Raw genomic sequence first — 57,671 nt, forward strand, 5'->3', positions numbered from 1 at the left:
GCCATTGCTTGACGCAAGGCTCCCTGACGGAAGCAGGGCAAACGCAACATCTTCTTATGCAACGCCTTTCGGCCCAAGCCTCACAATAAGAAAATTCAGCAGGATTCCCTTAAGCGTAATTGACTTGATTGCAAACAATACCATGACCTCTGAAGTAGGAGGCTTTCTCTGGACAATGGTTGAAGGCCTCTCAATTGAACCAATGAATATTCTTGTTACGGGAGGCTCAGGCACAGGAAAGACAACAACCTTAAACGCATTAATCTCTTTTGTGAGTTTTAGCGATAGGGTAATTACAATTGAGGATACACCTGAACTACACTTAGGTGACAGAAAGAACTGGATTCAAATGGAGGCAAAGCCTTCAATCACTAACACAGTTGAAATCACAATGGATGACTTGCTGAAGAACGCCCTGAGAATGAGACCTGACAGGCTTGTAATAGGTGAAGTAAGGGGAAAGGAGGCAATGACCCTATTCACTGCAATGGACACAGGCCACAAGGGAATTATGGGAACATTGCATTCAAACAGTGGCAGAGAAATGGTCACAAGACTGAAAAGCCATCCAATGAGCGTCCCAGAGGTAATGATTCCATTGCTTGACCTTCTTGTAGTGCAGTACAGGATGTACTCAAAAGATAAAGGAATTATAAGAAGGATAGCACAGATTTCAGAGATAAGCAGGATGGAGGACACAATACTATTGGGGGAGATCTACACTTGGAACAGGGAGAAGGACTTGCTTGAAAGAACAGACATTCCTGCCCACGTGACAGAGGTATTAGCAGATGCAACCAACCGCACAAAAAAAGACGTAATAAAAGAAATCAAGATAAGGCAGAAGATACTTGAATGGATGATGGCCTCAAATATAAGAACTAATTCAGAAGTAGAAAAAATAATACAGGAATACTACTACAATCCAACCTCAGTCTTAGAAAAGGTTTCAGTGGACATACAATAATTATTTTTTTAATTCAAATCTTTTTATTACAAAATATTTTGGGCCCTTAGGGCTCAAAACAGACTCCATCAAATCAACTGAAGTAATTGGAATTTTCTGGCACTTCATTCCCTGATTCAATTCCTTCACCAATTCCTCCACTTCACTTCTCTTCATTCCCTTCACCCTTGCAAGAGTAACGTGCGCGCTGAACCTTTCGTCTTCAACCCCAATCAATTCACTTAATTTCCTGTAGATTGCCTCAATCTCTTTTTTTCCTTCCTTTACCCCAAGCCAGATTACTCTCCCATTGAAATGCCCTGCGCCCTCCAGAACAGCATTAAATGCAGACAACTCTTTAATTGCACTCAATTTTTCTTCTAATTCCTTTACTGCCTCTTCATTCAGGTAACCCAAAAAAAGCATTGTGACATGCAGGTTCTCTTCTTCCACTACCTTGCATTTCTTTCCGTCAATCTTACAGCTTATGCTGTCGCAGACCTCTTTTTTTGTTTCTTCAGGCAAATTAATTACAATGAAGACGCGCTTGTTCATATTTTCCACTCTAATTCTTTTTTGAGCAGTAACTCAAATTTTTTTAGCTGCAGGTAATTTTTCTTTAATTTCTGGTTTGCTTTTTTGACAATGAACTCCAAGTAATCTTTTTCAACCAAATCCTTGCCCTTAAATTTCAAAGGAAGGGCCATTGACTGTGTTCCAATCAATTCCATTAAAAATTTTCCTTCGACTGCGACCATTATTCCCAGTCTTTTTATTCCTGCCTTGCGTGCAATTGAGAGAAGGCTGTTTGCGTTATGCAGGGAATTGGCTCCAATGTGCAGGATGAAGGGCTCCTGCTTGAACCAGAGCTCAGGCTCATTCAAAGGCTTTTTCATTGCGCTCAAAACCTCGCTCAATTTCACTTTCCTGTGCCATTTTTTCAGAAAAGACGCTTCCCTCTTGCTTTCTTCTTCATCTGTCTTCAACAAAATAATTCTTCCAGCGCAAGTGCTTGCAGTAAAAAATTCAGGCAAGGAAAAAAGCAACTTGCAGAGTGAAACAACCTGCTTGTCTGCCATTCCTTCTTTCACTGCCTGCAAAAACCTTTTCTTGTGCCTCTCTTTCACCATCTTAAACCTAACTTCAGCAAGGCTTTTTTCCTTCAATTAAATGCACCTTCACTCCAAGTGGATTCTTTTCACCTTAATTTTGTTTTCTTCGATTTCAATTATATTTGCAAGCCCGTATTTTAAGGGTCCAACATTAATGCACTTTGTTTTTTTCAGCATGACTTCTCCGCCTGCCTCATGCACGTGGCCGCACAAATTCAGCAATGGCTGTTCCTCTTCAGTTATTTTCCTGACTGCCTCTGACCCTATATGCATTCCGTTTCTGCTTAAATCAATTTTTGTGTTCTTTGGGGGGGAATGAGTCAAAAGGATTGTTCTGCCTGAATTGCCTGCCTCTTCGAATAATTTTTTTAGGGTTTCATAAATTTCTTTTTCCTGGAACACGATGTCCCCCACGCTTTTCACTGAGCCTCCAAAGCCGATGAAATCATATCCCTTAAATTCTGCTTTTTTGGCGTGCAGGCTCAATTCCTTTTCTTCAAAGAACTCTATTACTTCTCTTGTGTCAAGGTTTCCTGGCACAAAAAATATTTTCTTGCAGATTTTCTCCAATTCCATCAGGCCTTTTTCTGCGTCATCCCTTGAGCCGTAGCTTGTAATATCGCCTGCAATTGCAATCAATTCAACTGAATCCTTTCCTTCTTTTATTTTTTCCCTGAGCTTTTCTATTGCCCCAAAATTTGAATGAATGTCACTCAAAGCCAGCAATTTCATGCAAAACACTTTAAATTTTTAATCTATGATAAATCATTATACAGTGAAAAAGATGTTTAAAACAATAGGGGTTCTAGTTTTTTTTGTGCTGGTTGCTTCAGGGGCTTTCGCCACAATTTCAATGCTCAAGCCTTACGATAAGGCCCTCGAGGACGGCAGCACCCTGAACTTGGGCGAGACAGCAAAGCTTTCCCAGGGCGAAACACTGGAATTAATTTTTTCTGTTGACTCAAAGGAAGGATTCAACTGGAATCAGGCATACGTGGAGGAAAGCACTCTCCCTGCAAATTGGAGCCAGGAGAAATCAATCATTTATGGCGAACAGATAGGCCTTAAAATGAAAATTGCAGGAGACGCATTGGATGGAACTCAAAGGCTGAAAATAATCCTTGCCTCTGACAGCAAGACAGAATCATTTGATTTAATTCTGTTCATAAAAAAAGGCCTCTTGAGCGCAAACATCCAAGGCCTTGACAGGGCCGTAAAAGTAGGAGACACAGTGGCATACAATGTAACAATAGGAAATGACTCAATTGCAGACCACACTGTAATAATTTCCTCAGACCTTCCAAGCTACTGGATGAAAGAAAAAGAGGTTACAGTGAAAGGCAAGGAATTCGTGAAAACAACCTTTACTGTTGTGCCCAAAACCTATGGCGAAAGAAAATTCAACTTCATCCTTAAATCGAAACTGAATGACTCTTCAATAAACTCCTTTGAGGCAATCCTCAGAGTTCAACCAACAATTGAAAGCAAGTTCTTCAATGCCTTGTACGGCTTCCCCTTCTTCAGCCCAACCTTAACACCTTACTACCTCATAAATTCCTTTTTGGCCCTCATAACAAAATCAGTCTGATTCTTTCATGAACTGGAAAAAATATTCTATTAGGATAATTCAGGAAATAGAGAAAAGAAAAATTCATTCAGGAAAGGAATTGAATGAACTAAAGCTGAAGCTTTGTGAGGAGCTCCAACTAAAAGAAATGCCTTCAAATGCCACAATTCTCTCCTATGCAAAAAAGCCTGGCAAAGAATTAATCCAATTGCTTAAGACAAAGCCCATCCGCTCAATAAGCGGCATTGCTTCTGTGGCAATAATGGCTGCGCCCCAGAAATGCCCTGGCGAATGCTCTTACTGCCCTAACAGCTTGATTGAATCAAATATGCCTAAAAGCTATACTGGCTTGGAGCCTGCAACAATGCGCGCAATAGCAAATTCCTTTGACCCAAAAAAACAGATAGAGAACAGGATAGAGCAATTGAATGCAACAGGCCATTCAACACAGAAAATAGAATTAATAATAATGGGGGGAACATTCCTTGCCTCCGCCCAGAATTACCAGAAGAGGTTCATGCAATCCTGCTATAAAGCAGTAACTGGAAGAAGGACTTCCTCAATGCAGGAAGCATTAAAAGAATTGGAGAAAACAAGAAACAGGCTTGTAGGCATTACATTTGAAACAAGGCCTGACTTCTGCAATAAAAAAGAAATAAACAGGATGCTCTTATTTGGCGGGACAAGAGTGGAATTAGGCGTCCAAAACCCTGACAATGAAATATACAGGAAAATAAGCAGGGGCCACACAGTAAAAGAAGTAATCAATGCAACCCAATTGCTCAAGGACTCTGCATTCAAGGTATGCTATCACTTGATGCCAGGCCTTCCCTTCTCTAACCCAAGAAAAGACCTTGCAATGTTCAAGAAAATTTTTTCAAGGAATGAATTCAAGCCAGACATGGCGAAGATTTACCCGTGCCTTGTAATAAAAGGCACGAAATTGTACGAGCAATGGAGGAAAGGATTGTATGAACCTTATTCCACTGAAGAGGCAGCAGAACTCATAGCAAAAGCAAAATCTTTTTTCCCAAAATGGGTGAGGGTAATGAGAGTGCAGAGGGACATTCCTTCAACTGTTGTTGCAGCAGGAGTAAAGCACACAAACCTAAGGCAATTAATAGAAGAAAAAATGAAAGAAAAAGGAATAAAATGCAATTGCATTAGGTGCAGGGAGATAGGCCACGCCCTCCTGAAAAAGCCTGAAATAGAAGAAGAATTAAGTGAACCAAAAATTCTGGTCGAAGAATACAATGCAAACAAAGGAAAAGAATTTTTCATTTCCTTGGAAGACACAAAAAACAATTTATTGTATGGATTCTGCCGCCTCAGAAAGCCTTTCAATCCCTTCAGAAAGGAAATAAACGAGAGAACTGTTTTGGTGAGGGAGCTTCATATTTACTCTGAAAGCCTTCCATTAAAAGTGAAACCTCATAAAAGGGAATTCCAGCACAGGGGCTTCGGAAAAAAGCTCCTAGAGAAAGCAGAGGAAATTGCAGCAGAAGAATTGGGCTGCAAAAAGCTCCTTGTAATTTCAGGCTTGGGGGTAAAAGAGTACTACAAGAAGCTGGGTTTTAAGGATGACGGTTTATATGTTTCAAAGAGCATTGCATAAGTGAAAAAAAATGGATGAATTCATCATTGCATTAATTGTAATTTCTTTTGCCTTGATTGCAGTGCTTGCCTATTTCTTTTACCGCAAGGCACTGCAGTTAGAAAGAGAATTAAATCAGCTTGCTTTCGATAAATCCAGCCAGTCAGTGAAGTATGGGAGAATTTCAGAGCAATGGATTCCTTTATCAGAGAAGTTTCCCTTCGAAAAAGACAAATTCAAGTTTTTAGGCCAGCCAATTGACGGCATAGTCTTCGGCGATGACTCCATAATCTTCTGCGAGTTCAAATCAACAGACACAGCGCAATTAAATGAAGCCCAAAAGAAAGTAAAAGAGCTGGTGAAACAAAAAAAGATTGAATGGTTTGAGATGAAATTGCATCAATAGTTCACCTTGAATCTCAGGAATGCAATCATTCCCCCAAAGCCTTCCAGGATTTTTCCGGCTTCGTGCTGTGAACTCACCACAAGTATTATGCTCTTGGATTGCTCCAGTTTTTCAATCAGTTTCTCGGCTTCCTCTCTTTCCACGAGCAATTTAGTGTCAGAAATAAGGAGTTCTTTTATTGCCCCTGATTCTGCTGCCTTCTCTATTTCTTTTATTCCGTATGCAATGAGCTCTGAGCCCCTCTTTATTTCAATGAGGGCGTTTTCCACAAGCCTTGTTTCCTCTGCCACAAGGGAATCTACAATTATTTTCTCGATTACCCCTGATTTAGCCAATTCATTCAGTCCTGTTATTCCCACAGAATTGGTTGATTCAGTGAAGAAGTTCCCCTTAAAGTTTTTTTCTTTAAGATACTTCTCGAAGTCTTCTTTTGTGAAGCCAGGGCCTGCAATTATCACTTTGTCGAACTTGCTGTCATTTATTTTCTGCAAAAGCTCAGAGAAGTATTTGTTCTCTTTTTCTTTCTCCTGCTTGAACTGCTTTCCGTGCCTTTCAGACCTGATGGAAAATTTTAAGTCAAAGCCGAAGTCTTTCACTAAAGCAAAGTCTGCCTGCTCGTCATCCAGTAACACAACCAATAATTTCGGCTTGTTTGTAGAGCTTACAGCTTTCTTGATTCTCTCTATCTGGTACTGCTTCAATTTCTTTTTTTTGACCTGAATCTTTGTCCCTAACCCTACCTCAATCGCGTGATGTGCTCCAAGCTCAAGGAATTCCTCTGGCTTCATTGAAGTCATTGGCCCTGAAATCCTTAACTGCACTGCATCCTTGTGGAATTCAATTTTTTCCACTTCAACTTCGACCATGACAGGAATTTTTTCTGCTTTAGTGCCTTCCCCTCCCTTTATTTTTCTCGTGCTCCTGCCTTTAATTAAATCGCCCTTCTCTATTATTCTCTCCAGGTGCCATAAGTCATCAAGGCTTTCAGGAACCAATTCAAGAAAAGAATTCCTTTCATCAATCTTTAATGCTTTCATGCTATATTAAAAGAATTTGAATAAAACAATTTAAAACATTGCCAGCAGAAGTTTTTCATGGAATCAAAAAAAAGGATTGCAGTAATAAATTACAATAAATGCCAGCCTGAGGGCTGCGGCAACTTCTTGTGCGTGAGAGTCTGCCCGGTGAACAGGACTGCAAAAGACTGCATTACAATAGAGCAATTAAAGCACAAGCCAGTAATTTCTGAAGAGTTATGCATTGGCTGCCAGATCTGTTCAGTTAAATGTCCTTTCAGTGCAATCACAATCATAAACCTTGCAACAGAATTAAGCAATCCAATCCACCAGTATGACAAGAATGGTTTTCGTCTTTACGGCCTCCCTTACCCGAAAGAAGGCTCTGTGACAGGCCTCATAGGAAAGAACGGCACAGGAAAGACAACAGTAATGAAAATCTTATCCCAGCAGATAATTCCAAATTTAGGAGACTTAAAGGCAAAGCCTTCGACAGAAAAACTGGTTGAATTCTACAAAGGAAAAGAATTAGGTAATTTCTTCAAGAAAGCAAGAGAAGGCAATGCAAAGCTTTCCTTTAAGCCCCAGAACATCGAGGAAATACCAAAAAAAATTAAGGGAAAAGTAATTGATTTGCTCAAAAAAGCAGACGAAAGCAATTCACTGAAAGAAATTGCTGGAGCACTTGAACTAGAACAATTGTTCGACCATGAAATTTCAGAGCTTTCAACAGGAGAACTCCAAAGGCTGGCAATTGCTGCTGCCTCACTCAAAAAAGCAGAATACTATTTCTTTGATGAGCCTTCATCTTTTCTGGATGTAAGGCAGAGGCTTAATGCAGCAAAAGCCATAAATTCAATTGCAGAAAAAGGCAAGAGCGTCATAGTAATAGAGCACGACCTCGCATTATTAGATTACCTAAGCGACTACATTTTCATTTTGTTCGGCAAGCCTGCAGCGTACGGAATTGTAAGTAATGCAAAAAGCACTTTGAACGGCATAAATGAATTCCTGCAAGGCTTCCTGAAGAACGAAAACATAAGGTTCAGGGACAATGAACTTAAATTTGAAGTCAAGGCAGCGCAGTCAAGCGCAAAGAAAGACAAGTTCCTCTCCTATCCAACCATGGAGAAAAGATTTTCTTCCTTCAGCCTTCACGCAGAAGCAGGCGAACTAAAAGAAGGAGAAATAATTGGAATAATAGGCCCAAACGGAATTGGAAAAACAACCTTCATTAAAATGCTTGCAGGAGCCCTTGAGCCTGACAACACAAAAGTGGAATTGAAGATGAAGGTTTCCTATAAAGCCCAGAACCTTGAACCCCAAAAAATAAAAGTGCGGGAATTGTTCATCCAGCCTTCAATCGACTCAGAACTCTTTAAATCAGAAATAGAAAAGAAAATGGAATTAAAAGAATTAATGGAATTAAAATGCAGTGAATTGAGCGGGGGGGAATTACAAAAAGTGGCAATAGCCTTGTGCCTGAGCAGGCAGGCAGACATCTTCCTTCTTGACGAGCCTTCAGCTTTCATTGACGTTGAAGACAGGATTGCGACAGCAGAAGTAATAAGAAGCGTAATAGAAAAAAAGAAGAAGCTGGCAGTAATAGTAGACCACGACCTCTTATTCGTTGACGCAATCTCTGACACACTGATTGTATTCGAAGGCTCTTCCTCCATAAAAGGATTCGCCAGAGCACCGCAAGAAAAACACGATGGAATGAATTCCTTCCTTAAAGCAATGAATGTCACATTCAGGAGAGACCCAACAACAGGAAGGCCTCGCGCAAACAAATTAAATTCAGTTAAAGACAGGGAACAAAAAGAAAAAGGCGAATACTATTACACAAAATAAGAAGGAATCAATTTGAGCTCCATAACAGGAATAATCTCAAAAAAAAGGGAAGATGTGCCCCCCTATTTGATTGATTCTCTCTTCCAGTTAAGGCACAGAGGCAACGATTACTTCTCTATCACAATAAACAATGAGACCTTTACCTCAAACAGGCTCAGAGAAATCAGAGACAACTTCGCAAAAGGAAGCATTGGCCTGGCAACAGGAAAAAACTTTATTGCAGAAGAAGAAAGAGAAGAAGGAGTTCCATTATACTTTGACGGCAGAATATATCACCCAAAATTTAAGGAATTAATTGAAGGAAATAAAAGGGTTGAATTCAAAGCAAAAAAAATTCTGTCTTCAGTGCAAGGAAATTATGTTATTGCACTAAAAGAGAAGAATTGCCTGCACGCCTTCAGGGACTTCATTGGAGCAAAACCTTTATGGTATGGAGAGAACGATTCTTTCACTGCATTCTGCTCTGAGCCAGGGCCATTAAAAAAACTGGATATTTCTTTCCCTCAACCATTGCTTCCAGGTCATGTGCTCTCGGCAACAGCAAAAGGCATAAAAATACAAAAAATCTACGATTTAAGTGACTTCAGGAAAGCAATTCCAAAAAAAACCTCGCTCCAAAAACTCAAAAAAGCATTCCTGAATGCAGTTGAAATTGAAACCCAAGGCCTTAAAAAAACTTCAGTGCTCTTTTCCGCTGGCTTAGACTCAACGCTCACAGCAAAAATTGTAGGTGAAAGAATCCCTGACACAAAACTTATTACAGTAGGGGTACAGGACTCAGAAGACATTGCTTTTTCAGAAGAGATTGCACGAGAATTAGGCTTGCCTTTAAAGAAAAGGATAGTGAGAGAAGAAGAAATAATTGGATGTGCATTAAAGACCTTAAAGGCCTTGAGTTTCTTTGACTTAATGCAGTTGCAGATTGGAATGCCTGAATTCATTGCAGGAGAAGAATTAAAGAAAGAAAATTTAAGGACTGCTTTTGCAGGCCAGGGCTCTGATGAAATATTTGCAGGCTACTCCAATTACAAAACAATACTAAAAGAAAAGGGCTTCAAGGCAGTAGAAGAAGAAATCTGGATTTCATTAAAAGAATTGTGGCAGAGAAACCTTTTCCGCGATGAAATAATTTTCTCCCATCATTCAATTGAATTGTGTCTTCCTCTCCTTGAAAAAAACTTCCTCAGGCAAGCAATGGTTTTGCCTACAAAACAGAAAATTTATTCTTCGAAAGACGACCTAAGAAAAAGGGCCCTGAGAAAAATTGCCTTGCAGCTGGGCGTCCCAAAAAAGGTCTGCGAAAGAAAAAAGAAGGCCATGCAGTACGGCTCAGGCTTGGCCCCAAAAATAAGCAGGCTTTTTTCAGGAAAATAATTAAGTGCAGTCCGCCATTTCAGGCCTTAGCCTTGGCGAATAAGTATTGAAAATTACGTTCTTGTCCGCTTGGTAGTCATAGACAGTTACATTGCAGTCACCTATATTGCCTACGTCCTTGTCTGGATTACGCCAACTCAAATAAACCCTGTATGAATAATTAACATCTTTATAATAATTTGCTCTAACCAAATAGGAGTTATCCAGCACACTGTAATCCAAGCACTGCATTGAACAAGAAATATTCCTGTCATAATAGCTTATCCTGTTCCAATCATCATTGTTAGGAGCAACCCACACATTATAAGTTGTTGAAGTTAACTGGCAGTAGCACGCCCTTTGATTTGTTTCATTGTATGCGGCCAGAAGTTCATCTTCAATAAATGTACTGCTTTTATAGCAGGCGTAATTTACAAGCCTGTAAGGATCGCATTGAGTGTTTGCGTCAAGCAGCAGATTAACTATCCTGTTATCATAGTAGTCTCTTGCGTTCTGCATTTTGTAGGGCTCTTTCATCAGGAAGTCTCTTCCTATTTCCCTGTGCCTGCTTTCCTTTAAGCTTGCAGAATTGAATATTACTACTGCCATTATAACTAAAACCAATGCCCCGAGCATCATTCCATAAAATCCTTTTCTGTTCATTTCATCTTCCACCACAATACTTTTTCTCTATTAATGGATTCTGCCCAAGAGGGGCATTCACGTCTGCATTAAAAAGCGAATAACAGTAAGCGTAAGTTTTTCCTACAAAAAAGGCGTTCGTGTCATATAATCCCACATTTGAGGCATTCCAGTCGAAGTATGCTGCAACCATTGCTCTTCCTTGAACGTCTTGGACGAGATACCTTAAATTCTGGGATTTTGCTTCCTCTGAATTGTACTGTATTGCAAAGAGAATTGTGCCCGCCATGATTATGATTACTGCAAACATTGCATCCAAAGAAAAAATCATGCCTTTCGAATTCATTTCTTCCACACCCACAACTTAATTAATGCGACATTCATGTCGCAAACAGAAAAATTCCTGTCCTGGCACGCGTAATACTCGTCTTTCCTCACAAAAGAGGTCATGGCTTTTCTTGCAGGATATAATGCATCATTCACTGAGCTTCCATGAAATACCACATTGAAGTCAGCTGAATAAACATTTGTTGCAGTTGAGGGAATCGCGCCTGATGCGTCTTTGCATTCCGTCAAAAAGAGGTCTGGGTTTGTCTGCGATAAATCAAGGCCGCCTGTGACGCTTATCTTGCAGTCAAAGTAGTCAGGCAATCCGAGATCGCTTTTTCTCACTGGCTTGGCAAGCTTAAGTTCCCTTAATTCATTATAATTGTAAGGGGGAAAAATAGTATAGCCTTCCAATATTTTTTTTTGCACTACTTTTGTCAGGCAGTTCCTCAGACTTCCAAGAACAATATTAAAGTCTCTCACGTCAGCCAGGTCACAGGTTATATTTGGGTTTGTTGCCAGGAGGAATGCTGCCCTTTCTCCTGCATACTGGACTTCCCTCTGCAGTTTGTCCTCTTTTGCTGTGTAAGTTGTTAATTCCATTATTTGAAGCACAATCCCTATAGAGAAAACCACAAGAATTAAAGAGAGAAGGAAGTCCAGTGAAATTAATTGCCCTTTCATTATTTTTCACCTAAATTGAAATCGCTCCCACAGTAAAAGTTCTGGTCTTTTAAAGCCAAAGGCATGAAATTTAAGTCTTTTTTTATTACCACTGAATTAAAGTCTGGTTTAAGGTAATAAAAGTATACGAAATATCTTGGATTGCTTCCAGCGCCTTGGTCTACAAAGCTTACAGTGCAGTCCTGGCCTGTCAGCTTGTTGACATCATAAACAAAAGGAATTCCTGCAAGAATGTTAATGTTGCCGTCCTTGAATGCAAGGCTTAATTGGGTTATCTGCCCTAAATCTGAAATTATTGCCTCGCCCTGGTTTGATATTCCAATAGTCCTGCTCGCAGTAGTGAACTCGTTTGAGTAAGTCTGAAATATCTGGATAAACACTATGGCGCCAACCAAGGCAAGCAAAAAATCTAAAGTTATCTGCCCTTTTCTGTTCATCATACTTATATTAGTTCTAAGATATTTAAAATTAGCGTTAAATTTTTTTTTTAATTCAAATTTTGAGTTTTTCAATTAAACCAAATAAGTTTTTCCCCTTAATTAAACCCAAACGCCCTTTATTGAATTCAGAGAATTCTTTTGTTGAATCTGCTTCTACTCCTTTCCCTGCAATGAGCACTGGAACAGCATCAGCGGAATGATTCCTTAGCTCGCATGGAGTGCAATGGTCTGCAGTCACAATAACCCTGTCTTTGCCTAAGCCAACCTTCTTTTTCATCCAAGAAAAAAACTCCCTGTCAATCAATTCAATCATCTTAATTTTTTCTTCACTTAAACCGTCATGGCCTGGGATGTCTGTTTCTTTGAAGTGCACGTAAAATCCATCGAAATTATTCCATTCCCTTGAAATAGTTTTCTTTGATGCATTTGCAGTTGCAGAAAGCTTCTCCAAAAGGTTTTCGTACAATTCCTGTTTCGGCTTTAATTCAGGATACCTGAAAGAGAAAACCTTCATTCCAGTCAATTCAGTTAAGGCTATTTCTAAAGGCATTCCTGCAATTGAGGCCCACTTCCTTCTACTCCAAGGAAACTCCGGCAACCTGATTCCAGCATCCCTCAACAAAACGTAATTTGCAGGCATTTTTCTGTTTTTAATTCTCTTTTTGTTCACTGAACTCTGGCCCAAAATATTTTCTGCCTGAAAAGAAAAATCATTCACCAGTTCAGCGCTGTATTTTGCCTCGCTGCTTTTGTTCAATGGCCTGCATTCAATTAATTCATTCAATTTTTTCGATGAAGCAACGCCCAATCCCTTCACCCTTTCATATGCGGGGTCAGTATTAGAGATTTCATCGCTTAATCTCTTTTTTCCTTTCCTTATGATTAATGCCCCCCTGTGTTCTACTGAATTCCTGAACTCAAATCTTTCCTTCAATTTAATTTTGCTGTTCAGTTCCTTTGAAAGGATGGTTGCCTCTTTGGTGCTTAAAGCCCTTCCAGCCCTCCTGTCAATTATTTTGTTTCCTTCAACTGAAGCAAAATTCGCCCTAAGACATAAGTCTCCTTCTCTTACCTTCATTCCGCAACCGTAAGCCTCTAATGGACCTCTGCCGCAGTGATACTTGAAGGGGTCAAAGCCAAGTAAGGCCATTATTGCTACATCTGATTCAGGGGCAATATCTTTTCTTACTGTAATAATTCTTCCGTTAGCCCCCTTTTCAGCAAAAAAATCCATGTTAGGGGTATTGGCGTACTCCAAGGGCGTCCTGTTTCCCAAGCCCTTTATTCTCTTGTCCCCCAAGCCGTCAATTACAACAAAAATTTTTCTCATTTAAATTTTCTCCTAAAATTTAAATATGTTTCAAGCTTTGCTTGAAAATTTTCAAAGCTTGCTTTGAAACTTTCAAATTTTTTTTTGAATTTGAAATCATTTTTTTTATTCACTCTATTACTTCAAAAGGAAGCTCTAAGCCTTTAACATTGTACGCCTTCAGAGAATTTAAATTAAACGGCATGCAGATAATAAAATGCACTTTTCCCATCCTGCTGAAGACGTGCAGGTCGCCCTGCGAAGGCCTGTTATTGTGCGAGGGATGTGAATGAATTGAGCCTATAACCTTCCTGTCAAAAGGCACTAAATCCATGCGCACAGAAGAAAAGTTGCTTCCGAAAACAGCAGGCAGAACCACAAGCTCTGAAATTATTCCTTCCCTGTCAACCCCCAGCAATGAAATGAACTCGTCAGGAAAGGTATTCTGCGAAGCCATAACAATTGACTCAATTACAGCCAGCCTTATCTTAATCATAAATTATCATATCAAAAATTCCCTAAAAACCCAAATAAAACAATAGCGTTGGAATGAGCAGGAAAGCCATTGAATTAGACCTTTTTGTATTCCTCGAAATCGAAAGCAATCCAATGCCTGCAGCAGTGCACATAACAATTAATCCCAGAAAGCCGCTGAAATAAAAAGTAATCAAAAAAAGAAATGATATGACAACAAAATTCAGTTTGCTGTAATTCACTTTATGCAGGTTCTCCAAGGCCTTCCTTGCAATAAGGTCCGAAATAATAAATCCAGCCCCAGCAGAAAAAACTGCTGCAGCAAAAATGAAAAAGAGATGGCTTTCCCTTAACACAATCAACTGCTTTACTGCAGCTGCTGCGCCAGTCCTGGCCTTCCCAATAGAATACAGGACAAAAAATGCGAGTATAATACTCGAAGTGCTTATTGCGCCCAGCAGAACCAAATAAAAAGTCGTTTTCACCCTACCGTAAAATTTCCTTAAAACAAAGGCTGCCTCGCTTGAACTCACAGCAGGAAACAATGAAACAAAAATTCCTCCAAGAAAGCCAAGAGAAGAAGCCTTAAAGCATTTGCTCAAACTGAATTTGCTTTCCTTTAACCTCTGGCCTGCAATACAATTCTTCTGCTTCAAGGAATAAACAATTGTAGGCAATCCAAAGAAGCCTGTAACCAAAGCAAACAGGCCATTCCCAACAGCAACAAAATTCTTGAGCACAATCACTCCAAGAGCCCCTGAAAGAATCATAACAATTAAAGCCCAAAACCTTTCCTTATTGTTTCTTCCCCCTAAAATCATTAACAGCAGCACAAAAAAAAGCACGAATGCAATCGAGGAATAAATCAATTCATTAAAACTGTAAACAAAAAGCAATACAAAAGGGCTCAAAGCCAATGAGATGATTGCCCCGAAAAGGCCTCCAACCAAGCAAAGCTTTACAGCCAGATAGCCTTTTCCCTTTAACAGCATTCTGTGTCCTGGAAGCACTGAAAGGAAATTATCCTGTTCTGGGGCTCCTAAAACAATAGAGGGAATAAAATCCACAAATGAATGCATGACAGCCATTGAAACAATAAACAAAACAAAACTGAAGCCTTCACTGCCCTGCGCAGCAAAAGCCAGTACAACCAAAGAAATAGTGTTAATATGAATTCCCGGGGTTAACCCTGAAAGGATTCCTGCAATGCAGCCTAAAAGAACAAATAATACTTCAAGCATAATTAACCGCCAAAAAAATTTTGTACAACCAATTCTTTTTCTCCCTTATAATCCCTTGCAATTCCCTTAACTGAAACCATTTTTCCTTCCTCTAGAAACTCCAAGTCAGAGGAACTGAAATTGAATTTCACTGCATTCAATTTTGTTGCGCCGTCCTCAAGCACAACAAAAAGATTTCTTTCACTCACAGAAAAGCCCGCAACAAAAGCCTGAACCTCAACCTTTGAGCCCTCATGCAACAAGGGAACTTCACTCAATTCAATCTTCTTGAATTCTTTTTCTTCGCTCAAAGACAAAAAAATCAGGCCGCACAATCCAGCAAGAGATACAGCCAATGCAATCCTTGAGATAAAAGCGTCATCAAACTCCATGAAATCCTTTTGAGAAAGAAAACAAAAAAAAGTTTTCCGTACGGCATTCAACGAAGTCAATCGATTATTGAGTCAATTTTCATGCCGAAGAAAGCATTCTTGACCTTTAATTTTACTTTCTTTCCTTCCCTGAAATTCTTTTCTGTTTCAATGACATGCCTTCCGCCTTTGGAGAAGGTTCTCACATCAAAAAAAGTTTCTACAACAGTAATTCTTCCATCGCTTGAAAGTACTTTGCCAAAAACAAAGCCTCTGCCTAAAAGAACCCTGAAGAAAATAACGAAAGCAAACAAAGCCAATAAAAGAAAAAAGGCAATGTTAATTCTTTCCTCTGCCCCTCTGACAAAATACCTTGAAATCCAGTAAGCCTGAATTATTGCGTAAATAACGCAAAAGAATAATGCCAACAGCTTCCATTCGCCCAAAAAATCCTTTCTTGCCATAAACAGAACAAAAAAGAAGTAAACTGAAAGAATCAGTTCTACCCCTGCAACAAATTCAACTCCAACAATATCCTGGAAAAACAAGGCCAAAAGCATTAATACTACTGCAACCTGCAATTGGAGGACAGCAAAATTTGTCTTGCCGAAACTTTTTTCGCTTAATTCCTTTTTAGGCATAAAAATTCACGGGTAAGGGTAAACCTTGTTGTTATTAACAAAAATTATCGGGTTGATTTTAGTTCTGTCTTTAATTCTGTTCCCTGCATCGCTCAAATCAATATACCCCAAAGTGGCAGGCGCGGTAATTATATTAAAGTTTCCGTCAAACCTGCTGCTTCCCATTACTGGAGCCTGCACGAAATCAATCTTCCTTATAACATAATATGAATTCAGGTCGTTCAATTTCTGCACTGAGTCAGCTTTAAGCATTGCAATGGCAAAAGTCGAATCATTTAAGTCCAGGTAGTTCCCCAAAATATAAATGGAGATTGAAATCACTGCAACTGTAACCAAGAGCATTTCCATGCTTGACTGGCCTTTGCTATGATGAAACATAAACATAGCCGTCGCCTTTCTTCTCTACCACAACCCTTATAGGGTTAGTGCCGCTGTTATAATCAATCTGCCCTAAACCGTTTTTTATGGGCCAATTGCATTTAAGCTTTACGTTTTTGGCTAAATAAAAGTTTTTGTCGCAATTCAAAGGACTGCCGTCAATCCCGCATGCAGTGGTATTCATGTCTACATCTGCATTGAATCCTATGAGGGCTCCAACAGGATTGTTGGGGTCGCAGTAGATTGCAGTCCTGTCAGGAATAAACACGTTAACAGTGGTTTTTGCCTCTCCAGTTAAAGCGCCAATGTAGTCAACTGCATTCACGACCTTCTGCGTTGAAAGCCTTGCTGCCCCAATCCTTGTGGTGTCCTGCAAGGACTTTGTTCCAGTGTCAAGGCTCGGCGAAACAATGCTCGTAATATAAAACAGTATAAGCACAATCAACAGCATGAACTCTACAGATGCCTGGCCTCTCGTTTTCCTCAATTTCATTTAAACCCAAACTATTAACAGCAAAGAGATTAATAAAATTATCTCTACCCTTAAAAAAATGCTCTGCAAAAAATTAATTATTTCCTTATCCCTAAGTTCCACAAAACCTTTGCTATTTCCTCGTTAGGGAAAGAATAGCGCGATGTTGAAGTCCATTTTTTTGTGAAAGAAGAATATTCCATATCCCCCGATTTAAAGAATGGATTAATAAGAGAAGAAAAATAGAGCATTTTCTTTCTGTACATATATAATAATTTTAATGTCCACCAAGTGTCGCAAGAAATCTGCGTTAGCGGACCGCACTTTTAGTGCGGGGTGAATTGCGACACAAAACTTTTTCTTTTACTTCCCACTTATTTCTTCTATCGAGCGCAGTGCCCTAACGGGCACTCTTTGATGGCTCGATAGGAGAACTTTTTATGAATCGCGATGTTTTGAATAGCTATCCGTACGCAAAAGCGCAGTGCGTTTACCACTTGCAGTGGTGCACTAAATACAGATACAATATGTTAAGGAAAGACAAGTATAAAAAAATGTATGAAGAAATCTTGAGAGAAATAGCCAAAAGGCATGAAATGCTGATTTTGAGTTTGGCTGTAAACCCTGAGCACACTCATGTTGTTGTAAGCACTAGGCCTTGCATTTCTCAGTCAAAAGCATTACAGTTATTTAAAGGCGGTTCAAGTTATGAGTTGTTCAGAAGGCAACCACTGTTTCGGAAAAGATATCCTAAAGGGCATTTTTGGAGTCCAGGAAAGTTTGCGAGAACAGTTGGAAATGTTGACTTGGAAACAACGATAGATTACGTTGAAAAGCAAGCAAATCAAACAATGCTTTCAAACTTCCTCTAATCGCAGAAACTTCGAGTCGCCCGCAGGCGACCTCGCCCCGCAAGGGCGAGCCTTTAGGTCGGAGAGAATGTCATTTCAATCCACTTAAAATGAGTCGGGGTGTCATAGGAGTAAAAATACTCAGGTATTTGATGAATAAATAAGAGCGAGAAAATAATCAAAAAATTTGCTATAATCAAAACTTTAAGAAAAAAGTCTAAGTCAAGTTTTATTCCACTGAAAATCAGTTCTTTCATCGTATATTTTTTAATGCCCAAATAGCTTTTTTAAAGCTTGCGAATTCCACTGCTTTTAGGAAAGAAATAAAATAGATTGCACACAAATCTTTTTCGGGGTAAAAAAATGATTGAAGGCGTTCAAGTAAAGCAGTTGAAGGTCATTGCAGATGAAAGAGGCTACCTAATGGAATTGCTTCGCTCTGATGATCTCCTGTTTGAGGAATTCGGCCAGGCATATATAATAGTCGCCTATCCCGGCATAGTGAAGGCATGGCATTACCACAAAAAACAAGACGACTTTTTTGTTTGCATTAAGGGAATGGCAAAAATTGTCTTGTACGACAACAGAAAGGAATCAAAAACTTACAAGGAAATCAATGAATTTTTTGCAGGAGAAAAAAATAATGTCCTGATTAAAATACCTAAAAAGGTTGTCCACGGCTTTAAGGCAATAGGAAACAAGGAAGCAATGATTATTAATTTTCCGAACAAGCTTTATAACTACAAGAAGCCTGATGAATTCAGGCTTCCTTATAACTCCAAAAAAATCCCTTATGACTGGGAAACAAAATTTGGGTAGTGTGAGAACCATTAGCGAAATAGGAAAAACCTTATTGATTGGAAAAGGCTTCCTTGGAACAAAATTACTCAAAGTCTTTTCAGATAAAAATGTTTCAATAGCTTCTGCTGGAATTGAATGGGGCTGCAATGCAGTCTGCGATATAACAAAGAGAGCCCCAACAATTAATTTAATAAAAAAATTAAAGCCGGAAAACTTGATACTCACAGCCTCAACTTCAAATGTTGATTTCTGCGAAACACACCCGAAAGAAGCCTATAAGGTTAATGTAAAAGGCGTAAAGAATGCTGCTGAAGCCTGTGATAAAATAAAATGCAAGCTTGTCTTCCTTTCCACTGATTACGTTTTTGACGGAAATAAAGGCAATTACAAGGAAAATTCTCCAATAAATCCAGTAAACTATTATGGAAAAACAAAGGTTCAAGCAGAAAAAATTGCCAGGTCTTTGCCGGACCATTTAATAATTAGGACTTCAACGCTTTACGGCTTTAATTCCATTGATGACAAGAACACTTTTGCGAGGTTTGTGGTGCAAAAGCTATCAGAAGGTTCTAATATTTACATTACAAGCCAGATTACCTCTCCAACCTTTATTGACGGCCTTTCGCTTTCAATTTATTCTTTGCTAGAAAAGAATTGTAATGGAACATATCATTGCGTAGGTTCTGAAGCGATTTCAAGGCTTGATTTTGCCCGAAGAATCTCAAAAGTTTTTGGTTTAGACAGCTCCAAAATCATATTTTCAGAAAGAATTCCTGGAGAAATTGCAAAAAGGCCTCAGAATTCTTCTCTTAATATATCCAAACTAAAAAAGCAAAAAATCCGCATGGCAGGAACCAATGAAGGGTTAAAAAACCTAAAAAAAGAAGTTTCAGGTGCATGGAACAAATAATGCTTTGATTGATGGCTAAAATTAATTAACCAACTTCTTATATTTCATATTCCGAAAACTAATATTAATTAAGGTATTAATAATATTACCATATATTTATTGTATAAAACATTCGAGCGGTTTTAATGAAAATTAATAAAAAAACAAATACAATTTTTTTATTTTTTATTTTTTTATTTTTGCTGTCACTCTCGTTATATTTGTTTTTTTTTGTTAAGACCTCGGTAGAAGAATATCCTTTGGGGGAAGACCCTTGGTTTCATTTGGCCATGAGCAAAAATATTTATGAAAACAAAGGTTTTTTTGTGTGGGATGAGTGGAGAAATCAGCTCTACAATTATTATCCAGGTATTCATGCATTGCTTGTTTCATTAAAACTTTTAACAAACATGGACTGGATAATTTTAATAAAAATAATAATTTTCATTTTTTTTGCGCTTTTAATAATTATTCTAGCAAAGGAATTCAAATTCTACAGCGCTTTAATCCTTATATCTGCACCTGCCTTTTGGCACAGTATGACCATAATTTTCCCACAAATGCTCGAATTTTCCTTGCTTTTGGTCTCCCTTTGGGCTGCAAAAAAAAATAAATTTTCTTTGTTATTTTTTAGTTTTATTTTTTTAATTATGTTCCATTGGCTTACTGCAATCTGGTTTATTTTTGTGATACTCCTATTTATAAAAATAGACAAAATAAAGAAAGTTTTTTTATTCGCTGCAATTTTTTTGTCTTTTATTTTTCTAATAAACCCTTTCAGCAAAAGCCTTCCTTTTGCTTTTTCGTTTAACACGCCTTCTATTCTAGAGTTACCTTTGTGGTTATATTTAGGTTCTTTAACATTAATTGGTTTACTGCTTGCTTTTTCAAGAAAAAAAATAATAAAAGAAAAGATTGAGCTAACTTGGTTTCTTATGTTATTGCCTTTATATTTTTTGCATCCCATAAGAATCAGTTATATTTTACTCCCCGCTGTTATTTTGGGGGCAACAGCATTCGAGTATTATCTGCCTAAATTACAAGCATTATACTCAAAGAACTCCAAGAAAAAATTGTTGGTTGGCTTTTTTCTTTTACTGCTATTATTTAATTTAATATTTTTCTCAAGAGCCTATTTTGATGCGGGGGCACATGCAACATCCTGGACAGCACTTAAGGTTGAAAAAATTGCGGGGGGCATCCCTGAAAACTCAAGGGTATATACAAACATAATTGTTTTAAGAGAAATGCTTATATTCACAAAAAACATTAGAGCAAGAGATTTGAACGAAGCAGATTATGCCATCACAAAAAAACCATTAAATAATAACTGGGAGATAATATTAAAAGCAGAGCAACTTTATGTACAAAAGAAACAACATTAAATTTCAGTTGTTGTTTGTATTTCTTGCAACTTTTTTTTTATCAATACTTATTTTTAAATTAATAGATTTAGCGCACATTATATTTTTATTTCCAAAAGAAGATTATTCAGTTCATTTGGCCAAACTTTTTTTCTTTTCGAAATACGGCTTTCATGAGTTAGTTCCAAATTGGTATGACGGATTTATCCTATTTCAACATTATCCCCCAGGATTCTATTTTTATTCAATACTTTTCTATAAATTGTTGGGAAACCTTCAACTTGCTTTTTATTTTTCTATTATTTCAATTTATGTTTTAGGTTTAATTTCCGTTTATTGGATGGGTAAAATTTTAAAACTTTCTAAAGTTAATACTGCCCTTTTTGCAGGGATATTTTTTGCTAACCCTATTGCAGTTGAAAGCTTTTTTTATTTTGGTAGAATAACAGAACTTTTTGCATGGGTTTTATTCATAATTCTTATTTGCTTTCTTTACTATTATAAAAACAGAAAATTGGATAAGACGTTTTTATTTTTAGTTCCACTATGTTCACTTATTATTTTGACCCACCCTGCCATACTGAGCTTTTCTCTGTTTTTATTGTTTGGATTCATTTTATACAAACAAAACTTTTTTGAACGAATTTATGCAGTGTTGTTAATTGCTTTCAGTTTTCTGTTAACTTCTTTTTGGTGGCATCCTTTTATTTTTAGTAAAGCTACTTTTTGGGATAGAATTTACGAGATTATATGGGAAGCAATGGCTTTTTATTCTGAAAAACTTATATTAAGAGAAAACTTATTCTTTTTTATTCTCCCCCTGTTTTTCCTTATAATACTGTTTTTTTATCTAAAAAAATTTCCAAAGGAAAATAGTTTCTTTTTGCCAGTTATTGTATTGTCAATTTTGTGCATCACTAAGTTAATTGCATTTATTCCAATTTTAAATAATCCTTATCCTTTATCTTACCATATTTTTTTTATTTTTATGATTTTACTAATAATTTTTAAAATAGATACCAAATTAATGGCAAGGTCAATTGTTACACTGATATTAATTTTGTTGTTGGTTTATTCTATTTTGATTATGCCATATTCTACTAAAATCCCAACATTTGAAAAAAATGACCCGCAACTTCTTCTACTCAAAAAAGTTGATGCCCCATTTGTTTTTGTTGGGTATTATATTGATGAATTTTCAATTTATGGTCCAGCTGCTGTCTTGTATGACCTAAAAACACCTTTTGGATGGTTCCCTCAAGAAGAATCTGAGAAAGCGAGAAATTACAGATATAAATTGTTTGACTCAATTGATAAAAATGATTGCCCCCCAATAAATGAAGCAATGGATAAAGTTGGGGCAGTTGAGATAATTACGGTTGATAACAAGTGTTCAATTTTAAAATATTGTGGCTTACATAAAATAGAAAAAATTAATAATGCCTGCTTATATAAGGTAATTAATCTGGGGAATAATTAAATGTTTTTTCTCAGAAAAGGATTTTTCGTTTTAATTGGGTTGGCACTCTTTATTTACATTCTGTTAAAATTAAATATATTTACATCAATCTCTTATATTTTTAAAATGAATTTATTCTTTTTTTTACTTTATTTAGTGTTAAATGCTTTTATTGTAATTATTAAGGGATTGAAGTGGAAAATTTTAATTTTGCCTCTTGGAAAAAACAAGTCTATATTTTTTTGTGTTAAATATTTTCTTGTTGGTTTTTTTTGGAGTGTTATTACCCCCGGCAGGATTGGCGAGTTTGTAAGGGCTTTTTATTTGAATAAAGATTTGAAAAATCTGGGAAAATCTTTTTCAACGGTTTTTATTGACAGAGTACTTGATGTACTTGTTTTATTATTTTTAGGGGCACTGGCAATATTGCTTTTTTCTTTTTATTTTAATTTAGTGCTAATTTTCATTCCTATTTTGTTGGGAGCCTTATTTGTTGCATTGGTTATCATTATTTTTTTCTTTAAAAAAAAGTTAGTAAAAAAAATATTGAAACCTTTTTTTGGCTTTTTTATTCCAGAAAGTTATAAGAAAAAAATTAGTTTGAATTTCGATTCATTTTATAATAGTTTAAATATTTCCATTAAGAAGCCAAAATATTTAGTTTCTGCTTTCATTTTTACTTTTCTAATTTGGTTTCTCTCAATGATTGCAGGTTATTTGATTGCCTTGTCTTTGAACATTCAAACAAGCTTTCTTTTTATTGCGTTAATAATTCCGATAATTAATTTAGTTGACATAATCCCCATTTCTATTTCAGGTATTGGAACGAGAGATGCCGCCTTAATCTTTCTATTTGGCTTTGTTGCATTAAGCAAAGAACAAGCTGTTTCTTTTTCTTTGATTTATCTTTTTTCAGGTTACTTTCTGATAGCCTTGGCTGGAAGTCTATTGTTTATTAGAGAATCAATAAAACCAAAGTTTAATCTTGAAGATAATTAAGCAATTTTTTTATTGAATAAAATCAGATTCTCGAAAAAAATAAACGTAAGATTGTAATCAAGTATTTTAAAAATTCTTTTCTTCCAAGTTTTGATTTTCCTTGAGAACGTTGCCAAAAAATAATAGGTATTTCTTTTATTTTTGCCTTACTTTCACAGGCCAAAAAATTTGTTTCTAAAATGAAAGAATAACCATTTGATTGAATTTTATCAAAATTTATTTTTCTTATTAATTCTTTTTTGAATCCCCTGTAGCCTGAGGTAAGATCCCTTATTGGAATACCTAAAAATAACCTTGACAGCCTATTAGCAACACTGCTAGTGAGATGTCTTTGCCAGCCCCACCCAACAATTTTCCCTCCTTTAACATACCTTGACCCAACCACTAAATCTACACCACCATTATTAAATTCAGGGATAATTTTTTCTAAGTATTTCGGGTCATGCGATAAATCACCATCCATTAAAACAATGATATCCCCCGAAGCCTCTTTGACACCCCTTCTGTATGCTGAACCAATCCCAAGCTTTTTTTCTCTGTAAATCATTTTTAATTCCTTAAATCTCTTTTGCATTTCTTTTGCTGTTATTTTAGTGTTATCGCTTGAATTATCATCAACAATTATTAATTCCCCCTTAACTCCCAATTTATTTAATTCTTCAAATATTTTTGGGATCAATATTTTTATATTTAAGCCTTCATTATAAGTTGGAATTATCACAGATACTTTCAAGTTATTTCACCGTTCTACCTTCTGTCTAACCAAAAAATAACAACCCCCATAATAAATCTCCAACAAAACCCAATAAAATGAATGCTATCAGTACTGCTGGAACCATTGGGGCAGTAATCTTTACTGTAATCTCTTCACCCAACTTTTTTTCTTTGGCTAATTTTTTTAATTCGCTTATTTCTTCTATTGTAAGCCCCCCGGCTCTGTGTGCGCTAACAATCTCTTTTCCTTGGGGCTTTAATGGACCTAAAAGAGCTGGAAGGTTTCTTGCTTTAACATAATTAATAATCTTTTTGAAATTTAAGGGTTCTTGCTCAACTATTTTTCCGTCAACAACATAAATTGACTTGTCTGGAACCATTCCTTCTTCAAGCTCTGAAACCTTAACCTTCTTTTTTAGTACCTCGCTCCTGCTTATTGCAAACAATTTGAATAAGGCATAGACTCCAATGAATAAAGCAAATAAGTAAACGAAGTTAAGAATAGATGGAACCAAATTGCTTCCTAAAGCATAAAAGAATATGACAACAGACAAAATCAAGCGGACTCTCCTATTTATTAATCCGCTTACAATCAACAAAATAAAAATTAAAACTGCCTGCAATAACAAGTCTTTCAGATAAAGTGAAATGACTGCATTCAATCCAACAATTAATGCAGCCCCCTGGAAAGACTGGAATAATTTAACCTTAAAGTCTTCCTTTATTTTTTTTTTGATTTCATTGTTTTTCTTGATTCCATTTAGTGCAAGAAAGGCTCCATAAGGAACCATTGAAAAAATGCTGAAAATGAAAAGGGTTAAAGGAAAAATTGGAAGGCTTACTGAAGAAAACAAAGAGAATTTTATGCCTAGAAGTTCGCTGAAAGCAGGGAAATTCAAGGGCATTAAAGCCGCTATTCCTGTGAAAAGCTTTACGTCGCCTCCAGCCCAAACCCCAAGCTTCCATAAACCATAAGCACAAGCAAAAGTAACAGCAGTAATAATTGCTGAAACCAACAAGATTATTGCATCAAAAAAATAAAAAGCCTGCAATGCATGCAATCCTAAACCTAAAACAATCATTCCATAAGAGAGTTTATTGCTTACAATCCTTTCTTTAAGGTCAGTATAAGAAGCAATAATTAATGCAATTAATGCAATAAAAAAATAAGAAAAAGAAAACAAAAAAGGAGGGAAAAAAATATTTAATCCCCCTTATTCTATTAAGGAACTAATGGTTCTTTCCCTGTAATCTAAAATCTTTGCTCTGGCAGTCTGAGACTGCACTCTTAGATTGTCCAGCAAAATTGCTGCAGCAAGCACTAGCACAATACCAAAAAGGACAGACAGCAAGTATTCAATTGAAACCTGGGCTTTTTCTTCCATAAAAGGCTCTTCCTTAATTCAGATTTGATTGAGGAATTGATTCAGTTTGTTTGTAGCTGCGTTTTTTGTGGGGTCAGCAAGACCGCCTAATACCACTACCACAATTGCTGCCAACAGTACTGCAGCCCCTAACAATAGCAAATACTCAAGTGCTGCCTGAGCCTTTGAATTCATCAACTTTCCTCTTTACTTTGTAATAATTTATAATGTATTATATAGCGCGTTCCATCTTGTGTGGTATACCCCTGATGCATTATTGGCTGCCCCTGGATTTACTGCGCCGGTGAGTATTACTATTACTATTGCTGCTATGAGTACTGCTCCTCCTATTAGTAGTAGGTATTCTAGTGCTCCTTGTGCTTTTGATTCCATCTTAAAACCTTTTTTTATGCTTTGCCGTATAGCGCGTTCCATCTTGTGTGGTATACCCCTGCTGCATTTGTTGAGGATCCTGAGCTTCCTAATGATGTTAATATTACTATTACTATTGCTGCTATGAGTACTGCTCCTCCTATTAGTAGTAGGTATTCTAGTGCTCCTTGTGCTTTGTTCTCCATTACTTTATCCCTCCTTTTTTTTGGAATTAAAATAATTGATATTAATAATAGCTCTGCCCCTTTAAAAAGTTTTTGCTTTGGAATCCTTTTTTTGAGGGTTAAGGGTTATTTATTTCGTTTTCCACTCTGCCCGGAAATGTCTTAAGGTATGCCCCCACAATTATTGCTACTACCACCGCTGCCACTATTATAAGCAGGGTTTCAATTGCCGTCTGGGCTTTCTGCTCTTTTAGGAAGTTCATTTTCATTCCACCTGTTTTATTTAAATTGTTCCGCCTACTCCGCTCAATAATATTTCTGAAATGATTTTTGCTGCAAAGTAAACTATGTACGCTATAAATAAAAGAACTGGCAGATATATAATACTTTTGCTTTTTTTGCCTTCCCTCATCAAGGAAATCATAATGCTTGAAGCAAGAATTGCAACGAAAATATAAATTTGAAGCAACAGCAGAATAATGTTTTTGTCGTTCTCTGCCTTTGCTGCAACATCTGCCGGAACCCCACCCAAAGTCGCAGCAGAACTTATAAGGAAAGCAACTATGGTTGAAACAAGCCCGAAAATGAACGGGGTTACAATGGCAGCAGCAACAATCATAAAGAGAACCTGCATTAAGGTCCTGCTTCTCCTTTCATGGTGAATCCTGTTAGTGTCCCTAATATCTTCAGCTATTTCATCTAATACGTCTGCAAGGCCTGCCCCAGCCTTAACTGAATCAATAATTATGGTAACGCATCTTTTCACGAGCCTTGAATCAACATTCCTTGAAAGCGTGAGAAGAGAGTTCTCAAAATTCTCTCCCTCCTCCAGTTTCCTGAGCACATTGCCAATCTCTTTTGTTAGGGGCCCGAAATCCGAGGTGGCAATCTCCCTTAACGCATATTCATATGTTCCTCCAGCCCTTAGAATGTCTGCAATCTGCTTTAATGCTTCAGGCAGGTCTGCTTCAATTTCTGTTATTCTTTGCGCGCCCTTGATTACCGGATAGCCTAACATCAAGTCTATTATTACAATAAATATTACGAAGATGAGAATGTATGCTACCCCAATTAAGTTCATTACAGTGAGCAAAAGGTAGGTGAGGGCTGACGCAACTGCAGCGATTACAGCTGAAATGATTATCCAGAGTAAAGGGTCTACTTTCAGGTTCATGTCCTCCAAGTATTTTTCGTAAGTCTTAAGCCTTTTTGAGTCCCTCAAAAAGGAAATCTGCTGGTACAATCTTAATTTCTGCATTTTTTTTACACCTTCGGCTGAGACATGCTAATAAAAATTATCAAATACAATAACATCATTGGCATGAAAAGCAAGTAAAAGGCAGCAACCATTGGGGGGTCTAATGGAATTGCAGCGAAAATGCTTGTCCCTGTCTGTGTGGGTGTTGTATGAACGCCCCCTAATATTGCAACAAACACTGGAATAACTATCGCCATGTAAATGAATATTACTCCAAAGAAGTTCATTTTTTCGGCGAAATCCCTTATCTTTACCCTTAACTCAAAGCTTACGTCGTTTGCAATGTCATTCATTATTTCAGAGAGATTGCCTCCTGTCTTTAATGCCCTTATAATGTGAATTAATGAATTCCTTAATGCTTTTGACTGGGTCCTTAGAGCGAAGTGCCTTAAGGCAAGCTTTGTGTCAGTGCCTTCTTCTATTTCTGTTATAGTTCTAGCGAATTCTTCGCTTAATTCCCCGTAATCTGCTACAGCAATTGTCTGGATTGTCCTGTAAAGGCCTATTCCTGCCTTTAATTCTGTTGCCATGTGCCTTAAAGCGAAAGGCAGTTCCTTGCTTATATTGTCGCCCCTCATTTGCGCTTTCCTTTTTGGAATCATAAAGCAAACCACAATCGTTATAATTGTTACCATAAAGGTAGAGAGGATTATGAGCAGTACTTTTAGAATTACATTGATTGGAAGCAATGTAAATATAATGCTGAAAAGCAGACCGCTTATAATGAACATAATCAATGCTGCTGCAGAAGTTATTGCCATGAATTGTTTCCCTGAATACTTCATGTTTGCGCTGTAAAGATAGAAATTCAATTCTTTTACTTGAGGGAATTTTTGAATGAATGCATCAATAGGCCTTGTGATTGCCCTTAAAGCAAGATAAAACTTTCCAAGGTCCCTGATTAAAGGGCTCCTGAACCCTTTAAGGTCTTCCACGGTCTGCACTTCAAGCTGCGCCTGCTTTCCTTCAGCAATAATTCCCCTTAATTCTTTCAGTCTTCCCCCCACTTCCTCTAATTCAATCCCTTCCTCTGAATACTTTCTCTTCATTTTGTCTACAATTCTGTCTACCTGCTCCATGTTCACTGATTCGTACGCCTGCGCCTGCTCCTTCTTTTCCTTTTTTTCCTCAATTACTTTCCTTAATTCTTCTATTCTGGTAGGCATTTTAATTCTCTCTCCTGCTCAACAAAAATTTTTGTATTTCCTTTGCTACCTCAGGCAAAGCCCTGATCTTTTTTGAAACAAGCCTTTTGAGGACGCTCTCTCTTTCCTTCAATTCCTGGTCTAATTGTTTTCTTGTATAACCAGTAAACTTCATTAAAGTTTTTAAGTATTCGCTTTGAACATTAGTCTGCTTAAGAAGATCATTGACTGGATCCCTTTCATACAAGCTCTGCGTTGTAGTTTTTCCTTCAAGCACTCCTGTTACTTCAGCAATTTCAGTGAACCTTCTTATAGTGCCTTTCTTTCTGTCGTGAATCCTGTGCTCTACAATTATCAAATCCAGCCCAGAGAGCATTACCTCAGGCACATTCATCGGGGGGCTTGTAATCCTCACAATAGTCTCCTGGGGCGAATTGGCGTGGATTGTTCCAAGGCAGTTTGAAACCATTAAGCCGTTTGCGATGTAAGTGTGATAATTGCTTAAAGTAAAATCATAGAATGTTTTAGTGCTTTCTTTTCCTTTTATTTTTTTTATTTTATCCCAGAAAATACTTTCGCTTGAAACAGAATTCAAGTGCAGCATCAGTTTTCTTGTTTCACTTAAATAATTATTATTTTCATTCTTAATTTTCTCGTTGAATTTGTTTATAAAAAAAGAATTGATTTTTTTTACTGCGCTTTTTGAAGGCATTCTTTTGTTGCACTCAATTGCATTTATTGTGCTTCTTGTTTTGCTTCCAAAGCATTTTTTGGCGAGCTCTTTCTGGCTCACCCCCAATCTTTTCCTTATTGAAGCAATAATCTTTCCTGCTGAAGGAATTACATCAACATTTGTGTTGTCTTTTTTTCCTATTATTCTTCCAAGCCTTTCAGTTTTTTTTGGATGGCTAAATCCAATGCCTTCATTGAATTTTTCAAGGTTTTTCTGACCGCTAACTGTTATCCTGTAATAGGGCCTCCAATTCCCTTTTCCGTCTTTTTCTTGCATATTAATCCTTGAATGTATTCCAAACCTGCTTAAAAGCAAAGGAATTTTATTGCGCAAGTTTTTATTTGATGTTGAAAAGAATATTGTTGACCTGTGCCTTGATACGCTTCCTTCGCAGTCAAATAGTCCTCTTAGAAAAGATGAAACAACATTATTGCCAGATTTTTCTATTATTTTGGGAACATTAAATATTCTTGTCTTGTTCCCGAAAGGAATTTCATAAGTTGAATTAAGTTTTCTGCTTAATTCAACAGAGTTTATTAAGCTCCTGAAAGTATTTTCGTTTTTCTTCCTGGAAGTTTTTATCCTTGCATGGAACTCTTTTTCAATTATTTCATTGAATTTTTTGTGCAGTTTTATTTCATTATTTACAAATTCAATTCTGTCTCCTCTTAAATGGCCGTCACCTAAAATTAATCCTACAGCATAAGCCATTTCTTCGTCTTGTTTTTCTCCCCTCAAACAAATCGAATTGATTGAAGCTATGTAGTCCCCCTTCTCGCATTCAGAGCAGTGAACTTGCTCCAGAAAACCGTCTTTTATCCTGAAAATTGGGTGATCTGAAGATAACTTAATCTCTTTTCCTGAAGCCATTTTAATTTCAACTGATTCTGTTTTAATGTTTCTCCTCCAAATCCTTTCAATTAAAGCCTCTTTTTCCTTTAAGTCAGTTTTGTCTACCGCAATAATTGAAGGCTTTTCTTTTAATTCAACAAATTCAAAGCCTTTTTCCTTCTTTATTTCACTTTCACCAAAATATTTTTGGCTTAACTCTTCTATTCTTTGAATGCTCCCATCAGCCATTTGAATCAAAGAATTTTCCATTATTGCGCCGTCATGGCCTGTGTTCATTGCAGTGAATAAGGTGAATGCTTCATCATGCCTTACCTCTCCTACAATTATCCTGTCAGGCCTCATTCTAAGAGAATTTTTTGTGAGCACATCCAATGTTATTTCTCCGGTTCCCTCTAATCCAGGAGGCCTTGCCTCCAAGCTTATAATATGCTTTAAGGGAAGGTTTAATTCTGCTGTATTATGAACAAAAATATTTGAGCAAACAAAGTTTTCGTATTTTGGAACTGACAGATCATACACGAATATTTCTTTTTTTGGCAGAAGCCTTACTTCTTTTACTTGATCCCAGAAGATGTCAGAGTTTGCAAGCCATTCTAATTCTTTGTTTTCGTGTGCTGACATTATTTTCTGCACAAATCTTCTTCCCATCACTGAATGCCCTGAATAATACTCGTGCTGTAGTTTAAGCTCGTGCCTTTTGCTTTGAAGGAAAAGCATTGGAAGGGGAATTAAATCTGTTGAGTCGTGAGTGGCTTTTCCTTTTAATGCAATTTCAAAAGCCCGCTTATTTTTTTCTTCTTGGATGAAGCCAATCTTTTCCATGAACAGTAGTATTTGGCTGTGCGACGAAATTCTTCCTTTGAACGATTTATCTTTCAAGTATCTTTTTGTAGCACTTCTCGGCATTATTCCTATTCTTAAAAGCATTATCTGGATGTCTTTCATTAACTGTTCAGAGCATGAAGTCCATTCAATCTCGTTTTTTCCTATTGTGCCATCGCCGGAAAAGTATCCTCTTAAAAGACAGCTTGTCTGCTGGTTGCTTAAAGCGTGCATCCAATCAGGAATTTTTTTAGTGAAAGAGTTTCCTTTTAATCCCAATACTTCAGCCATTATTTTTTTTAGTGTGCTTGAATTAATCATAAAGCTGAATTTGTCTGAATGAATTTTGGGTTCAGTGCTAAACCTTTCGGCAATCTCTTTTATTACTTGTTCAATTTCTTTTTCATTGGCTGAAATTATAATGCTGTTTTTGTCATAGCAGCCGTCAGCAATCCATAACCCGATGAATTCAAGAAAAACTTCGTCTATTTTCATTGCTGCCGGAATCTTTCTTGAGTTAACTTTGGATTTAATGAAAATTTCTTTGGTATCATTTAAATCAATTAAGCCTTTCTCGCAAAGCTTTTTGAATAATTCAATTTTTATTATTCCTTTTTTCTTCCATTGGCTTACAGAGCATTTTCTGCCTTTGCCTGTTGTGCCTTTGCTGTATTTTTCAAGCTCTAAAAACCCAATTTTTTTTATTTTTTCTTGAAGGGACTGCCCTACAACAAAGCACTTTTCGAGTTTGCCCATATGTTCAAGCAGGTTAATTTCTTTTATTGGTTCACAGTCAAAAAGTTTTCTTGGGGCGGCCACAAAACTGCCTTGCTTTAAGCTGCTTGTTTTAATGGGAGCAATTTTTGCTTCTTCATTTAAAGAAAAAAGCGAGTGGTCTTGTGTTACCTTTATTTTTTTTCCGCTCCTGAAAACAATTTCATACATGTTTTTGTTGGTTTTATGCCTGACGAAAGAGTCAATTGCTGCCTTTTTAATTTTTCCATTTTCATCGAAACAAATGGTTTCAATGCCCTCAAAATTAAAGCTTCTTTCATGGCCTGCAAAAGAATAACTGCAGCCGTTTTCTTCTATTTTTTTGTCTATTAATTCTCCAATCCTGATTTTTCTGGGTTTATTGTCTTTGAATACAATTATTTCTTCTTCTCCGTCAACACTATCTTCAATTGTCACTATCCTTTCTCTTTCAGGAATAAAGGATGCAAGCACATTCAATGTTGTTGTCTTTCCTGAGCCTGTCCCTCCTGTAATCAGAATATTTGCAGGCTTTACGCCCAAGCCGTCAACGCAGAGCCATAAGAATGCTGCTGCAGGAACGTCCATTGTATTATAATTGATTAAATCAACAACAGAGTAAGGGTCTTCCCTGAATTTTCTTATTGTGAGGGAAGCGCCAGAAATTGATGCTGGAGGAATTGTTGCGTTCACCCTGCTTCCGTCAGCAAGCCTTGCGTCAAGCAAAGGAGCAGAAATGTCAACCCTTCTCCCAACCTCTCTTGCAATCCTATTGATTAAGTCAATTATTTCGTTGTCTGAGAGGAACTCAATGTTTGTGACCATCATCTCATATTTTCTGTGGAAAACATAAACAGGCTTTTTTGACCCTATCACCATTATTTCCTCGAGCTTGTCATCCCTTACAAGGGGGTCAATCATTCCGTACCCAACCATTTCCCTTACGACAGCCTCAGCGTAAAAATCGAATCTTCTTTCAGGGATATTGAGTTCCTGGGAAGACTGCAGTATTTCAATTATCTTCTGCTTGTATACTGTCCTTCTTTGTTCTGGGTCCCTTATCTTGTAGGGGGCAATGCTTATTATCCTTGTGGCAGCCTCCTTTATTGTGCTTATGATTGTCCTTTCCCCTAATGCAGGCTTGCTCACAGGGATGATATAGTATAATAATTCTTTTTCGGGCACCCTGTAAATTTTTACTTCCCCGTAAGAGTCAATCAATTCCTTTTTTGACTGCTCTAATTCGGCTTCAACAAAAGATAATTCCTCTTCTTCTTCCCTTCTTTCAATCCTTTCTTTTCTGCTCTGCTTTTCCTTTTCTTTTCTTTCCCTTTCCTCCCTCACTTCTTTTCCCTTTCTTTCCTCTTTTTCTTCCTCCTCAATTCTTTCAGGCTTTTCCCTTGCAGGCTTTTCAATTATTATTTTCTTTTTTAATTCCTCATAACTCAATTCTTTTTTTGGCCTGCCCTTTGTTTTCTCTTCTTCTAATTCTTCCTCTTTTGCTTTCTTTGCTTTCTTTATGAGGTCGTCTAAATAAGAAGGCATTCTATTGCACCCGTAATTAGAATTACTTTTCTTTATTTAAAGATATCTGGAATAAACTAAAATTAGAAAAAAATTTTTTCATTCAATTTCTTTTGCTTTAATTTTCTTGTTTAATTCGCTGATGAAGTCTTCAATTCTTGCATTCATTCTTACTTTTCCTGTCCTGTCCCTGACAGCAATTGTTCTGGCTTTTTCTTCTTTTTCGCCAACAGTGAGAGCAAAAGGCACTTTCTGCAATTGCGCCTGCCTTATCTTGTATGAAAGGGTTTCAGAACTGTCATCCAATTCAACCCTAAAGCCTTGCGCCCTCAATTCTTCTAAAACCTTTCCTGCATACTCATTGGATTTGTCGCTGACAGGCAAAACTACAATTTGCACTGGCGAAAGCCATAAAGGGAATTTTCCTTCATAATGCTCTACCAGAATTCCAATAAATCTCTCAAGGCTTCCAAGCAATGCCCTGTGAATCATTACAGCTGAATGCTTTTTGCTGTCCTCTCCAATATATGTTGCCTCAAACCTTTCAGGCATCTGAAAATCCAGTTGAATTGTAGCGCACTGCCACATCCTTCCAATCGAGTCCTTTATGCTGAAATCAATTTTCGGGCCATAGAATGCTCCCTCGCCTTCTTGAACCTTGAATTTTATTCCTTTTTTCTGCAGTGAATTCTTCAAGGCATTTTCTGCCTTCTCCCAGAGCGCAGGGTCACCCATTGCCTTTTCAGGCTTGGTGCTCAATGCAACCTCATAATCAAAATTGAATACTTTTTTGTAGATATACTCAGCGAAATCAATTAATCCAATTATCTCTGATTCCATCTGCTCTGGAGTGCAGAAGATGTGCGCGTCATCCTGCGAGAACTTCCTTACCCTGAACAGGCCTCCTAATACTCCACTTAATTCATTCCTGTGCAATACAGCGAAATCAGCAATCCTTAAAGGAAGGTTCCTGTAGCTCTTCATCCCGTTCTTGAAAATTATTATGTGCGAAGGGCAATTCATTGGCTTTAACGAGAAAGTCCTGCCTTCAATATCCAAGAAAAACATGTCGTCCTTGTAGTGCTCCCAGTGCCCGCTCTGCTCCCACAAACCCTTGCTGTAAAGCAAGGGGGTTATTACCTCCTTGTAATCCCTTTTACTGTATTCTTGCCTCAAAAAAGAAATCAGTTCATTGAAAATTATTGCGCCTTTAGGGTGAAAGAAAGGCATTCCAGGAGAACATTCATTAAAGCTGTAAAGGTCTAATTCCCTTCCAATTTTTCTATGGTCCCTTTTGGCTGCCTCTTCCTTCATCTTTACGAATTCATCCAGTTCCTTCTGCGAAGAAAAAGCAGTTCCATAAATCCTCTGCAGTGCCTCCCTTTTTTCGTCTCCCTTCCAGTAAGCAGCAGCAGTTGAAAGAAGCTTGAATGCCTTCAAGTATTTAGTGCTCGGAATGTGGGGGCCCCTGCACAAGTCAACAAAATTGCCTTGCCCGTACACTGAAATTTTTTCGTCTTTCATTTCCTGCAGCAATTCAACCTTAAATCTTTCCCCCCTCTTTTCAAAAAACTTTATTGCATCCCTTGCATTCAATTCCTTTCTCTCAAGCTTCAAGTCCTTTTTTGCCAGTTCCTTCATCTTCTCTTCAATTTTTTTCAAGTCTTCAGGAGTGAAAGGCTCTTTTTTCTCGAAATCATAATAGAATCCTTCCTCTATTATGGGCCCAATGCCTAATTTTATTTCAGGCCATAATTCCTTTACTGCTTGAGCCATCAAGTGCGAGGCAGAATGCCTTAAAATATTTCTTCCTTCAATTGAATCAATTGTAATTACCTGCACTTTTGCATTCGACTCAATTTTTGCATTCAAGTCAACTAATTCTTCGTTCACTTTTCCTGCGACTGCATCCTGAGCCAGCTTCTTCCCTATCTTTTCTGCTAACTCAAGGACTGTAATGCCTTTCCTGAACTTCTTTTTTGAGCCGTCAGGGAAAGTCAGCTCAATTTCAGCCATTTTGTTTTCACTTAAAATTTCTTCTTGGAATTAAATTAAAACCCTTTCCCTTCAGAACTAAATTGTGGGTTTATGATCTCTGGAGGGCAGTGCATTAAATGCAAGGGTCGTCTATTCTGTGGCCTAAAGTCCTGCCCAGTCCTTGAAAGATTCAATTCACTCAAAAAGATTTCCTTCCTTACAAGAGCAAAAAGCTTTTCAGGGAACAGCCCTCCCTCGCTTTTTGTCTCCTGGAAGAATTACCCTGACATCTCAATTGCACCTCTAACGCCACCGCAATTAATGCATGAATCCTCTTTATTGGACAAGCCAGAGCAATGGTATGGAATGCAGCAAGAGCAGATAATTGAAATGCGCTCTCTCCTTGTAAGTCCTTTCACTAAAACGCAGATCGAAAGCGCTTCAAGGCCTGACAGAAAGCTTTCAGAATTGCAGGAAATGGTCATGTCTGAAAAGCCTGTTGAATTGTCAATTGAATTAAAGAAAGAAATAAGACCAACCTTATCATTTGACTCCTTTGTTGCGCCTATAGGCCCAAGCGCCCCACTCAAAAAATTTTCATTGAACGAAAACCCTAAAATCCCCAAGAAGGTCGACTACATTGTCTCAGACACAGACCTAAAATCAACTAATGCCCTGCAGGAATTATACGAAAGCGATTTTGCTGTATCTTACCTCCAGAAAATTCTTTCAGCAGGCCTGCTCGGAAGAAAAAGAGAGAGAAAAATGGTTCCAACAAGGTGGGCTATAACTGCAGTTGACTCAAACCTTTCAAGCAAAATGCTCAAAGAAATAAAATACTCCCCTCAAATTGAATCAATAGAATTATTTGAGTCAATCTATTTAGACAATCATTTCATCATACTCTTGATTCCGTCTTCCTGGATGTTCGAGCAACTGGAAGCCTGGCTTCCACAAGGCATCTGGACACAAAAAGAAGTCAAGCCCCAAATAATTGCAGATTACGAATTATTTAAAGGCAGAAAGGATTACGCCTCAAATGTTACCGGGGCATACTATTCATCCCGACTTGCAGTGTGCGAGTACCTGCAGAAGAAAAAAAGGCAGGCAGCAGCAGTAATTTTCAGAGAGATAGGCTCAGGCTATGCTGTGCCCATGGGCGTGTGGGTCATAAGGGAGACAGTAAGGAGGGCGTTCAAGAAAAAGCCAGCAGTCTTTTATGACCTGAACCTTGCCTTGAATTATGCAGAAAAGAAACTGCATATTTCCCTGGCAGAATACAAGAAAGAATCAAAAGTCCTCAAAGAAATTCAATCCCAAAAAAAGCTCTCAGAATTTTAAGGTCGGCCCCCAATTATATTGCCCAAATCATCCAGTTTCAGTTCATAGAACTTGTCTTCTGCCTTTATGAACGCACGCCAGTAATTCTCTTTCCTCTCAAAATCAATCACAGTAAAAACAAGGTTAGGGTAATGGTCTGCAAGAAACTGCATTAATTTCTGTTTTGCCTTCTCCTTTTCAGCCTCTCTTCGGGCTTCCTTCTGCTTCTCGAATTCACTGAATTCCTGCAATTGCTTGCTCTCAACCTCCTGGCCCCTATGAGAAAAAAGATAAGCGTCAAGGGCACTGTACAATCCAACAATAAAATAGGATGACATCGCAGCATACCACTGCATGTTCATTAAAAAAATCAGGCTCAGGGCGCTCCCGAAAGCAACCAACAGCACAACAATTCCATGCAAGTACTGCTTGTGAATAATCTGGCCTGAGCCAGGCACGAGAAAGCCGCAGACCGCTTCAAGCAAGCCCATAAAATTGCACCTAAATTAGTACAGCATTACACTATAAAAATCCAAGCCTTAATTACTTCTTGTACTTCATGAACTGAGCTATGAGGGCCTCCAATTGAATTCTCTCGTTTGCGCCTTCCACCAAACGGAAATTGTATTCTCCAACTGTATCAATCAAGTCGATTTTAGTCTTGCCGTCCAACTCCTTTTCATCCATTGCAATTAGCTCACGGTACAACTGCAGAATAATATCTTCACCGCTCATTCCGTGCTCGTACAACAAGGCATCAAGCTTCTCCCTTGCCTCCAAAAACTTCCTGTTCAAGGCCAGCTTGATCAGCTCTTTAATTTCCTCTGGCTTTGCCGTACTGCTCACATCAAAAATTATTTTCTCTGTAATGCTTTTGCCCATTGAGGCTCCTGACTGAAGCACATTTATTGCCTTCCTTAAATCGCCCTGGGAAGCATAAATTATTGCCTTGAAAGCCTTCTCATCCACTTTCAGGCCCTCAATCTTTTCAATGCTCTTAAGCTTTTCCTCAATCTCTTTTGTGCTCAAAGGCTTGAACCTGAAAACCACACACCTTGACTGTATAGGCTCAATTATGCGTGAAGAATAATTGCACGACAAAATAAACCTGCATGTTCTCGTGTACTTTTCCATTGTCCTCCTCAAGGCCTGCTGGGCGTCAGCAGTCAAGGCATCAGCCTCATCCAAGAAGATAATCTTAAAATCAGAGTCAAAAGCTATTGTTCTCGCAAAATCCTTTATGGTCTTCCTTACAACATCTATCCCGCGATCGTCACTATTATGCAAAAGTATTGGTGTTGTGCCACCCCAGAACATTTCGCTTCCAGGCACTGAAACGTCATAAACGAAATCATTGTATTCTTCAAATTCAATTTTTTTGATTTGAATGCTTGAAAGAGGCGATTCAATCAACCTCTTTAATTCTTTGTTTGGGATGCCATTCTTTTTGATGAATTCCTTCAGCAGTTTCTTTGAAATTCTCTTGCTTTTCTTTCCGTACAATGAATGCCTGAAATAATTCCTGAAATCAATTCTTGTTTTCTCAAATGCTTTAATGAAAGGCTCTACCGGAAGAAGTTCTGTTTTAATATAAGAATAGGTTGGAAGCTCCCACACAAGCCTGCACTCTTGCTTAAACACAGAGGAATCAATGCCGGTAATTCTAGCCAACCAAGCAATATCAATTAAATTCTCTTTTGATCGCGAAGAATACCTTACATATTCATTCCATTTTCCAGTTGCGTCGCCCATATAGCCTTTGAAGAAAGATATTCTGTTCTGAATTGTTGCTGAAAAAAAGAAATCAGGAGTTCTTTTTGTAGTTGCTTTCTTGACTTCTGCTCCATTATAAAAATGGTTCCTGAAAAACTGTGCCAGCTGGTTGTTGAATGCCCTTACTTGAATTGAAGAAAGCCTGCTTCTATCAAAGCCTGAAGCACCTAATTTTGTTTGCGATTCAATGCCAAAACTGCTTTTAATCAAATCTTTTACTTTGAATGCAGTCTCTTTTTCGTGGGGGTAACCTAAAGTAAAAATTGTCACCCCGCTGGTATAACCATTCCTTATAGAAGTGCATCCTTCAGCCAAGTACATTCCGTTAAGCCAAGATAATTCTTCATCCAACTCCATGTTATCAAGAACTGTTTTTATTTTTGGGTTCTTTATGTTTCCGCTCCTCAAAGGATTAAATAGTGTTGGCTTAAATTTCTCTAAATCCAATACTGTCTTTTCGCCTTCAATTTCTTCAGCAAAGCTTATTAGCAGGTCGCCTTGCCTTAATTCTGAAACCTCTTTTGATGAAAGCCTGCCTTCAGAATCAATTACTATTAATGAATGATTTAAGCTAGTCCTTATGCTACCACCCTCATACTTGATTCTTGCAATTTTTTCCACTTTATGCCTTGAAACATTCTTTACTGGCATGAATTTTAAGTTATAGTCTTTGTCAACAGAAAGAATTTCAAGGTCTTTTGGATAAGCATATTTTTCATTATTCTTCTTGAAATATTTCTGTGCCAGTTCTCCAAAATTAGTTCTCTTTATTTTTCCTTTAATTCTAACAAGCACTGGCGTTTCAGGGGCAACACTCGCATTCAATTCCAAGAAATTCCTTTCGAACTCCTTTCCATACAATTCCTTTGCCATTGCAACAGCACAAGAAGTCTTTCCTACGCCGGCAGGACCAGAAAAAAGCAGGTTTGGTGAGTTCCTGTTCTTAACGTAAGACTCAAGCCTTTTCACGACCTCCTCCTGGCCTACGACCTCATTCAGTTTCTCAGGCCTGTACTTTTCAACCCAAGGCATTCCCTCCAAATCCTTCTCCTTCATAAAAAAAACCCTGATAATTTTCTTGCAAGATAATTGTTTTAAAGGCTACTATTTATAAACAATAATAATAATAATAGTTTAGCATGAAGAAAGCAATTCTTTTAATTTTTTTTACTTTGTTTTTGTTTAGCTTTGTTTCTGCTCAGACCCAATACATTAATTCTTGCAGGGCATTAGACCAGCCTAACACAACTTATGTTTTAACTCAAGATGTTTCCTCTGCAGACAGTTGTTTTTTTGTTTATGGAGACAACATTACTTTGGATTTGAATGGACATAAAATAACTTATGCTACAGGCTCCAAACAAAACAGTTGTTCCACCTACATTGGAACTGTCAGCGGTAACATCTGTCATTATGCAGTTTATAATTCTGATAACCCGACAACAATTCCTGATACTCCAGCCCCTTACAATGGTCGCTGGAATTTAATGGCCAATAATTTTACTCTAAAGAATGGCATAATAGGGCAAGGAAACGGCGGGGCTTCACACTCTACTGCAATTTATTGGGCAAGCTCTAATGCTGAATTCGCTAATCTTACTGTTACAGTGAACGGAAATGATTCCGATAATCTTTATACTACTGGAAGTAATCACATTCACCACAATAATTTTATTAATGAGAGCACAGTTGTAACTAATCGCCATCAAGGAAGAGAGGTAATTTACAGTAGTGGGACTGATTCACTGATTCATGACAATAAAATTGTGGGAGGCCCCCAAAATGGTATTAGAACAGGGAGCTTTTTGGCAAGATCAACAGCCAAAATTTACAGGAATGACATCAGACATAATGCAGTTGTTACAAACCCTTACGGAATAACTGTATTATTGGCTGACAACTATGAAGTCTATGACAACAATATTATTCCAGTTAACGGTAGAGGCATAATGCTTTGGGAGTCTCATTATGGAAAGATCTATAATAATTATATTGAGGTCAAAGACCTTCCAAACGGGGAATATGCTCAGGGACTACAAAGTACTGGCATAAGGTTAAGGCAAGGGGCAAGTTACAATAAAATTTACAATAATACTATTATTGCTATTGCAGGCGAGCCTTATACTCATGCAATAGGCTTAAGGCCCTCGACAGTATACAGTAGCCCTACTTACAATGAGTTTTATGATAATAATGTTACAGCAATAACTACTTCTCCAAACTTTAAGGCTGAAGCAGTATCAATTGAACAACCACTTCCAATGACTTACCCTTCAAGGGAGGTTTTTCGTAATAATATACTCACAAGTAACAATGTCAATATAGCTTTAGGAGAATATGACGGTGGAGCCATGGGGGTAGAATTTATTTCCAATAAACTGATCAAAGGAAGCAATCCAATTAATTATAATATGATTACTGTGGGCTATGATGTTGTTAATGTCTCTGATGTAAACCTTTTGGATTCAACTTTTGAAAACGGCGCAAGTTATAACAATGTGTTATTTCAAGGAACAGGCGCGCAAAGAATCATTACAATTCAATGGTATCTTGACATTTTAGTTCAAAACCAGTCAGGAACTCCTCTTTCAGGTGCTGTGGTTTCAATTAAGGATTCAACTGGAGCAACAGTTTTTTCAGGCACAACCGATGCAACAGGAAAGGTTAGGGCCATATTGACTCAATACACGCAAAACCCTTCAGGCAAAACTTATTTTACGCCACACACTGTCACTGCGACTTATTCAAGCGTAAGTACATCAAGTACTATTATAATGGATTCAAGTAAAAGTATTACTTTAACATTAAATTTAACGCCGTGCACTTCAGGCCAAACAAGGGCTTGTTCTATTGCACATCAGGGAGTTTGTGCTGTTGGAACAGAAACTTGTGTTTCTGGTTCTTGGACTGGCTGTCCTGCGCCTCAGACTGAAACCTGTAATAATTTGGATGATGATTGTGATAGTTTAATTGATGAGTTTTTAAGCAGGTCTTGCAGTGTTGCCCACGTTGGTGCTTGTGCTGTTGGAACTGAGTCTTGTTCTGCTGGCTCTTGGAACGGATGTCCTGTGCCTACTGCGGAAGTTTGTTCTGATTCAATAGACCAGAATTGTGATGGCTCTGATACTATTTGTTCTGTGTGCCCTCAAGGTCAAATTACCTTTAGGTGTTTGTGTGGAAGTACTGCTTATAGTTCTGGTTACTGTTGCAATAATGCATACCAGACTACGCCTTGCGGGACTCAGGCGTGTGTTCCAAATACTGTTTGTACTACTTCGCAGAACTGTCCTGGAACTTGTAATTCGCAAGGGACTTTGTGCATTGATGACCAGAACGATAATTGTCCCCCGCAACAAGGGAACACTTTAACATTTCAAGAGGGCGATGGAGGAAATTTTAGCACTACATATGATTCCAGTTTGAGAGAGAATTCCCCCAACAATGGCTCAGAGAATTTAATAAGAATTCACAATCTTCCCATTCATGGAATAATTGTGTTTCCTAATATAATAGGAAACAGTGCAGGACAACTTCTACCGAATTCTGTTATTGTTTCTGCTGAACTAAGCTTTTATGTTGAAAGTGTTAGCACTCCAGCCAAGACCTTATTGTTTTCTAGGGTCATTGATGTGAATAATGATAGTATTCCTCTTGCTGATTCTATTAGTACTTGGGTGAAAAGAAATAATAGTAGTAATTGGATTAATGCTGGAGGAGATTACACAAATGAAGGATCGGCAGAAGTAGTTGTTTCAACTGCAGGAAATTATGTGATAAATGTAACTTCTACAGTACAATATTGGGTTAATAATTATAGTTTAAAGCAAGATGTTGTGCAGGGATGGATAATAAAATACAAGGCAGGAGAAGGTGATACTTACCTGCGTTCAAGTGAGCATTCAAACCAAACCACAAGACCAAAACTTACAGTAAATTATTCACTACAGCAACAATGTATTCCTGACTGGCAGTGTGGCTCATGGAGTCAATGCTTGAATGGAAGCCAGACAAGAAATTGCACTGACTTAAATGCCTGTGATCCAAATAATCTTATAAGAATTGAAAGTCAGGCTTGTGGTTCTTGTACTTCAGGTCAAACTCAAAGCTGTACAACAGAAAGTTGTGCTGGAACTCAAACTTGTTCTAATCTGAATGTTTGGGGCTCCTGCGTGAAGCAAGACTTGTGCTGTGGTGTTTCATGCAGTGATGGAAGCGATTGTACTACAGATTCTTGCAGTGCAGGCCAATGTTCTTTCTCTCCTATTCCTAACTGCGGTACAGGTAGGGGGGGCGGTGGTGGTTCTGGTGGCGGCGGGGGGCTTCCATCGCAGAAAGAGTTTTTGGTAGAATTAAATCCTTCTCAAGTTAAGATTGGAGAAAATTTTACTGTTACAGTAAAGGATTCTAGTTCAAGGAATACTGTGGAGAATGCTTCTGTTTCTTATGCTAAGAATTCAAAGTTTACTAGTATTTTGGGTATAGTGGAGTTTACTGCAGTGCAAGGCTATTCTCTTGTTACTGTGAAGAAGGACGGATACAAGAATAATACTGTTAGAATAACTATTGTAACAGAGCCTGTTTCTTTGTGTGGCAATTATGTTTGTGATTTGGGTGAGAGCCATGGTAATTGTGCTTCTGATTGTCCTGCTGGAAAGAAGCTTAGGGTGAGCACTGAGAAGGCTAGCGTGAGTTCAGGAGAAACTTTAAATGTTGTTGTTACTGACGAGAATGGTAATTCTGTAGATAAAGCGAAAGTTGTTTACGCCGGAAAAAGTTATTTGACTGATATTGAAGGCTTGACTTCTTTTACTGCTGTAAAGGGTTATAGTATTGTTACTGCTAGTAAGGAGGGCTTTGAGCCAGCTTCTACAATACTGAAGTTTATTACTGCAGTAAAACCAGAATGCGGAAACAATAAGTGCGACGAAGGCGAGACAGCAGAAAGCTGCCCGAGAGACTGCAAGCAGGAGATTGTAGACTTAATGCCTTTCACTGCTGCAGGAATTGCATTAATACTAATAGTATTATTTGTTGTGATAGTTATTAAGGAAAAAAATAAAATTTCTCCTAAAAAATAATTTTTAATAATTAGAATTGAAACCTTGTCAAGAAGAGCTGGTTCTTGACAAATTTCAATCCACTGATTGAAGATCAGTGGAATTGAAACCTTTTAAAATTGATTGCAGGAATACTATTTAATAAAATTTGTGCGTGAATTGAATGCCTGAAGAGAAAACAGAAAAAGAAAAGGGAGTGCACATTGTTTCAACGCCTTTTGTTCCAAGGCACAAGATAACAGAAGTCAAAGGCCTTGTGTGGGCCAGCACAGTCAGGTCAAAATTCTTTTTGGACGACCTGAAGGCCTGGGCCAGAATGCTTGCAGGCGGGGAAGTAAAAGAATACAGGGAGCTCTTAAATGAAGCCCGCAGGGACATCCTCAAAAAATTGAACGACAACGCAAAGGAATTAAATGCAAATGCGGTAATAAGTGTTGTACTCAACACTGCACCAATTGTTCCGGGCACAGTGGAAATCCTTGCTTACGGGACAGCAGTGATATTTGAAAGGGAATACTCAAAGTGAACTTGAATGGATAAAACAAAAGCAGCAAAAATAATTGTTTTGTTTGTAATATTCTATGCAGTGCTTTACTTTCTCCCCTACATTACCCCGCTTCATAAATGGGATTTCTGGGGCATTACAAGAGCAGATTATACCTTCTTCCTGATTCCAATTCCAGGCTTCTTTTTCCTTTATTTCATCATAAACTGGATTGACGAATTCTTTGAAACAGACTTAGGGCATACCCCTGCCCTTCCCTTAATATTTGTAGTCCTTTCCTTTATTGCATTCTACGCGCAATTATATTTTTACTGGGGCAATTTTGCTTCCTTAAGCGGTGGAAGCACTAAAGTAATAATCTGGCTTTTCTCCCAGCCGACAGCAACAGAATGCGCTTCCAACATCTGCCTTGACTACTTCAACTATCTTGTATCTTCAGCATTCCTCGTGTTCGTGTTCGCAGGCATATTCGGCTGGCTTTCCCACATGATTGCAGAGCACTGGACTAAAACAAAAGAAGAAAAGAAAGAAAGCAAAGAAAAACACAGCAAAAAAGAATAATTCTGCCTGGAATTTTTGTGGTGAATTAATTTGAAGAAATTTTATCTTGAATCATACGGCTGTTCACTGAACAAGGCAGACAGCCAGGCAATAAAAGCCCTCCTGAAAGAAGAAGGCTTTACAGAAGCAAGGCCAGAAAAAGCAGGAATCATAATAATAAATGCCTGCGCTGTAAAAGAGCACACAGAAAACAGGATGATTAAAAGAATAAGAGAATTAATGCAGGCAAAAGAAAGGAATGCAAGGCTTATTGTCTTCGGCTGCCTTGCAAAAATCAACCCTGAAAGAGTGAAAGCAATTTCAGGAAAAATAATATTAATTGAACCTTCTTTAAAAAAATTGTCTGACTTCCTAAAAATAAAAAGAAAAGAATTCTCTCCACTGCTCGCGCAGTGCAGGGAGAACAAGATAATTTCAATTATTCCTATTGCCAGAGGCTGCCTTTCAGCGTGCGCTTACTGCGCAGTAAAAAAAGCCCGCGGTCCGCTTAAAAGTTATCCAGTAAAAGAAATAAAGAAAGCATTTGAAAGAGAAGTAAAAGAAAGCATGGAGATATGGATTACAGCGCAGGACTGCGGCTGCTACGGCTTTGATTTGGGAACAAGCCTGCCTGCACTAATAAAAGAACTCCTGAAAACTAAAGGAAATTACAGGGTAAGAGTGGGAATGATCAACCCCCAGCATCTCAAGAAGTTTTTTCCCTCTTACATTAAATTATTCAAGGATGAAAGGCTGTACAGATTCTTTCACATTCCGGTTCAATCAGGCTCAAACAGGATCCTTAAATTAATGAACAGAAATTATAATGCAGAAGAATTCATTGAATTAGTGAAAAGAATAAGGGGAAAATTTCCAAGAGCAACAATTGCAACAGATGTAATCGCAGGCTTTCCCTCAGAAACAGAAAAAGAATTCAATGAAACCCTTCAATTAATAAAAAAGCTTAAGCCTGACATTGTGAACATCTCGCGCTTTGGTATAAGGCCTGACACGCAGGCAGAAAAAATGGAAGGCCAAATTCACGGAAGAATAAAAAAAGAGAGGAGCAGGATTCTTTCCTTGCTTTGCAGGAAGATTGCATTAGAACAGAATAAAAAATTTATTGGAAGAATAGAGGAATGCCTTGTGTCAGAGAAGGGAGCAAAAAAAGGCTTTATTGCGCGCACTTCATCCTATAAGCCTGTTGTTATTCAGGATAACCTGCTTGGGGAATTCGTGAAATTGAAAATCACTGAAGCAAAGCCCACTTACTTGGTGGGAACGGTATTATAACAAAAAACTGCCAAAAAGCAATGGAGAAGAAATCCGAGCAACTGAACCTGCTGCAGGAAATAATAACACAAGAACTTGAAAAGAGAGGCGTTGACATGGAAGGGATAACAAAAATACTGGCGGCAAAAGGATGAAAAACAAGCAATAGTTTTATATTACAATTATATTATTATGATATAATAGTGATATGAATGAAATACAGCCTTTTTGTTAGGAAACTTTTGCTTAGGAAGGAGCGCTTTATTTCAAGCGAAGAACTGAAAGAAGAATGCGCAAAGTTAAAAATGCCTTATGTCAAGGCAATCAGATACCTGTATTTGTACAGGTATATTGTGCGAATTGTCCGGGGATTCTTTTACATTCCTACAGTTGAAGAAAGAAAATACCATACAGGCGGGCCAAATTTTTTTGAAGCAATTGTCAGGGCAATGGAGCACAAGAAAATAAAGAATTGGTATTTCGGTCTGGAAACCGCCATAAAAATGAATGCAATTACCCACGAGGTGTTTACTATTGATTATGTTGTTTCCGACGCTATTTTTCGGCCAAGGCCCATAGAGATTCTCGGCCGCAGGGTAAGATTCGTTAAATTGAGCAAGAGCCTTTTTGGTTTTGGCATAAAAAAAGAGTCTATTCCATATTCTGACTTGGAAAAAACAATCCTGGATTTAATCCACCTAAAGAAATATGCAGGCAGACCCAACAAGACAATAAGGGATTATTTGATTGAATGGGCTGACGAAGCAAACAAGAACAAGCTCAAAAAGTATTCAAAGCACTACAGCAAATCAGTCAGAAAAGCACTAGAGGAATTGAAATGATTGAAAAAGAAACACTGAACTGGCTGTCAGACAAGCTCAAAATACAAAACATTGCTCTGATAGAAAAAGACCTTTTGCTGCAAGGTCTGCTCAACGAATTATCAAAATCAGAGTATTTTACGGAAAATTTTGTCTTCAAGGGCGGCACCTGCCTAACCAAAACGTACTTTGGCTATTACCGGTTTTCTGAAGACCTTGATTTTACCTGGTTAAACAAAAAAGCTTTTGAAGGAAAAACAGAAAACTAAATCAGGAAAATGCTTTCAAAAGAAATAAACAAAATAATGGAACTGCTTACAGCTGCCGCAAAACAATTAGACCTTGACTTCAAGGCAGAAAAATCAAACAAGCATTATGTCCAGCTAGGCGGTAGCAATCGCTTCACAACATTCAAATTCTGGTACAAACCAGCTGATTCAGAAAAAGAAACATTCATAAAAATCCAATTAAACTTTGTAGAAAAAATTGTCCACCAGCCACACAAACACCCATTGGTTGCCATAGCAAAAGAGCACGCAGAAGATTTCGAGTACCTTTACCCACAATACATCCCAATGGCGACCAAAAGCCCAGAATTCTATTGCTATGACTTGAAAGAAATCGCCTCGGAAAAAATCAGGGCACTGCTTACAAGAAGAGGCTTCAAGGCAAGAGACATTATTGACTTGTACATGCTCGCAAAAAAAGACATTACAATAAAATCAGTCAAGCCAATGGCTTTTGAAAAAACCAAATTTATGCTCCGCTACCTCAAATACGCCGAACACTTAAAGCACAAGCACTTTGACGAAAACTTCAGGCTCGAAGAAGAACGAAACCTGTTAGTAAAACAGCCACGCAAAGACTTTGAAAAATTTGCTGTTGAAACAATCAAAGAACTCAATGAGGTTGCGGAAGAATTCAGGAACAAATTAAAAGAAAAGGTCTGAGATTATGAAAAAAGAATATCCTGTGCAACAGGTCGTGAACTGGTTTTTTGGAAACTATTGCACAAGAAAATGCCTCGAAAACGAAGAACAATTGTTTAAGTGCAGGCAAAAGCTTGAAGCATTTGCAGAAAAACACGCTGGTCAAATTCGCCATAGAGAATTCCTACAGCTAATGCAAGAGGGCTTGAACATTTGCGAACTGCCAGCAGAACAAAAAACCAAAGCAATAAGCTACAAAGAATTCGCAGAAAAACAAGGCCTTTGCCCATTATGCAAAAAACTTGGGATCTACTAAGAACATGATTTTTATGAATCTTGAAAACTTTTCTTTGAAGAACATTTACGATTTAACGAGAATTCTGCGTGTTCCCCGTGAAAAAATCGAGTTTGTTTATCCACAACAAATAATTGACATAATGAATTCAACAGACAAAAAAGTTGCCGTTCATTTGTATCCATTGAAATTCTCAAAACCAAAGAAAGAACGCTTGCTGGATTATGACAAATGGGGTTATCATCAAATTTGCCTTGCCATTAAAGACAACCTGATTTATTGCTGTTTGGGCCATGGAGACTCCAGCGGGTCAAGAGAGCTTCACAACCAAATGACTGAACTTCTTATGCAAAACAAAAAGCTGCGAGAAGAAACACCAACAGCAGTGCTTGTAACATTCAAAGGAAACGTCATGGCTTATTATTTCTACAAAAAATACGCTTACTTGAATGAAGATATTGGCAGCAACTGGAAAATTGGGTTAGGAAAAGAACTGGCAAAAGCACGCATTCCTTTCTCCCAAAGAAGAATTTTGGACGAAGGCCGAGAAATAATATTCAAGACCGCCCAAAAAGAAACCATCATCTTCAGAGCACTCGAAGAAGAACTGATAAAACCATGGCAAATTGCCATCAAAAATGATATGCTAAAATAACCAAGTATCTTGTTAAAACCCATAACATATTCAGCAACTGAATAATTCAGTTAGTGAATACTATTTTTTGATTATGAACCTGCTGTAAATTACTATAACAAATTGGATTGGAGTCTGTGGCTAATTTTGTTGAAACTCCACATATACATTTCTGTTGGCGATGATGAGGTTATCCCCTAAAATAAAAAATCGCTAAAAATATAATCAAAATCAGCGGAATAAAAAAATAGTTTATTTCAGGCGCATTAACTGGCCTTATGGGCACCAAAGACATGTCCTTGTAGGCGTAATTATTATTTGTGTTCTGCTCTTCTGGGGGGGAAGTAACATTCAATTCAAGCATGTACAATTTCTGCTTCAAGCCCGGCGCTTCCACAGCCAAATCAATTAAACCAGAATTATAAGAGAAGTTCTCGCTTCCAGCAAAGCTGTGCGCTATTGTTTTGTTCAATACAATCTGGTTTGATGTTGTGTCCCTCATTAAAAGCCTTATTTCCTGGTTAGGCCTTGCATCAGGAGTCAGATTAATTATGTCTGCTGTCACAGTAAACTTGCTTGAAGTATTATAATCCTTTGGCGGGTCCACATAAAAATTCTTTATTTCAAAAATGTCCCCAATAATTGGCTTAATTCTAACCCTGATTGAAGCAGAGCCCGTCTCCCCAATTGAATCCACAGCCCTCAAGGTAATATTATGGTCTCCTGGCGTCAGGCTGTTGTATTGGAAGTCTTCTGCAGTAGAAATTACCCCCTGCTTGTTTGAATCCCAGGAAACAGTGTAAGGATAACCGTAAGCTGTTACAGTTCCAGCGAAATTTATTGTTGTTCCATCCAAGAATTCTGCTCCATTCGCAGGAGCATCAATTATTACCTGCAGGCTCCTGAACTGCTGGAACCTGAAGGTCGCCTCATAATAGTTTGAATTATTCCACGTGTTTCCGTTATCAGGAGAAAAAGTGTGAACGCTCCTTGTTCCATCAAAAGTAATGCTTAAAAGATTTGAGTCAGAGGTATCAGTGCTTGGACGATTAAAAGCCCAGTTATTGCTTGCATCACAAGAAGGGCACTTCAAGTAAATCCTATACTCTTTCAGTGCATCAAGCGGTACAATAGAAGGAAGCACTGCATCTTTCCATGCATAAGAAGCAGAAAAAGCAGGGGCCTCTGAAGCCCTTGCAAGAACAACATCAAATTCCTGCTTTAAATCAGTAATATTATATAAAACTACATTAAGGTCTGCAGGACTACCAAAAGACCTCAAATAAAATCCAACAGACCTGACATTAATTGAAGTAAAGGGGATGAATTCTTCCCCTGACCTCTCGCTTCCAGAAAATCTTTCGTCACTAAACAACTTGAATGGCACCCCCTCACATGTTCCATCAGTAAAACAAACCATATAAATAGGCTGGTATTGCTTGAATGCAGTCCAAGTGATTCCATCAAAATAGGAAGTCCTCTGGTTTAAGTCGAGAACCTGATACAATGGCGTCATGTGATTGTTTGTAGAGCCTTCTTTCACTGTAATATACCCTGCCCCGCTAACAAATTCTACTACAACATGATAGCACTGCCCTGCACTCACATTATATTTAGGGTCAGGCATTATTGCATAGTTCCAGCCGTTATTATTAACAAGAATATCACGCTGTGCAAGCCATGAACTGCCAGGGAAACCGTTTGCTTCAGAGCAGTCCTTTAATCCAACCTTATAAGTTGCCCCTCCACCGAAAACACCATAAACATAAAATGAAACGCTCCTTACAGTCTTTGAGTCCTGTGCAGTGAACCTCATTGCAAAAGCTTTTGTTAAATCAATATTAGGGGACGAGATAACATTTGTCATTACGAATTCGTTGCCGTAATACCCCGGCGTAGGGTCAGCTGAAACCAAACTGAAATAAAAAGAAAAAAAGCAAAATACAATTGCCGGAAACAATAATCTTTTCATGCTGTAATCTAATGCTAATTACTATTATTTATTTTTAATGCTTTTTTTCCCGCTTTTTTTTGGCAACAGCAAAATCAGCACTGCAGCCAAAACCAATGCAATTAACTCAACCCTTATTTCAGGCGTTGCAACTGCTTTTATTCCTGTTAGAAGGATTGTCTGCATTGCCTCGTTGTTTGAAATGTTCTCTTCGTTCACTGCAGGCAGAACCTTCAATTTCACGTAATAGCTTTTTGCTGTGCCTTTAGGATTCAAATCCAAAGCAAAGTTGATGTCCTTGTTGAACCTGTAATAATTGCCTCCAATAATTTGTTGTGTTTCAGTGTAAGTGTAATTCACTTGGTTGGTGAAGGCATCGCTTATTGTAAGCACAATGCTTGCATTTGCGTCAGAGGTAGAATAATTCCTTATTGTGGCAGAGATGCGCGCGTTCCCGTCAACCATGAACCTGCCTGCTGGCACTGATTCAACCTTGAAATCCTCTACTGCAAACACGTCAGCCTCCATTCTCAACACTGAAATTTTTATTGAATCGCTGCCGCTTGCACCCAATGAATCGGTTGCAGTGAAGGTAATATTATGGTCTCCTACTGAAAGTCCGTTGTACTGCTCGTAACTTGTGGAGCCGAATGTTCCGTCATTGTTTGAATCCCACTGCATTGAAACAACATCATTTCCATCATCAGTTACAATAGCATTAAAGTCTATTACTGAGCCATACAAGAAATTATTGCCGTCAGAGGGAGAAACAATCAAAACAGAAGGCTTGTGGCCTGTAAAGCCCACTGCAATATTGCCTGAAGTAAAATAATAATTGTATACAGGCCCAGTAACCTGGCTCCAAGCATTCACTGTAGTTTGAATTGAGTCAGTCCCAGAGCTTGGCGTTTTAAAGTTGAAGCCCCACCAATAATAATATGGGGGCACTGCGGGATTATAACCAAATTCATGATATGTTGCATTTTTAATGAAATTATTTGCATTAAAAGAACAGTTAACTTGCTCTGAAACCCAATTGACTGCACCTTGTGGGTCCATTGGAGAGCCCAAACAGTTTGGAGTTTCAGAAGAAGAAATAATTTTGCTTAATTCGCCTGCAATACTGCTGCTCCAATTCATGTCCTGAACCTTACATGTTTCGTTGCCAATGTTCTCCAGCTTGATTTCAGCCCTGTAATACTTGTTTTTCTTTAATGCTCCAGCGCATTCTCCTGCAAGGCAACTATAAATTGTAGTGCTTGAATTGCTTGTGTCAGTAATGCTTGCAATTTCTCTTACATTAAAAGTGTTAACTGAAAGACTGCAAGAGTTTACATAAAAGTCAAATCCTGCAGCAATACCGTATTTGCCTGCACTGTCATAAGCTTTTGGGTTCGTTACAGTATATGCTCGAGGTTCCAAACAGTTTATAATTCTTGTATTAGTGGCAATAGAAGAACCAATTCCACTATCATTATCTGACTTTGTTGTGCATCCAGCAATAGGGTCCTTGTTAATACTTGAAATTGTCCTGCCTTCAACTGATTCTGCTCTAGTAAAAAAATTAATGTCCTGATTAGGTCTTGCTGGAGAAGGACTAAGGTCTGCCGAAACAATAGGCCCTGAAACAACAACTTTTTGGGGTTTACTGTACTGAGAAATTAAATTGCATTCATCCATAGCTTTCACACTCAAAGTGTATTGTCCAGGATATTGAGTCTTCCAAGCATAATAAAGGCTTACACTTTTAATTCCTTGAGCTTCTATTAAACAGGAATTATCATACACAGTAACATCGCCACAAATCCAACCTTGTTCAAGTGGCCCCACAAAGTTAAATTGAAGTTTATTATAATCAGGCGGATTTAGGAGATTTAGATCACGGCACGTACTAATGCACGTATTATCAAAAGCATGATAGCTCGCCAAGGTGGCCTCCCCTGTTGGAACTTCATAATTATAAGCGTTTATATCCAAAAGGTAAGGCGCCTTATTCACATTAAAATCAATCTGGTAAGTGGGGGTGTTATTTCCGTTAGTGCAGGCATAGTATCTAGTGTAGGGAGTGCAGCTGTAAAGTGTTTGAGTGAAAGTGCATGTTGCAGTTGAACCTGCTATAGTGCAATTGTTTGTCATGCTCGCATAGCCTACATTTGTTGTGCTCCACCTGCAGCCAGTGGCATCAGCAGAAACATTCAAAACCAGCACGCTTATATTGTTATCCAAATTCTGGTCCAAGTAAGGAGAGGTAGTGTCTCCTTCCAGATTGTTCACTGAAATTGTTGGGGGATTAGGCAAAGCAACATTAAAAATTATGCTCGTGCTTGTAGAAGAATTATTGCCTACACCGTCCCTGCACGCGTAATATCGAGTGTAGCTTCCATTAAATAAATTGCCAAAATTGCAGTCTCTTATAGTAGGAGAATTGCACACAGTGCCTGCAGAGTAAGTGAAAGAAGGCGTTGAAGACCACCTGCATTCTGTTGCATCCACTGAATTCAAAGCTAATATTGTTTTGTTGTCGTTCACTGCGTCAGCATAAGGAGAGCTGCTGTCTCCTGCAAGATTATTTATTGTAACAGTAGGAGGGGTTGAGTCTGTAGTGTAAGTTGTTGTTCTTTGAGCTGAAGAGGAAGTACCGTCATAAGTAACACAGTAGACTGTATAGGTTTGGTTTGTTGTTGCTGTAGCGTAAGAACATGTCATTGTAGAGTAAGGAGAATTGTAGGAAGCACTTCCTTGTGTGCATTTAGTGTTTGCTGAGGTAGGGCTTCCTGTTTCATTGCAGAAAAAATTTAATAGCTGTGATTCTGGGTCCCCTGGGCCTACAGGACTAACTGTTATTGTGCTGCCTCCTTTTATTGGGTCAGGAGAATCAGAAATTGATGTTAATAAAGGAGAAAAATTCACTGAAAAAGAAATGCTGTCAGTTGTAGGGGAATTTCCTATAAAATTCTTGCAAGCATAATATCTAATGTGGTTTCCGCCCCCAAGATTTCCTAAGTTACAGTTTGAAGTGCCACCGCTTGGTGCACTGCATAATGTTCCTGTAGAGTAAGTGAATCCTGAGGTTGTGGAATACGTGCATTCTGTTGCGTCATCTGAATTCAATACTAGAATTGTCTGGCTGTCGTTTACTGTGTCAGCATAAGGAGAGCTGCTGTCTCCTGCCAGATTGTTTATTGTGACAGTTGGAGGGAACATGACAGTAAAATTAATTGAAAGAGTGGAAGAATAATTGTCTACAGAATCCTTGCATGCATAATACATTGTGTAAGGGCCTTCACTTAAATTTCCGAAATCACAGTATGCAGTTAAAAGTGAAAAATAAATTGTTTTTTCTTCTAAGGGATAAGGGGCTGTTGCACCGCCCCAAGTGCAATTATTTGTCATGCTTGCATAGCTTACATTTGAATTGCTCCACCTGCAGGCAGAAGCATCACCATATGTTACGTCAGGATCAAGGTATAATTTTGTTACTCCATCATCTACTTGATCATAATAAAGCGGTTCAGGATCTCCGGCTAAATTATTAACTACAGGGCTTGGAGCAGTTAAGTCTGTAGTGTAAGTTGTTGTTCTTTGAGTTGAATAAGATGTTCCATCATAGGTCCTGCAGTAAACAGTATAGGTAATATTATCCGTTGCTGCCGTAGTATAACTGCAAGTCATTCCAGAGTAAGGTGAAGAGTACAAAGTGCTTCCTTGTGTGCATTTAGTGTTTGCTGAGGTAGGGCTTCCTATTTCATTGCAGAAAAAATTTAATGGCTGTGATTCTGGGTCCCCTGGGCTTACAGGAGCAATTGTTATTGTGCTGCCTCCTTTTACTTTTGCTGGGGCACTTATAGAGCCTAAAGTTGGAGGACTACTTGGTGTAATTGTAATTGTCCTGTCTGCCCCGCTCGTATAAGTGATTGCAGTAAGATATGTTGTTCCATTGCCTTGCGAGTAAACTCTTAGCTCGTAAGTGCCAGTGTTTTGCCCCACGACAGTCCAGGAAACACCAAAAGGACCGCTCTCATAAACAGGGCCAAAACCGCCGTACCTTATATTGGGTTGTGCTCCTGAAACAATTTTTAAGTCTCCTGAACTTGAATTCATGTCAACGAAATTAGTGCAGCCAGCATTCTTGCACCATTGAATTTTGGTGGTAACATTGCCTGAAGCATCAGCGCAGTTTCCTGCAATGCACTCTATTGTCACAGAAACACTAAAGTTTGTGGCCTGTAGAAATGAGGTGTTATCTGCCGTAGGACTATTCCAAGTAATTGAAAGAGTTCCAGTGGGAGTGCCTACGCCAAAGACTGCTGTTGTAAGGCCTGCGGGCTGATTAAAATTCTGCAAATAATTTGCGCTGAGGGCTACTGCAACAATTACAATAAACGAGGTTAAGGCTATAATTAACTCTTTTTGCATTTCAATTACAAATAATGTTTTTCTAATATAAAATAATATGTGTTTAAAATACTTTTTTGCGTTAAAATTTTAAGGGAGATAAAAACAATGGTTTACTTGAGCGCTTTGCAGGATTACCTTGAGAACAGCAAGATAAGCGTACTTTTTGGAGTTCTCCTAATATTCGTTTTTTTCTTCCTGTTTTTCTCCAACATAATTGTGGGTTCAGGTTCAATCTTTTTGGAGTACAACCTGAATAACATTAATCTAGTGAATTTTGCCATTGAAATTGTCACTATTGCTGTCTTCCTTGTTTTTTATGCAGTGTTCCTTTCCTTTATTATCTTCAATGTGAGGAACAAATTGAATCGGGTTAGAATGGAGTACTACCTTAAAGATAAACTCCATAAATTTTCTTTCAAGCTTTTTCTCTTCTTTGTCTTTTACGTCTTCCTGTTGTTTTTTATTGCTGCAGCGCTCATAACTGCAGGCGTAAGCATTTATGCAGTAAACCTTCTTTTGTTACTGATCTCCATTGCATTGCTTTTTGTGCCGCAGGCAATTGTCGTGGATGAGGCTCCAATGGTTTACAGCATTCAAAACAATTTCGAGTTCATTGCAAAAAATCCTAAAAACTTTTTGAGGGCAGTCATTGCCTCAATGATCCTTCTCGCATTAATTCCATTAATTGAAATGGCCTTTGATTTTGTTGCGTTCTCTGGAAGATTTGTTTCAATTATAATTCTTTTGGTGCTAATAGTGCCTTACATTGAAGTGCTCAAGACAAGGCTTTACATGAGCAAGTTCGGGCTGGCTTTAGCGAACTCGCACTACTAAAAAAAAGCACAAGAATCAGAATTCAAATAAATAAAAGGCTTTTTCTTTGAATAATTAACTTTTTAATCCTTTTTGTTTTATTTTATAGAGTATGGAGAAGTTGATGGAGAAGGCAGAGAGGGCTGTAGTGGAATTAGACAAGATTGATCATAAAATAATTCAAATGCTATTGCAAGACGGAAGGGTTTCCTTCAGCACCATAGCAAAAGAAGTTCAATTGACCGATGTAGCAATAAAGAAGAGGGTTGACGGCCTCGTAAGGAAAGGCGTCATCAATTCAATTAACGCTAACCTGAACCTTAAAGTTTTAGGATACCAGAACCCTATTTTTGTGCAAATGAGGACAGAGGCAAGCAAAAGCAAGGACCTGGCAAAAAAATTAAGCTCCTATGATTACGTCCTGGAATTATACAATGTAATAGGCGAATACAATTTGCTCGCAAAACTTGTAGTGCCAGACCTAGACTCAGCAGAAACCTACATCAACACCCTTGGAGTATTAGACGGCGTTTTGGACATCAAAACCCAGTTAGTCCTCAACGAAATAAAAAAGACAAACGCCCTGCCCACGCATTCACTGCAAAAGAAACTGTAATTCTAAATTCAATTCTTTTTATTTAATTTTTGCTTGAGAAAATAATTGCTGATTCAAAATGAAGTTAATTATTTCAGAAAAGCCCATTGCAGGAAAGAGGATTGCTGAAATTCTATCGCATGGGAGCATTTCTGTTTCAGCGCAAGAGAAAGCACAGTTGTTTGAGTTCAGGAAAGAAGGAAAAGAATTTGGGGTAATCCCCCTGAAAGGCCACATAGTGGAAGTGGATTTCCCTGAAAAGTACAGCAAATGGCTTGGGACAGACGTAAGAGAATTAATTTTCGCCCCAATTGAATACAAGGGCGCAGAGAAAGCAATTATTACGCTCCTAAAAAAGAAAGCAAAAGACGCAGAGGAAGTCATAATTGCAACAGACGCTGACAGGGAAGGCGAAAGCATTGGAGTTGAAGCAGTAAACTACCTAAAAGAAAAGAATCCAAAAATAAAGATTTCAAGAGCCCATTTTTCTGCAATAACCCCAAAAGACATTGATGCAGCATTCCAGAAACTGAGGAAAGTGGATTTCGCTCTCGCAGACTCAGCAGACGCGCGCAGAGAAATAGACTTGATATGGGGGGCAGTCCTCACGCGCTTTCTTTCATTAGTTTCAGGCCGAATGGGAAAGGAATTCCTTTCAGTGGGCAGGGTGCAGTCTCCGGTGCTGGCTTTGATAGTTAAAAGGGAGAAAGAGATCCAGGCATTCAAGCCAGAAGAATATTTCCTTCTCAAAGCAATATTCGAGAAAGACGGAAAGAAGTTCGAGGCATACCACAAGAAAGGCCAGTTCAAGGACAGGAAAGAAGCAGAAAAAATTTTAGAGAAAAAGAAAGACAAAGGCATTGTAGTAAAAGTAGACAAAAAAATTAGAACAATAACAAAGCCCCTGCCGTTCAATACAACCTCTTTCCTGCGCTCTGCAACAGCCTTGGGCTTCAGTGCAGGCGAAGCAATGAGCATTGCAGAAGACCTGTACATGAATGGATTCATAAGCTATCCAAGAACAGACAATGAAGTTTACCCCCAAAACCTTGACTTAATGGAAGTACTGAATGAATTAGGGAAAGTGAATGAATTCAATGCCCTAGTAAAAAAAATTCACTTGCAAAAAGAGATTGTGCCCTCAAAAGGAAAAAAATCTGAAGATCATCCTCCAATCTATCCTGTTTCTTCTGCCCAAAAAAACAAGCTGAACGAAAGGCAATGGAGGATATACGAATTGGTTGCAAGAAGATTCCTTGCAACCCTTGCAGAAGATGCCCTGACAGAAAACATTTCAGTTGAAATAGATTTGAATGGAGAGCCCTTCATTGCAACAGGGCAGAGAATACTGAAGTTAGGATGGAAAGAATTTTATCCTTACTCAACACTATCAGAAACCCTTCTGCCTGAACTGAACAAGGGAGACATAGTAAAATTGATTAAATTAGATTTGCTTGAGAAATGGACTCAGCCTCCGCCAAGGTATTCGCAGGGCGCGCTAATAAAATTAATGGAGGACTTGGGATTGGGCACTAAATGTTTAACTGGAGACACAAAAATCAAAGTATTAAACAGTAAAAAATTAAACGAGCTGCCAATTTCTTTGGTTTTTGATTCCTCCAAAAAAAGAGAAAAAATTGGAGGCTTAGAAGTTGCTTCCAACAATGTATTTTATTGTATCTCTCTTAATAAAGAAAACAAAATCCTTACCCAGAAACCGATTTTTTTGACTAAAAGACCCCTTAAAAAAGGAGAAAAAATTTTTAAAGTAGAATTTGAGGATGGCTCTTTTATTAGAGCAACATCAGAACATCCTTTTTACATATTTAATGGAAATTACTCTTTTGTTCCTTTGTCAAGCTTAAGACTAGGAGTAAAAGTTGTTTCTGTTTTGGGAGAA

54 protein-coding genes and 1 pseudogene (2 of these 55 running past the window's edge) are annotated in these 57,671 nt (G+C 38.1%); 24 read left to right on the forward strand and 31 right to left on the reverse strand.

The genetic code is table 11. The features are described from left to right. Positions 1-967 carry the 3' portion of an ATPase, T2SS/T4P/T4SS family gene (locus tag AB1467_00395; GenBank protein MEW6294740.1) on the forward strand. Its footprint begins 623 nt before the window's first position, so the window shows 967 of its 1,590 coding nt (coding positions 624-1,590); its start codon lies off the left edge, out of view; its stop codon occupies positions 965-967. Here the strand turns inward: AB1467_00395 and thpR are convergent, their stop codons facing one another. Genes thpR through AB1467_00410 form a run of 3 tightly spaced genes read right to left on the reverse strand, consistent with a single transcriptional unit; the run spans position 968 to position 2,790 of the window. Beyond that, positions 968-1,501, reverse strand: a complete 534-nt coding sequence (gene thpR, locus AB1467_00400) for an RNA 2',3'-cyclic phosphodiesterase (GenBank protein ID MEW6294741.1) — start codon at positions 1,499-1,501, stop codon at positions 968-970. Then, entirely contained in the window at positions 1,498-2,112 is a 615-nt protein-coding gene (locus AB1467_00405; GenBank protein MEW6294742.1) for a hypothetical protein, read from the reverse strand. Before AB1467_00405 ends, thpR begins: the two co-directional genes overlap by 4 nt. 12 nt (positions 2,113-2,124) lie before the next feature. Next, the gene (locus AB1467_00410) at positions 2,125-2,790 is read right to left on the reverse strand and encodes a metallophosphoesterase (GenBank protein MEW6294743.1); all 666 of its coding nucleotides are present in this window, start codon (positions 2,788-2,790) and stop codon (positions 2,125-2,127) included. A gap of 43 nt (positions 2,791-2,833) precedes the next feature. Between AB1467_00410 and AB1467_00415 the strand changes: the two genes are divergently transcribed. From AB1467_00415 to AB1467_00425, 3 genes are read left to right on the forward strand one after another with little or no spacing between them, the layout of a single operon-like run. Next, positions 2,834-3,646 carry a hypothetical protein gene (locus AB1467_00415; protein MEW6294744.1) on the forward strand — a complete coding sequence of 271 codons (813 nt, stop codon included), beginning with the start codon at positions 2,834-2,836 and terminating at the stop codon, positions 3,644-3,646. A 7-nt stretch (positions 3,647-3,653) separates the two neighbouring features. After that, a complete protein-coding gene (locus AB1467_00420; protein ID MEW6294745.1) occupies positions 3,654-5,240 on the forward strand; it encodes a tRNA uridine(34) 5-carboxymethylaminomethyl modification radical SAM/GNAT enzyme Elp3 in 1,587 nt (528 codons plus the stop codon). A 10-nt stretch (positions 5,241-5,250) separates the two neighbouring features. Continuing rightward, the gene (locus tag AB1467_00425) at positions 5,251-5,625 is read left to right on the forward strand and encodes a Holliday junction resolvase-like protein (GenBank protein MEW6294746.1); all 375 of its coding nucleotides are present in this window, start codon (positions 5,251-5,253) and stop codon (positions 5,623-5,625) included. Here AB1467_00425 and AB1467_00430 read toward each other — a convergent pair. Then, entirely contained in the window at positions 5,619-6,662 is a 1,044-nt protein-coding gene (locus AB1467_00430; GenBank protein MEW6294747.1) for an mRNA surveillance protein pelota, read from the reverse strand. The two genes, AB1467_00425 and AB1467_00430, sit on opposite strands and share 7 nt — an antisense overlap. A 57-nt stretch (positions 6,663-6,719) precedes the next feature. Between AB1467_00430 and AB1467_00435 the strand changes: the two genes are divergently transcribed. Together AB1467_00435 and AB1467_00440 are read left to right on the forward strand one after the other, a co-directional pair. After that, the gene (locus tag AB1467_00435) at positions 6,720-8,495 is read left to right on the forward strand and encodes a ribosome biogenesis/translation initiation ATPase RLI (GenBank protein ID MEW6294748.1); all 1,776 of its coding nucleotides are present in this window, start codon (positions 6,720-6,722) and stop codon (positions 8,493-8,495) included. A 12-nt stretch (positions 8,496-8,507) separates the two neighbouring features. Further along, on the forward strand, positions 8,508-9,869 hold the full coding sequence (locus tag AB1467_00440; GenBank protein ID MEW6294749.1) for an asparagine synthetase B: 1,362 nt from the start codon (positions 8,508-8,510) through the stop codon (positions 9,867-9,869). Here AB1467_00440 and AB1467_00445 read toward each other — a convergent pair whose 3' ends face one another. The 12 genes from AB1467_00445 to AB1467_00500 all read right to left on the reverse strand — a co-directional run bounded on the left by AB1467_00445 (position 9,870) and on the right by AB1467_00500 (position 17,072). Then, a complete protein-coding gene (locus tag AB1467_00445) occupies positions 9,870-10,511 on the reverse strand; it encodes a hypothetical protein (protein ID MEW6294750.1) in 642 nt (213 codons plus the stop codon). Between the two features lies 1 nt (position 10,512). Next, positions 10,513-10,836, reverse strand: a complete 324-nt coding sequence (locus tag AB1467_00450) for a hypothetical protein (GenBank protein MEW6294751.1) — start codon at positions 10,834-10,836, stop codon at positions 10,513-10,515. After that, entirely contained in the window at positions 10,833-11,501 is a 669-nt protein-coding gene (locus AB1467_00455) for a hypothetical protein (protein MEW6294752.1), read from the reverse strand. The genes AB1467_00450 and AB1467_00455 overlap by 4 nt, the downstream gene beginning before the upstream one ends. Then, positions 11,501-11,938, reverse strand: a complete 438-nt coding sequence (locus AB1467_00460) for a hypothetical protein (GenBank protein MEW6294753.1) — start codon at positions 11,936-11,938, stop codon at positions 11,501-11,503. Before AB1467_00460 ends, AB1467_00455 begins: the two co-directional genes overlap by 1 nt. 55 nt (positions 11,939-11,993) lie before the next feature. Further along, positions 11,994-13,271 carry an alkaline phosphatase family protein gene (locus AB1467_00465; GenBank protein ID MEW6294754.1) on the reverse strand — a complete coding sequence of 426 codons (1,278 nt, stop codon included), beginning with the start codon at positions 13,269-13,271 and terminating at the stop codon, positions 11,994-11,996. A gap of 109 nt (positions 13,272-13,380) precedes the next feature. Continuing rightward, positions 13,381-13,746, reverse strand: a complete 366-nt coding sequence (locus AB1467_00470; protein ID MEW6294755.1) for a Mov34/MPN/PAD-1 family protein — start codon at positions 13,744-13,746, stop codon at positions 13,381-13,383. Between the two features lie 22 nt (positions 13,747-13,768). Then, on the reverse strand, positions 13,769-14,965 hold the full coding sequence (locus AB1467_00475) for a tripartite tricarboxylate transporter permease (GenBank protein ID MEW6294756.1): 1,197 nt from the start codon (positions 14,963-14,965) through the stop codon (positions 13,769-13,771). A gap of 2 nt (positions 14,966-14,967) precedes the next feature. Beyond that, positions 14,968-15,336 carry an OB-fold nucleic acid binding domain-containing protein gene (locus tag AB1467_00480; GenBank protein MEW6294757.1) on the reverse strand — a complete coding sequence of 123 codons (369 nt, stop codon included), beginning with the start codon at positions 15,334-15,336 and terminating at the stop codon, positions 14,968-14,970. 56 nt (positions 15,337-15,392) lie between these two features. Next, positions 15,393-15,956 (reverse strand): DUF2101 family protein, encoded by a 564-nt coding sequence (locus AB1467_00485; GenBank protein ID MEW6294758.1) that lies wholly within the window; start codon positions 15,954-15,956, stop codon positions 15,393-15,395. 6 nt (positions 15,957-15,962) lie between these two features. Beyond that, a complete protein-coding gene (locus AB1467_00490; GenBank protein MEW6294759.1) occupies positions 15,963-16,340 on the reverse strand; it encodes a hypothetical protein in 378 nt (125 codons plus the stop codon). Next, positions 16,321-16,827: a hypothetical protein gene (locus AB1467_00495; protein MEW6294760.1), complete on the reverse strand. Its 507-nt coding sequence runs from the start codon at positions 16,825-16,827 to the stop codon at positions 16,321-16,323. The genes AB1467_00490 and AB1467_00495 overlap by 20 nt, the downstream gene beginning before the upstream one ends. A 77-nt stretch (positions 16,828-16,904) precedes the next feature. Further along, positions 16,905-17,072: a hypothetical protein gene (locus AB1467_00500; GenBank protein ID MEW6294761.1), complete on the reverse strand. Its 168-nt coding sequence runs from the start codon at positions 17,070-17,072 to the stop codon at positions 16,905-16,907. Positions 17,073-17,246: 174 nt separating this feature from the next. Here AB1467_00500 and tnpA point away from each other — a divergent pair, with 174 nt between their 5' ends. The 6 genes from tnpA to AB1467_00530 all read left to right on the forward strand — a co-directional run bounded on the left by tnpA (position 17,247) and on the right by AB1467_00530 (position 23,169). Beyond that, positions 17,247-17,678 carry an IS200/IS605 family transposase gene (gene tnpA / locus AB1467_00505; protein ID MEW6294762.1) on the forward strand — a complete coding sequence of 144 codons (432 nt, stop codon included), beginning with the start codon at positions 17,247-17,249 and terminating at the stop codon, positions 17,676-17,678. Between the two features lie 342 nt (positions 17,679-18,020). Beyond that, positions 18,021-18,476: a dTDP-4-dehydrorhamnose 3,5-epimerase family protein gene (locus AB1467_00510; GenBank protein ID MEW6294763.1), complete on the forward strand. Its 456-nt coding sequence runs from the start codon at positions 18,021-18,023 to the stop codon at positions 18,474-18,476. Between the two features lies 1 nt (position 18,477). Continuing rightward, positions 18,478-19,368, forward strand: coding sequence for an NAD(P)-dependent oxidoreductase (locus AB1467_00515; GenBank protein MEW6294764.1), 891 nt, complete (start codon positions 18,478-18,480; stop codon positions 19,366-19,368). Positions 19,369-20,282: 914 nt separating this feature from the next. Continuing rightward, on the forward strand, positions 20,283-20,732 hold the full coding sequence (locus AB1467_00520; protein MEW6294765.1) for a hypothetical protein: 450 nt from the start codon (positions 20,283-20,285) through the stop codon (positions 20,730-20,732). Beyond that, entirely contained in the window at positions 20,710-22,191 is a 1,482-nt protein-coding gene (locus AB1467_00525) for a 6-pyruvoyl-tetrahydropterin synthase-related protein (GenBank protein MEW6294766.1), read from the forward strand. Before AB1467_00520 ends, AB1467_00525 begins: the two co-directional genes overlap by 23 nt. Continuing rightward, entirely contained in the window at positions 22,192-23,169 is a 978-nt protein-coding gene (locus AB1467_00530) for a lysylphosphatidylglycerol synthase transmembrane domain-containing protein (protein MEW6294767.1), read from the forward strand. Between the two features lie 22 nt (positions 23,170-23,191). Here the strand turns inward: AB1467_00530 and AB1467_00535 are convergent, their stop codons facing one another. The 11 genes from AB1467_00535 to thrS all read right to left on the reverse strand — a co-directional run bounded on the left by AB1467_00535 (position 23,192) and on the right by thrS (position 34,907). Continuing rightward, a complete protein-coding gene (locus AB1467_00535) occupies positions 23,192-23,902 on the reverse strand; it encodes a polyprenol monophosphomannose synthase (protein ID MEW6294768.1) in 711 nt (236 codons plus the stop codon). Positions 23,903-23,927: 25 nt separating this feature from the next. Further along, entirely contained in the window at positions 23,928-25,067 is a 1,140-nt protein-coding gene (locus tag AB1467_00540; GenBank protein ID MEW6294769.1) for an A24 family peptidase C-terminal domain-containing protein, read from the reverse strand. 30 nt (positions 25,068-25,097) lie between these two features. Next, positions 25,098-25,268, reverse strand: a complete 171-nt coding sequence (locus AB1467_00545) for a hypothetical protein (GenBank protein ID MEW6294770.1) — start codon at positions 25,266-25,268, stop codon at positions 25,098-25,100. Between the two features lie 18 nt (positions 25,269-25,286). Further along, complete coding sequence (locus AB1467_00550) at positions 25,287-25,442, reverse strand: class III signal peptide-containing protein (GenBank protein ID MEW6294771.1); 156 nt, start codon at positions 25,440-25,442, stop codon at positions 25,287-25,289. A 27-nt stretch (positions 25,443-25,469) separates the two neighbouring features. Further along, complete coding sequence (locus AB1467_00555; GenBank protein ID MEW6294772.1) at positions 25,470-25,640, reverse strand: class III signal peptide-containing protein; 171 nt, start codon at positions 25,638-25,640, stop codon at positions 25,470-25,472. Positions 25,641-25,654: 14 nt separating this feature from the next. After that, complete coding sequence (locus AB1467_00560) at positions 25,655-25,825, reverse strand: class III signal peptide-containing protein (GenBank protein ID MEW6294773.1); 171 nt, start codon at positions 25,823-25,825, stop codon at positions 25,655-25,657. A gap of 98 nt (positions 25,826-25,923) precedes the next feature. After that, entirely contained in the window at positions 25,924-26,067 is a 144-nt protein-coding gene (locus AB1467_00565) for a class III signal peptide-containing protein (protein MEW6294774.1), read from the reverse strand. 20 nt (positions 26,068-26,087) lie between these two features. Continuing rightward, positions 26,088-27,062 carry a type II secretion system F family protein gene (locus AB1467_00570; protein MEW6294775.1) on the reverse strand — a complete coding sequence of 325 codons (975 nt, stop codon included), beginning with the start codon at positions 27,060-27,062 and terminating at the stop codon, positions 26,088-26,090. Between the two features lie 5 nt (positions 27,063-27,067). Beyond that, a complete protein-coding gene (locus AB1467_00575) occupies positions 27,068-28,228 on the reverse strand; it encodes a type II secretion system F family protein (GenBank protein MEW6294776.1) in 1,161 nt (386 codons plus the stop codon). Between the two features lies 1 nt (position 28,229). Further along, the gene (locus tag AB1467_00580; protein ID MEW6294777.1) at positions 28,230-32,912 is read right to left on the reverse strand and encodes an ATPase, T2SS/T4P/T4SS family; all 4,683 of its coding nucleotides are present in this window, start codon (positions 32,910-32,912) and stop codon (positions 28,230-28,232) included. Between the two features lie 78 nt (positions 32,913-32,990). Beyond that, on the reverse strand, positions 32,991-34,907 hold the full coding sequence (gene thrS / locus AB1467_00585) for a threonine--tRNA ligase (GenBank protein MEW6294778.1): 1,917 nt from the start codon (positions 34,905-34,907) through the stop codon (positions 32,991-32,993). Between the two features lie 72 nt (positions 34,908-34,979). Here thrS and AB1467_00590 point away from each other — a divergent pair, with 72 nt between their 5' ends. Next, complete coding sequence (locus AB1467_00590; GenBank protein ID MEW6294779.1) at positions 34,980-36,209, forward strand: Nre family DNA repair protein; 1,230 nt, start codon at positions 34,980-34,982, stop codon at positions 36,207-36,209. Here the strand turns inward: AB1467_00590 and AB1467_00595 are convergent. Both AB1467_00595 and AB1467_00600 read right to left on the reverse strand, forming a co-directional pair. After that, positions 36,206-36,679: a hypothetical protein gene (locus AB1467_00595; GenBank protein MEW6294780.1), complete on the reverse strand. Its 474-nt coding sequence runs from the start codon at positions 36,677-36,679 to the stop codon at positions 36,206-36,208. The two genes, AB1467_00590 and AB1467_00595, sit on opposite strands and share 4 nt — an antisense overlap. A 52-nt stretch (positions 36,680-36,731) precedes the next feature. Then, entirely contained in the window at positions 36,732-39,017 is a 2,286-nt protein-coding gene (locus AB1467_00600) for a replication factor C small subunit (GenBank protein MEW6294781.1), read from the reverse strand. Between the two features lie 83 nt (positions 39,018-39,100). On the opposite strand from AB1467_00600, the gene AB1467_00605 reads away from it, so the two are divergent. The 8 genes and pseudogenes from AB1467_00605 to AB1467_00640 all read left to right on the forward strand — a co-directional run bounded on the left by AB1467_00605 (position 39,101) and on the right by AB1467_00640 (position 48,035). Further along, positions 39,101-43,039 carry a NosD domain-containing protein gene (locus AB1467_00605; protein ID MEW6294782.1) on the forward strand — a complete coding sequence of 1,313 codons (3,939 nt, stop codon included), beginning with the start codon at positions 39,101-39,103 and terminating at the stop codon, positions 43,037-43,039. A gap of 142 nt (positions 43,040-43,181) precedes the next feature. Continuing rightward, on the forward strand, positions 43,182-43,544 hold the full coding sequence (locus AB1467_00610) for a heavy metal-binding domain-containing protein (protein ID MEW6294783.1): 363 nt from the start codon (positions 43,182-43,184) through the stop codon (positions 43,542-43,544). A 6-nt stretch (positions 43,545-43,550) separates the two neighbouring features. Then, positions 43,551-44,084, forward strand: coding sequence for a hypothetical protein (locus AB1467_00615; protein ID MEW6294784.1), 534 nt, complete (start codon positions 43,551-43,553; stop codon positions 44,082-44,084). 30 nt (positions 44,085-44,114) lie between these two features. Further along, the gene (locus tag AB1467_00620) at positions 44,115-45,356 is read left to right on the forward strand and encodes a tRNA (N(6)-L-threonylcarbamoyladenosine(37)-C(2))-methylthiotransferase (GenBank protein MEW6294785.1); all 1,242 of its coding nucleotides are present in this window, start codon (positions 44,115-44,117) and stop codon (positions 45,354-45,356) included. A 191-nt stretch (positions 45,357-45,547) separates the two neighbouring features. Then, positions 45,548-46,177, forward strand: coding sequence for a hypothetical protein (locus tag AB1467_00625; protein ID MEW6294786.1), 630 nt, complete (start codon positions 45,548-45,550; stop codon positions 46,175-46,177). Further along, positions 46,174-47,106, forward strand: a pseudogene (locus AB1467_00630) (nucleotidyl transferase AbiEii/AbiGii toxin family protein). Before AB1467_00625 ends, AB1467_00630 begins: the two are co-directional and overlap by 4 nt. 4 nt (positions 47,107-47,110) lie before the next feature. Continuing rightward, the gene (locus tag AB1467_00635; GenBank protein MEW6294787.1) at positions 47,111-47,401 is read left to right on the forward strand and encodes a hypothetical protein; all 291 of its coding nucleotides are present in this window, start codon (positions 47,111-47,113) and stop codon (positions 47,399-47,401) included. Between the two features lie 13 nt (positions 47,402-47,414). Continuing rightward, positions 47,415-48,035, forward strand: coding sequence for a hypothetical protein (locus AB1467_00640; GenBank protein MEW6294788.1), 621 nt, complete (start codon positions 47,415-47,417; stop codon positions 48,033-48,035). 169 nt (positions 48,036-48,204) lie between these two features. Here the strand turns inward: AB1467_00640 and AB1467_00645 are convergent, their stop codons facing one another. Together AB1467_00645 and AB1467_00650 are read right to left on the reverse strand one after the other, a co-directional pair. After that, a complete protein-coding gene (locus AB1467_00645) occupies positions 48,205-49,986 on the reverse strand; it encodes a PKD domain-containing protein (protein ID MEW6294789.1) in 1,782 nt (593 codons plus the stop codon). 24 nt (positions 49,987-50,010) lie between these two features. Next, positions 50,011-54,381, reverse strand: coding sequence for a hypothetical protein (locus AB1467_00650; GenBank protein ID MEW6294790.1), 4,371 nt, complete (start codon positions 54,379-54,381; stop codon positions 50,011-50,013). Between the two features lie 87 nt (positions 54,382-54,468). Between AB1467_00650 and AB1467_00655 the strand changes: the two genes are divergently transcribed. The 3 genes from AB1467_00655 to AB1467_00665 all read left to right on the forward strand — a co-directional run. Further along, the gene (locus tag AB1467_00655; protein ID MEW6294791.1) at positions 54,469-55,197 is read left to right on the forward strand and encodes a hypothetical protein; all 729 of its coding nucleotides are present in this window, start codon (positions 54,469-54,471) and stop codon (positions 55,195-55,197) included. 91 nt (positions 55,198-55,288) lie between these two features. After that, positions 55,289-55,792: an Lrp/AsnC family transcriptional regulator gene (locus tag AB1467_00660; protein MEW6294792.1), complete on the forward strand. Its 504-nt coding sequence runs from the start codon at positions 55,289-55,291 to the stop codon at positions 55,790-55,792. A gap of 58 nt (positions 55,793-55,850) precedes the next feature. Continuing rightward, positions 55,851-57,671, forward strand: the start of a protein-coding gene (locus tag AB1467_00665; protein MEW6294793.1) for a DNA topoisomerase. The gene runs 1,875 nt beyond the window's last position; 1,821 of the gene's 3,696 nt are visible here — the first part of the coding sequence; the start codon lies at positions 55,851-55,853; its stop codon lies beyond the right edge, outside the window.

The sequence above is a fragment of the Candidatus Diapherotrites archaeon genome (genome assembly GCA_040755695.1).
In the GTDB taxonomy this organism is placed as follows: Archaea; Iainarchaeota; Iainarchaeia; order Iainarchaeales; family 1-14-0-10-31-34; genus JBFMAK01.

Excerpts from the sequence above, each read along its gene's own strand:
- thpR (MEW6294741.1), bottom strand. The coding sequence starts at position 1,501 with ATGAACAAGCGCGTCTTCATTGTAATTAATTTGCCTGAAGAAACAAAA.
- AB1467_00410 (MEW6294743.1), bottom strand. The coding sequence starts at position 2,790 with ATGAAATTGCTGGCTTTGAGTGACATTCATTCAAATTTTGGGGCAATA.
- AB1467_00420 (MEW6294745.1), top strand. The coding sequence starts at position 3,654 with ATGAACTGGAAAAAATATTCTATTAGGATAATTCAGGAAATAGAGAAA.
- AB1467_00425 (MEW6294746.1), top strand. The coding sequence starts at position 5,251 with ATGGATGAATTCATCATTGCATTAATTGTAATTTCTTTTGCCTTGATT.
- AB1467_00430 (MEW6294747.1), bottom strand. The coding sequence starts at position 6,662 with ATGAAAGCATTAAAGATTGATGAAAGGAATTCTTTTCTTGAATTGGTT.
- AB1467_00435 (MEW6294748.1), top strand. The coding sequence starts at position 6,720 with ATGGAATCAAAAAAAAGGATTGCAGTAATAAATTACAATAAATGCCAG.
- AB1467_00445 (MEW6294750.1), bottom strand. The coding sequence starts at position 10,511 with ATGAACAGAAAAGGATTTTATGGAATGATGCTCGGGGCATTGGTTTTA.
- AB1467_00450 (MEW6294751.1), bottom strand. The coding sequence starts at position 10,836 with ATGAATTCGAAAGGCATGATTTTTTCTTTGGATGCAATGTTTGCAGTA.
- AB1467_00455 (MEW6294752.1), bottom strand. The coding sequence starts at position 11,501 with ATGAAAGGGCAATTAATTTCACTGGACTTCCTTCTCTCTTTAATTCTT.
- AB1467_00460 (MEW6294753.1), bottom strand. The coding sequence starts at position 11,938 with ATGAACAGAAAAGGGCAGATAACTTTAGATTTTTTGCTTGCCTTGGTT.
- AB1467_00465 (MEW6294754.1), bottom strand. The coding sequence starts at position 13,271 with ATGAGAAAAATTTTTGTTGTAATTGACGGCTTGGGGGACAAGAGAATA.
- AB1467_00470 (MEW6294755.1), bottom strand. The coding sequence starts at position 13,746 with ATGATTAAGATAAGGCTGGCTGTAATTGAGTCAATTGTTATGGCTTCG.
- AB1467_00475 (MEW6294756.1), bottom strand. The coding sequence starts at position 14,965 with ATGCTTGAAGTATTATTTGTTCTTTTAGGCTGCATTGCAGGAATCCTT.
- AB1467_00480 (MEW6294757.1), bottom strand. The coding sequence starts at position 15,336 with ATGGAGTTTGATGACGCTTTTATCTCAAGGATTGCATTGGCTGTATCT.
- AB1467_00485 (MEW6294758.1), bottom strand. The coding sequence starts at position 15,956 with ATGCCTAAAAAGGAATTAAGCGAAAAAAGTTTCGGCAAGACAAATTTT.
- AB1467_00490 (MEW6294759.1), bottom strand. The coding sequence starts at position 16,340 with ATGTTTATGTTTCATCATAGCAAAGGCCAGTCAAGCATGGAAATGCTC.
- AB1467_00495 (MEW6294760.1), bottom strand. The coding sequence starts at position 16,827 with ATGAAATTGAGGAAAACGAGAGGCCAGGCATCTGTAGAGTTCATGCTG.
- AB1467_00500 (MEW6294761.1), bottom strand. The coding sequence starts at position 17,072 with ATGTACAGAAAGAAAATGCTCTATTTTTCTTCTCTTATTAATCCATTC.
- tnpA (MEW6294762.1), top strand. The coding sequence starts at position 17,247 with ATGAATCGCGATGTTTTGAATAGCTATCCGTACGCAAAAGCGCAGTGC.
- AB1467_00510 (MEW6294763.1), top strand. The coding sequence starts at position 18,021 with ATGATTGAAGGCGTTCAAGTAAAGCAGTTGAAGGTCATTGCAGATGAA.
- AB1467_00520 (MEW6294765.1), top strand. The coding sequence starts at position 20,283 with ATGTTATTGCCTTTATATTTTTTGCATCCCATAAGAATCAGTTATATT.
- AB1467_00525 (MEW6294766.1), top strand. The coding sequence starts at position 20,710 with ATGTACAAAAGAAACAACATTAAATTTCAGTTGTTGTTTGTATTTCTT.
- AB1467_00530 (MEW6294767.1), top strand. The coding sequence starts at position 22,192 with ATGTTTTTTCTCAGAAAAGGATTTTTCGTTTTAATTGGGTTGGCACTC.
- AB1467_00545 (MEW6294770.1), bottom strand. The coding sequence starts at position 25,268 with ATGGAAGAAAAAGCCCAGGTTTCAATTGAATACTTGCTGTCTGTCCTT.
- AB1467_00550 (MEW6294771.1), bottom strand. The coding sequence starts at position 25,442 with ATGAATTCAAAGGCTCAGGCAGCACTTGAGTATTTGCTATTGTTAGGG.
- AB1467_00555 (MEW6294772.1), bottom strand. The coding sequence starts at position 25,640 with ATGGAATCAAAAGCACAAGGAGCACTAGAATACCTACTACTAATAGGA.
- AB1467_00560 (MEW6294773.1), bottom strand. The coding sequence starts at position 25,825 with ATGGAGAACAAAGCACAAGGAGCACTAGAATACCTACTACTAATAGGA.
- AB1467_00565 (MEW6294774.1), bottom strand. The coding sequence starts at position 26,067 with ATGAACTTCCTAAAAGAGCAGAAAGCCCAGACGGCAATTGAAACCCTG.
- AB1467_00570 (MEW6294775.1), bottom strand. The coding sequence starts at position 27,062 with ATGCAGAAATTAAGATTGTACCAGCAGATTTCCTTTTTGAGGGACTCA.
- AB1467_00575 (MEW6294776.1), bottom strand. The coding sequence starts at position 28,228 with ATGCCTACCAGAATAGAAGAATTAAGGAAAGTAATTGAGGAAAAAAAG.
- AB1467_00580 (MEW6294777.1), bottom strand. The coding sequence starts at position 32,912 with ATGCCTTCTTATTTAGACGACCTCATAAAGAAAGCAAAGAAAGCAAAA.
- thrS (MEW6294778.1), bottom strand. The coding sequence starts at position 34,907 with ATGGCTGAAATTGAGCTGACTTTCCCTGACGGCTCAAAAAAGAAGTTC.
- AB1467_00590 (MEW6294779.1), top strand. The coding sequence starts at position 34,980 with ATGATCTCTGGAGGGCAGTGCATTAAATGCAAGGGTCGTCTATTCTGT.
- AB1467_00595 (MEW6294780.1), bottom strand. The coding sequence starts at position 36,679 with ATGGGCTTGCTTGAAGCGGTCTGCGGCTTTCTCGTGCCTGGCTCAGGC.
- AB1467_00600 (MEW6294781.1), bottom strand. The coding sequence starts at position 39,017 with ATGAAGGAGAAGGATTTGGAGGGAATGCCTTGGGTTGAAAAGTACAGG.
- AB1467_00605 (MEW6294782.1), top strand. The coding sequence starts at position 39,101 with ATGAAGAAAGCAATTCTTTTAATTTTTTTTACTTTGTTTTTGTTTAGC.
- AB1467_00610 (MEW6294783.1), top strand. The coding sequence starts at position 43,182 with ATGCCTGAAGAGAAAACAGAAAAAGAAAAGGGAGTGCACATTGTTTCA.
- AB1467_00615 (MEW6294784.1), top strand. The coding sequence starts at position 43,551 with ATGGATAAAACAAAAGCAGCAAAAATAATTGTTTTGTTTGTAATATTC.
- AB1467_00625 (MEW6294786.1), top strand. The coding sequence starts at position 45,548 with ATGAAATACAGCCTTTTTGTTAGGAAACTTTTGCTTAGGAAGGAGCGC.
- AB1467_00635 (MEW6294787.1), top strand. The coding sequence starts at position 47,111 with ATGAAAAAAGAATATCCTGTGCAACAGGTCGTGAACTGGTTTTTTGGA.
- AB1467_00640 (MEW6294788.1), top strand. The coding sequence starts at position 47,415 with ATGAATCTTGAAAACTTTTCTTTGAAGAACATTTACGATTTAACGAGA.
- AB1467_00645 (MEW6294789.1), bottom strand. The coding sequence starts at position 49,986 with ATGAAAAGATTATTGTTTCCGGCAATTGTATTTTGCTTTTTTTCTTTT.
- AB1467_00650 (MEW6294790.1), bottom strand. The coding sequence starts at position 54,381 with ATGCAAAAAGAGTTAATTATAGCCTTAACCTCGTTTATTGTAATTGTT.
- AB1467_00655 (MEW6294791.1), top strand. The coding sequence starts at position 54,469 with ATGGTTTACTTGAGCGCTTTGCAGGATTACCTTGAGAACAGCAAGATA.
- AB1467_00660 (MEW6294792.1), top strand. The coding sequence starts at position 55,289 with ATGGAGAAGTTGATGGAGAAGGCAGAGAGGGCTGTAGTGGAATTAGAC.